At 65.0% G+C, this 56,226-nt stretch carries 55 protein-coding genes and 1 pseudogene; 32 read left to right on the top strand and 24 right to left on the bottom strand.

Annotated features, from left to right (window positions below; all coding sequences use genetic code 11):
• Positions 1 to 34 precede the first annotated feature (34 nt).
• The 21 genes from RCH10_RS23055 (at position 35) to RCH10_RS22955 (ending at position 21,552) form a co-directional block, all read left to right on the top strand.
• Entirely contained in the window at positions 35 to 811 is a 777-nt protein-coding gene (locus RCH10_RS23055) for a 5-oxoprolinase subunit PxpA (RefSeq protein ID WP_409054236.1), read from the top strand.
• A gap of 50 nt (positions 812 to 861) precedes the next feature.
• Positions 862 to 1,110 carry an acetyl-CoA carboxylase gene (locus tag RCH10_RS23050; protein WP_409054235.1) on the top strand — a complete coding sequence of 83 codons (249 nt, stop codon included), beginning with the start codon at positions 862 to 864 and terminating at the stop codon, positions 1,108 to 1,110.
• Between the two features lie 19 nt (positions 1,111 to 1,129).
• On the top strand, positions 1,130 to 2,587 hold the full coding sequence (locus RCH10_RS23045) for an acetyl-CoA carboxylase biotin carboxylase subunit (protein WP_409054234.1): 1,458 nt from the start codon (positions 1,130 to 1,132) through the stop codon (positions 2,585 to 2,587).
• Positions 2,588 to 2,592: 5 nt separating this feature from the next.
• Positions 2,593 to 3,492: a 5-oxoprolinase subunit B family protein gene (locus RCH10_RS23040; RefSeq protein WP_409054242.1), complete on the top strand. Its 900-nt coding sequence runs from the start codon at positions 2,593 to 2,595 to the stop codon at positions 3,490 to 3,492.
• Complete coding sequence (locus RCH10_RS23035) at positions 3,482 to 4,486, top strand: biotin-dependent carboxyltransferase family protein (RefSeq protein ID WP_409054233.1); 1,005 nt, start codon at positions 3,482 to 3,484, stop codon at positions 4,484 to 4,486. The genes RCH10_RS23040 and RCH10_RS23035 overlap by 11 nt, the downstream gene beginning before the upstream one ends.
• A gap of 47 nt (positions 4,487 to 4,533) precedes the next feature.
• Positions 4,534 to 5,619: a TMAO reductase system periplasmic protein TorT gene (torT, locus tag RCH10_RS23030; protein ID WP_409054232.1), complete on the top strand. Its 1,086-nt coding sequence runs from the start codon at positions 4,534 to 4,536 to the stop codon at positions 5,617 to 5,619.
• 31 nt (positions 5,620 to 5,650) lie between these two features.
• Positions 5,651 to 7,162 carry a sugar ABC transporter ATP-binding protein gene (locus tag RCH10_RS23025; protein WP_409054231.1) on the top strand — a complete coding sequence of 504 codons (1,512 nt, stop codon included), beginning with the start codon at positions 5,651 to 5,653 and terminating at the stop codon, positions 7,160 to 7,162.
• Positions 7,159 to 8,205 (top strand): ABC transporter permease, encoded by a 1,047-nt coding sequence (locus RCH10_RS23020; RefSeq protein ID WP_323497496.1) that lies wholly within the window; start codon positions 7,159 to 7,161, stop codon positions 8,203 to 8,205. Before RCH10_RS23025 ends, RCH10_RS23020 begins: the two co-directional genes overlap by 4 nt.
• 236 nt (positions 8,206 to 8,441) lie before the next feature.
• On the top strand, positions 8,442 to 9,389 hold the full coding sequence (locus RCH10_RS23015; RefSeq protein ID WP_409054230.1) for an AraC family transcriptional regulator: 948 nt from the start codon (positions 8,442 to 8,444) through the stop codon (positions 9,387 to 9,389).
• Positions 9,390 to 9,592: 203 nt separating this feature from the next.
• Positions 9,593 to 9,898, top strand: coding sequence for a Flp family type IVb pilin (locus RCH10_RS23010; RefSeq protein WP_187051540.1), 306 nt, complete (start codon positions 9,593 to 9,595; stop codon positions 9,896 to 9,898).
• 30 nt (positions 9,899 to 9,928) lie between these two features.
• Entirely contained in the window at positions 9,929 to 11,836 is a 1,908-nt protein-coding gene (locus RCH10_RS23005; protein ID WP_409054229.1) for a TadE/TadG family type IV pilus assembly protein, read from the top strand.
• Positions 11,836 to 12,810, top strand: coding sequence for a hypothetical protein (locus RCH10_RS23000; protein ID WP_409054228.1), 975 nt, complete (start codon positions 11,836 to 11,838; stop codon positions 12,808 to 12,810). The genes RCH10_RS23005 and RCH10_RS23000 overlap by 1 nt, the downstream gene beginning before the upstream one ends.
• Positions 12,807 to 13,556, top strand: coding sequence for a hypothetical protein (locus RCH10_RS22995; protein WP_409054227.1), 750 nt, complete (start codon positions 12,807 to 12,809; stop codon positions 13,554 to 13,556). Before RCH10_RS23000 ends, RCH10_RS22995 begins: the two co-directional genes overlap by 4 nt.
• Entirely contained in the window at positions 13,553 to 13,729 is a 177-nt protein-coding gene (locus RCH10_RS22990) for a hypothetical protein (protein ID WP_409054226.1), read from the top strand. Before RCH10_RS22995 ends, RCH10_RS22990 begins: the two co-directional genes overlap by 4 nt.
• Positions 13,730 to 13,769: 40 nt before the next feature.
• A complete protein-coding gene (gene cpaB, locus RCH10_RS22985) occupies positions 13,770 to 14,780 on the top strand; it encodes a Flp pilus assembly protein CpaB (protein WP_187051536.1) in 1,011 nt (336 codons plus the stop codon).
• 29 nt (positions 14,781 to 14,809) lie between these two features.
• Entirely contained in the window at positions 14,810 to 16,579 is a 1,770-nt protein-coding gene (locus RCH10_RS22980; protein ID WP_409054225.1) for a type II and III secretion system protein family protein, read from the top strand.
• 10 nt (positions 16,580 to 16,589) lie between these two features.
• Positions 16,590 to 18,230: an ATPase, T2SS/T4P/T4SS family gene (locus tag RCH10_RS22975; RefSeq protein ID WP_409054224.1), complete on the top strand. Its 1,641-nt coding sequence runs from the start codon at positions 16,590 to 16,592 to the stop codon at positions 18,228 to 18,230.
• A complete protein-coding gene (locus RCH10_RS22970) occupies positions 18,227 to 19,090 on the top strand; it encodes a type II secretion system F family protein (protein WP_409054223.1) in 864 nt (287 codons plus the stop codon). Before RCH10_RS22975 ends, RCH10_RS22970 begins: the two co-directional genes overlap by 4 nt.
• Positions 19,091 to 19,104: 14 nt before the next feature.
• Positions 19,105 to 19,998, top strand: a complete 894-nt coding sequence (locus tag RCH10_RS22965) for a type II secretion system F family protein (RefSeq protein WP_187051533.1) — start codon at positions 19,105 to 19,107, stop codon at positions 19,996 to 19,998.
• 4 nt (positions 19,999 to 20,002) lie between these two features.
• Positions 20,003 to 20,368: a DUF192 domain-containing protein gene (locus RCH10_RS22960; protein WP_409054222.1), complete on the top strand. Its 366-nt coding sequence runs from the start codon at positions 20,003 to 20,005 to the stop codon at positions 20,366 to 20,368.
• Positions 20,365 to 21,552: a TadE/TadG family type IV pilus assembly protein gene (locus tag RCH10_RS22955; protein ID WP_409054221.1), complete on the top strand. Its 1,188-nt coding sequence runs from the start codon at positions 20,365 to 20,367 to the stop codon at positions 21,550 to 21,552. The genes RCH10_RS22960 and RCH10_RS22955 overlap by 4 nt, the downstream gene beginning before the upstream one ends.
• 67 nt (positions 21,553 to 21,619) lie before the next feature.
• Here RCH10_RS22955 and gloA read toward each other — a convergent pair whose 3' ends face one another.
• The 5 genes from gloA to RCH10_RS22930 form a co-directional block, all read right to left on the bottom strand.
• A complete protein-coding gene (gene gloA / locus RCH10_RS22950; RefSeq protein WP_323500939.1) occupies positions 21,620 to 22,159 on the bottom strand; it encodes a lactoylglutathione lyase in 540 nt (179 codons plus the stop codon).
• A complete protein-coding gene (locus RCH10_RS22945) occupies positions 22,156 to 22,521 on the bottom strand; it encodes a ribbon-helix-helix domain-containing protein (RefSeq protein ID WP_323500940.1) in 366 nt (121 codons plus the stop codon). Before RCH10_RS22945 ends, gloA begins: the two co-directional genes overlap by 4 nt.
• A 30-nt stretch (positions 22,522 to 22,551) precedes the next feature.
• Complete coding sequence (locus tag RCH10_RS22940; protein ID WP_323500941.1) at positions 22,552 to 24,120, bottom strand: GMC family oxidoreductase; 1,569 nt, start codon at positions 24,118 to 24,120, stop codon at positions 22,552 to 22,554.
• 52 nt (positions 24,121 to 24,172) lie between these two features.
• Positions 24,173 to 24,799, bottom strand: a complete 627-nt coding sequence (locus RCH10_RS22935) for a twin-arginine translocation signal domain-containing protein (RefSeq protein WP_409054220.1) — start codon at positions 24,797 to 24,799, stop codon at positions 24,173 to 24,175.
• 108 nt (positions 24,800 to 24,907) lie between these two features.
• Positions 24,908 to 25,231 (bottom strand): c-type cytochrome, encoded by a 324-nt coding sequence (locus tag RCH10_RS22930; protein ID WP_187051526.1) that lies wholly within the window; start codon positions 25,229 to 25,231, stop codon positions 24,908 to 24,910.
• A gap of 297 nt (positions 25,232 to 25,528) precedes the next feature.
• On the opposite strand from RCH10_RS22930, the gene gcvT reads away from it, so the two are divergent.
• Genes gcvT through RCH10_RS22910 form a run of 4 tightly spaced genes read left to right on the top strand, consistent with a single transcriptional unit; the run spans position 25,529 to position 30,867 of the window.
• Positions 25,529 to 26,719, top strand: coding sequence for a glycine cleavage system aminomethyltransferase GcvT (gene gcvT / locus RCH10_RS22925; protein ID WP_409054219.1), 1,191 nt, complete (start codon positions 25,529 to 25,531; stop codon positions 26,717 to 26,719).
• A gap of 24 nt (positions 26,720 to 26,743) precedes the next feature.
• Positions 26,744 to 27,121, top strand: coding sequence for a glycine cleavage system protein GcvH (gene gcvH, locus RCH10_RS22920; protein ID WP_187051524.1), 378 nt, complete (start codon positions 26,744 to 26,746; stop codon positions 27,119 to 27,121).
• A 15-nt stretch (positions 27,122 to 27,136) separates the two neighbouring features.
• On the top strand, positions 27,137 to 30,076 hold the full coding sequence (gcvP, locus tag RCH10_RS22915; RefSeq protein WP_409054218.1) for an aminomethyl-transferring glycine dehydrogenase: 2,940 nt from the start codon (positions 27,137 to 27,139) through the stop codon (positions 30,074 to 30,076).
• Entirely contained in the window at positions 30,073 to 30,867 is a 795-nt protein-coding gene (locus RCH10_RS22910; RefSeq protein WP_187051523.1) for an SDR family oxidoreductase, read from the top strand. The genes gcvP and RCH10_RS22910 overlap by 4 nt, the downstream gene beginning before the upstream one ends.
• A gap of 22 nt (positions 30,868 to 30,889) precedes the next feature.
• On the opposite strand, the gene RCH10_RS22905 is transcribed toward RCH10_RS22910, so the two are convergent.
• Positions 30,890 to 31,804: a DUF3014 domain-containing protein gene (locus RCH10_RS22905; protein WP_409054217.1), complete on the bottom strand. Its 915-nt coding sequence runs from the start codon at positions 31,802 to 31,804 to the stop codon at positions 30,890 to 30,892.
• Positions 31,805 to 31,868: 64 nt separating this feature from the next.
• On the opposite strand from RCH10_RS22905, the gene RCH10_RS22900 reads away from it, so the two are divergent.
• Positions 31,869 to 32,498: a flavin reductase family protein gene (locus RCH10_RS22900; protein ID WP_409054216.1), complete on the top strand. Its 630-nt coding sequence runs from the start codon at positions 31,869 to 31,871 to the stop codon at positions 32,496 to 32,498.
• A 111-nt stretch (positions 32,499 to 32,609) separates the two neighbouring features.
• Entirely contained in the window at positions 32,610 to 33,905 is a 1,296-nt protein-coding gene (locus RCH10_RS22895) for an aspartate carbamoyltransferase (RefSeq protein WP_409054215.1), read from the top strand.
• A 24-nt stretch (positions 33,906 to 33,929) separates the two neighbouring features.
• Here RCH10_RS22895 and RCH10_RS22890 read toward each other — a convergent pair whose 3' ends face one another.
• From RCH10_RS22890 to RCH10_RS22880, 3 genes are all read right to left on the bottom strand, one after another.
• A complete protein-coding gene (locus RCH10_RS22890) occupies positions 33,930 to 34,610 on the bottom strand; it encodes an alpha/beta hydrolase (protein ID WP_409054214.1) in 681 nt (226 codons plus the stop codon).
• Entirely contained in the window at positions 34,607 to 35,692 is a 1,086-nt protein-coding gene (locus tag RCH10_RS22885) for an NAD(P)H-dependent flavin oxidoreductase (protein ID WP_409054213.1), read from the bottom strand. The genes RCH10_RS22890 and RCH10_RS22885 overlap by 4 nt, the downstream gene beginning before the upstream one ends.
• Positions 35,693 to 35,851: 159 nt before the next feature.
• Positions 35,852 to 36,664 (bottom strand): class II aldolase/adducin family protein, encoded by an 813-nt coding sequence (locus RCH10_RS22880; protein ID WP_409054212.1) that lies wholly within the window; start codon positions 36,662 to 36,664, stop codon positions 35,852 to 35,854.
• 159 nt (positions 36,665 to 36,823) lie between these two features.
• Here RCH10_RS22880 and RCH10_RS22875 point away from each other — a divergent pair, with 159 nt between their 5' ends.
• Positions 36,824 to 37,720 (top strand): LysR substrate-binding domain-containing protein, encoded by an 897-nt coding sequence (locus tag RCH10_RS22875; RefSeq protein WP_409054211.1) that lies wholly within the window; start codon positions 36,824 to 36,826, stop codon positions 37,718 to 37,720.
• Between the two features lie 18 nt (positions 37,721 to 37,738).
• On the opposite strand, the gene RCH10_RS22870 is transcribed toward RCH10_RS22875, so the two are convergent.
• The 13 genes from RCH10_RS22870 to RCH10_RS22810 form a co-directional block, all read right to left on the bottom strand.
• Positions 37,739 to 38,962 carry a DUF1501 domain-containing protein gene (locus RCH10_RS22870; RefSeq protein WP_409054210.1) on the bottom strand — a complete coding sequence of 408 codons (1,224 nt, stop codon included), beginning with the start codon at positions 38,960 to 38,962 and terminating at the stop codon, positions 37,739 to 37,741.
• Between the two features lie 19 nt (positions 38,963 to 38,981).
• Positions 38,982 to 40,562 carry a DUF1800 domain-containing protein gene (locus tag RCH10_RS22865; RefSeq protein WP_409054209.1) on the bottom strand — a complete coding sequence of 527 codons (1,581 nt, stop codon included), beginning with the start codon at positions 40,560 to 40,562 and terminating at the stop codon, positions 38,982 to 38,984.
• Positions 40,559 to 41,035 carry a hypothetical protein gene (locus RCH10_RS22860; protein ID WP_409054208.1) on the bottom strand — a complete coding sequence of 159 codons (477 nt, stop codon included), beginning with the start codon at positions 41,033 to 41,035 and terminating at the stop codon, positions 40,559 to 40,561. Before RCH10_RS22860 ends, RCH10_RS22865 begins: the two co-directional genes overlap by 4 nt.
• A gap of 128 nt (positions 41,036 to 41,163) precedes the next feature.
• Positions 41,164 to 41,838, bottom strand: a complete 675-nt coding sequence (locus tag RCH10_RS22855; RefSeq protein ID WP_409054207.1) for a DsbA family oxidoreductase — start codon at positions 41,836 to 41,838, stop codon at positions 41,164 to 41,166.
• Positions 41,839 to 41,914: 76 nt separating this feature from the next.
• Positions 41,915 to 43,855: a bifunctional sugar phosphate isomerase/epimerase/4-hydroxyphenylpyruvate dioxygenase family protein gene (locus tag RCH10_RS22850; RefSeq protein WP_409054206.1), complete on the bottom strand. Its 1,941-nt coding sequence runs from the start codon at positions 43,853 to 43,855 to the stop codon at positions 41,915 to 41,917.
• 172 nt (positions 43,856 to 44,027) lie between these two features.
• Positions 44,028 to 44,720 (bottom strand): DUF899 family protein, encoded by a 693-nt coding sequence (locus RCH10_RS22845; protein WP_409054205.1) that lies wholly within the window; start codon positions 44,718 to 44,720, stop codon positions 44,028 to 44,030.
• 10 nt (positions 44,721 to 44,730) lie between these two features.
• Positions 44,731 to 45,495, bottom strand: a complete 765-nt coding sequence (locus RCH10_RS22840; protein ID WP_409054204.1) for an alpha/beta fold hydrolase — start codon at positions 45,493 to 45,495, stop codon at positions 44,731 to 44,733.
• Complete coding sequence (locus RCH10_RS22835; protein WP_187051508.1) at positions 45,492 to 45,926, bottom strand: carboxymuconolactone decarboxylase family protein; 435 nt, start codon at positions 45,924 to 45,926, stop codon at positions 45,492 to 45,494. The genes RCH10_RS22840 and RCH10_RS22835 overlap by 4 nt, the downstream gene beginning before the upstream one ends.
• On the bottom strand, positions 45,923 to 47,134 hold the full coding sequence (pcaB, locus tag RCH10_RS22830; protein ID WP_409054203.1) for a 3-carboxy-cis,cis-muconate cycloisomerase: 1,212 nt from the start codon (positions 47,132 to 47,134) through the stop codon (positions 45,923 to 45,925). The genes RCH10_RS22835 and pcaB overlap by 4 nt, the downstream gene beginning before the upstream one ends.
• Before the next feature lies 1 nt (position 47,135).
• A complete protein-coding gene (locus RCH10_RS22825; protein WP_409054202.1) occupies positions 47,136 to 47,969 on the bottom strand; it encodes a shikimate dehydrogenase family protein in 834 nt (277 codons plus the stop codon).
• Between the two features lie 29 nt (positions 47,970 to 47,998).
• Positions 47,999 to 49,543 (bottom strand): carboxylesterase/lipase family protein, encoded by a 1,545-nt coding sequence (locus RCH10_RS22820; protein ID WP_409054201.1) that lies wholly within the window; start codon positions 49,541 to 49,543, stop codon positions 47,999 to 48,001.
• Positions 49,543 to 50,745, bottom strand: coding sequence for an MFS transporter (locus tag RCH10_RS22815; protein WP_409054200.1), 1,203 nt, complete (start codon positions 50,743 to 50,745; stop codon positions 49,543 to 49,545). Before RCH10_RS22815 ends, RCH10_RS22820 begins: the two co-directional genes overlap by 1 nt.
• Positions 50,746 to 50,936: 191 nt before the next feature.
• Entirely contained in the window at positions 50,937 to 51,845 is a 909-nt protein-coding gene (locus tag RCH10_RS22810; RefSeq protein WP_409054199.1) for a shikimate dehydrogenase family protein, read from the bottom strand.
• 181 nt (positions 51,846 to 52,026) lie between these two features.
• On the opposite strand from RCH10_RS22810, the gene RCH10_RS22805 reads away from it, so the two are divergent.
• Both RCH10_RS22805 and RCH10_RS22800 read left to right on the top strand, forming a co-directional pair.
• Entirely contained in the window at positions 52,027 to 52,812 is a 786-nt protein-coding gene (locus RCH10_RS22805; protein WP_323502176.1) for an IclR family transcriptional regulator C-terminal domain-containing protein, read from the top strand.
• Between the two features lie 58 nt (positions 52,813 to 52,870).
• On the top strand, positions 52,871 to 53,797 hold the full coding sequence (locus tag RCH10_RS22800; protein ID WP_409054198.1) for a carbohydrate kinase family protein: 927 nt from the start codon (positions 52,871 to 52,873) through the stop codon (positions 53,795 to 53,797).
• Positions 53,798 to 53,811: 14 nt separating this feature from the next.
• Here RCH10_RS22800 and RCH10_RS22795 read toward each other — a convergent pair whose 3' ends face one another.
• Together RCH10_RS22795 and aroC are read right to left on the bottom strand one after the other, a co-directional pair.
• Positions 53,812 to 54,111, bottom strand: a complete 300-nt coding sequence (locus tag RCH10_RS22795; protein ID WP_409054197.1) for a DUF4148 domain-containing protein — start codon at positions 54,109 to 54,111, stop codon at positions 53,812 to 53,814.
• 87 nt (positions 54,112 to 54,198) lie between these two features.
• A complete protein-coding gene (gene aroC / locus RCH10_RS22790) occupies positions 54,199 to 55,353 on the bottom strand; it encodes a chorismate synthase (protein WP_409054196.1) in 1,155 nt (384 codons plus the stop codon).
• A gap of 88 nt (positions 55,354 to 55,441) precedes the next feature.
• Between aroC and RCH10_RS22785 the strand changes: the two genes are divergently transcribed.
• Positions 55,442 to 55,864 (top strand): cupin domain-containing protein, encoded by a 423-nt coding sequence (locus RCH10_RS22785; RefSeq protein ID WP_409054195.1) that lies wholly within the window; start codon positions 55,442 to 55,444, stop codon positions 55,862 to 55,864.
• Positions 55,865 to 55,872: 8 nt separating this feature from the next.
• Positions 55,873 to 56,052 (top strand): annotated as a pseudogene (locus tag RCH10_RS22780) (ArsR family transcriptional regulator); the annotation flags it as partial.
• Between the last annotated feature and the right edge of the window lie 174 nt (positions 56,053 to 56,226).

The raw sequence follows: 56,226 nt of genomic DNA, 5'->3' as shown, positions 1-56,226 counted from the left end.
GGCAGAGTGCTCACCGAACCGAAGGCGAACGCAAGTGAAAAAGCTCATCGATCTGAACTCCGACATGGGCGAAGGTTTCGGCCCATGGACCATCGGTGACGGCGTCGACGAGCAGCTGATGCCGCTGGTGAGCTCGGCCAACATTGCCACCGGCTTCCATGCGGGCGACCCGAACATCATGCGCAAGATGGTGCTGCTGGCCCGGGACAATGGTGTCGGTATCGGTGCCCATCCGGGCTTTCGCGATCTGGTCGGGTTCGGGCGGCGCCACATCAACGCGCCGGCCGACGAGCTGGTCAACGACATGGTCTACCAGCTCGGGGCGCTGCGCGAGTTCGCGCGGCTTGCGGGCATGAACTTGCAGCACATCAAGCCGCACGGCGCGCTCTACATGCATGCGGCGCGCGACGAGGCGCTGTCGGTCGCACTGGTCACGGCCCTGCAGATCATCGAACCCAAGCTGTATCTCTTTTGCATGGAGGCATCGGTGACCTATCGGGTGGCACGCGAACTCGGTCAGCCGGTGGTGCGCGAGTTCTATGCCGACCGCGACTACGACATGAGTGGTTCCATCGTGTTCACCCGGCACGTCGGCGCGCTCGACCCCGACACGGTGGCCCGCAAGGTGGTCCGCGCCTGCGAGGAAGGCATGGTGCGCACGGTCGATGGTCAGGATCTTGCAATCGACTTCGATTCGGTCTGCATTCACAGCGACACGCCCGGCGCGCTCGCGCTGGTGCGCGCCACGCGAAGCTTGCTGGTCGAAAAAAATATCCGCGTTGCAGGCATTGCCGAGCTGGGTTTGACCTGAGCATCGAGCGCAGTTCCCAGCCGAATTTCAGTTTCCCCCAGGAGTTACCGATGTCCGTTTCCCACGAAGTCCTGAGCCCGTTGCCAGGCACCTTCTATCGCCAGTCCGCACCCGATGCGCCGCCCTACAAAGCGGCGGGCGACGCGGTCGCGATCGGTGACGTGCTCGGCCTGGTCGAGGTGATGAAGCAGTTCAGTGAAGTCACGGCCGAAGTGGCCGGCACGCTGAAGAGCTACGCCATCGAAAACGGCGACCCGGTCGATCCCGGCCAGGTGGTGGCCCTCATCGAGGCAGACTGACGGACCCAGCAGCACCCACATGAAAGCCGTGTCCATCGAACCCGCCTTCGACAAACTGCTGATCGCCAACCGCGGCGAGATCGCGGTTCGCATCATTCGCGCCGCGAAAGAGCTGGGCCTCAAGACAGTCGCCGTTTATAGCGATGCCGACGCGACCAGCCTCCATGTGCAGATGGCCGACGAGGCGGTTCGCATTGGCCCGGCCCACGCCATCAAGAGCTACCTCGACGTCGATGCCGTGATGCAGGCGGCGGCCGACAGCGGTGCCGGCGCGGTGCATCCGGGCTATGGTTTTCTATCCGAGAACGCCGACTTCGCCGAGCGCGTGGAAACCGCCGGCCTGGTGTTCGTCGGCCCCACGCCGCACGCCATCCGCACCATGGGCAACAAGGCCGCAGCACGCGCCGCTGCGATGAAGGCTGGCGTGCCGACGGTCCCCGGCAGCGTCGGCGTGGTGACCGATGCCGACGCCGCCATCGCGCTGGCCGAAGACATCGGCTACCCGATCATGATCAAGGCGTCGGCTGGCGGCGGTGGTCGCGGCATCCGAGTCGCAAAAGACGCAGAAGAACTGCGGCAACAGTTCACCACCGCCACAGCCGAAGCACAGGCCGCTTTCGGCAACGGCGAGGTGTACCTGGAGCGTTTCGTTCGCCAGGCGCGCCACATCGAGGTGCAGATCCTCGGCGATGGCCAGCGCGTGGTGCATTGCTTCGAGCGCGAATGCTCGCTGCAGCGCCGCCGTCAAAAGGTCTGGGAAGAAGCGCCCTCGGCGGCCATCAGCGAAGCCACGCGCACTGCGCTGTGCGAGTCGGCCTTGCGGCTTGCCAATGCGGTGTCTTACCGCGGCGCCGGCACGCTCGAATATCTGTACGACGACGACACCCGCGAGTTCTTCTTCATCGAGATGAACACGCGCATCCAGGTCGAACACCCGGTCACCGAGATGATCACGGGCATCGATCTGGTGAAAGAGATGCTGCGCATCGCGCTCGGCCAGCCGTTGCGGTTGAAGCAGGAGGACATACGCCTCACGGGTGCCGCCATCGAGGTGCGCATCAATGCGGAGAACGCGGCCAAGAACTTCATGCCGAGCCCTGGCGTGGTGTCGAAGCTGGTCGTGCCGGGCGGCCCCGGCGTGCGCTTCGACAGCATGCTGTACGAAGGGTACAAGGTGCCGGCCTACTACGACTCGCTACTGGGCAAGCTGATCGTGCACGACACCAACCGCGCCAGCGCGTTGGCCCGCATGCGGCGCGCGCTCGGTGAACTCAAGGTCGAAGGCATCCACACGACCATTCCGCTGCACCGCGCGCTGTGCGACGAAGCGGCCGTGGCCGAGGCCGCGTTCCACACCGGCTTTCTCGAAACATGGCTGACGGCGAACCCGTTGGAACCCGCCGTGCCACCTGCCACCACACCCGCCACCCCGCCCGTCACCCTGACCGTCACCCTGCCCACGAAGGAAAACGCATGAGCGACATGAAGGACTTCACTGCTGTCCCGGCCAAAGCCCGCTACACCTTCGGTGGCGACGAACACCTCTTCGTCGAGATCAGCGAGGAGATGTCGCTGGCCGCCTTCTTCAAGGGCATGGCGATCTGCACCGAATTGCAGCGCCGCGCCCTGCCCGGCGTGACCGAGATTTGCCCCGCCAATGCGGCGCTGCTGGTGCGCTTCGACCCCGACGTGATCGCGCCCGATGCGTTGCTGGCGACGGTGCAATCCATCGAGGCCGACCTGGGCGATGGCGCCCTGCAACTTCAGACCCGCATCATCGAAATCCCGGTGCTCTACAACGACCCGTGGACACACGAAACCTTGATGCGTTTCAGGGAGCGGCACCAGGACCCAACCAGCACCGACATCGAGTACGCAGCCCGCATTAACGGCCACGCCTCGGTCGACGAATTCATCGCGGCTCATTCCGGCGCACCCTGGTTCGTGTCGATGGTCGGCTTCGTCGCGGGCCTGCCTTTTCTGTTCCAGATGGTCGAGCGCGAAAAGCAGATCGAGGTGCCCAAGTACCTGAGTCCGCGCACCGACACGCCCAAGCTCACACTGGGCCACGGCGGCTGCTTCAGCTGCATCTACTCGGTGCGAGGCGCGGGCGGCTACCAGATGTTCGGCGTGACGCCGGCGCCGATCTTCGACCCGGCCCAGCGGCTGTCGTACTTCAAGGACCTGATGGTGTTCTTTCAGCCGGGCGACATCGTCAAGTGGAAGCCGATCGACCGCGTCGAATACGACCGACAGATCGCCGAGGTCGAAGCCGGCACCTACGCGCTGCGCATCGTGCCGGTGTCCTTCTCGCTGAAGGAATTTCTCGCCGACCCGAACGGCTACAACACACAACTGCTGAAGGTGCTCCATGGCGATTGACGTGCTCAAGCCGGGTCTCGCGACCAGCGTGCAAGACGCCGGCCGCCCCGGCTACTACAACCTCGGCATTCCGCTGTCGGGTGCGCTCGACCAGCAGAGCCTGCTGCTCGCCAACCTGCTGGTCGGCAACGACGCGGGTGCTGCCGTCATCGAATGCACGCTGCTCGGCCCCGAGTTGCAGTTCGATGCGCCGGCGACGGTGGCCGTGACCGGCGCAGAAGCCAAGGTGAAGGTCAACGGCATCGAAGTGCCGCGGAATGAAAGCTTCTCTGTGCAGGCCGGCGACAAGCTGAGCTTCGACTTCATGAAGCTGGGCGCGCGCATGTGCATCGCGGTGGCCGGCGGCATCGATGTGCCGATGGTGCTCGGCAGCCGATCGACCTACGGCCTCGGCGCCTTCGGCGGTTTCAATGGCCGCAAGCTCATGGCGGGCGACAAGCTGCCGGTCGGCGCGCCCTCTTCTACCGCTTACACCGCGTCCACTGCATCCGCCGCGCGAGCCGGCAGGAGTGCGCCAGCCGAACTCGTGCCTGTGCTCGGCAAAGAGGTCGAGCTGCGCGTGTTGCCGGGCTTGTACTTTCATCGGCTGCAGGAGGTGTCGATGCAGAGCTTCTTCGCCGACACCTGGACCGTGGGCTCGGAAGCCGACCGCATCGGCTACCGCTACAAGAACGGCACGCCGCTGAAGTTCGTCGAACGCACGCCGCCGTTCGGTGCCGGCGCCGACCCTTCGAACATCGTCGACGCCGGCTACCCCTACGGCTCGATCCAGGTGCCGGGCGGCCGCGAGCCGATCATCCTGCACCGCGATGCCGTCTCCGGTGGCGGCTACGCGATGGTCGGCACGGTCATCAGCGCCGACATGGACCTGATCGCGCAGATGCAGCCCAACCACAAGGCCCGCTTCGTCGAAGTCGACATGGCCGGCGCACTGGCTGCCCGTGCCGAAAAGCGGCAAAGACTCGCCCGCTTGCGTGCCGCGCTCGCCACTTGAATCACTTTTTTCCCAGCGTTTCTTTTCATCCACCCAAGGCATTCACCATGAACCGTTCATCCCTGCGCGTCTCGCTGCTCGTCAGCTCCCTGATGGCCACCGCCACCATGTGGCACGGCACCGCTTCGGCGGCAGACTGGTTTCCCTACAAGGCCGAGTCCACCGAGCCGGCCTTCGCGGCCGACGGCAAGAAGTCGCCGATCGACTACAAGCCGCTGGCCAAGGCCTCGAAGAAGTGGGATATCTGCGTGTCGTTCCCGCACATGAAAGATGCGTACTGGCTGGGTGTCGACTACGGCGTCATCGAAGAAGCCAAGCGCCAGGGCGTGAAGCTGCAGGTGGCAGACGCCGGCGGCTACACCAACCTGAGCAAGCAGGTCTCGCAGATCGAAGACTGCGTTTCACGCGGCGCCAACGCAGTGATCATCGGCGCGATCTCGGGCGATGGCCTGAACAACGTCATCAAGGCGACGGCCGCCAAGAAGGTGCCGGTGATCGACCTGGTCAACGGCATCAACTCGCCGGACATCTCGGCCAAGTCGCTCGTTTCGTTCTACACGATGGGCCAGAGCACCGGCGAATACCTCGCCAAGAAGCACCCGGCCGGCTCGCCCCCGGTCAAGGTCGGCTGGTTCCCCGGCCCTGCCGGCGCCAGCTGGGTCGAAGCCGCGAACAAGGGTTTCATGGACGCGGTCAAGGGCAGCGCCGTGGTGGTGCTCGACCCCAAGTACGGCGACACCGGCAAGGAAGTCCAGTCGAAGCTGGTCGAAGACGTGCTGCAAGCCAACCCCGACCTCGCTTACGTGGCCGGCACTGCGGTCACCGCCGAAGCCGCCACCGGCGTGCTGCGTTCGCGCAACCTCGACAAGAAGGTGAAGGTGCTCTCGTTCTACATGACGCCAGGCGTCTACGAAGGCATCCAGAAGGGCCGCATCGTGGCCTCGCCGGCCGACTCGATGGTCATCCAGGGCCGTGTCGCGGTCGACCAGGCGGTGCGCCTGCTCGAGGGCAAGGAAGTGACCAAGCATGTCGGCCCGAAGATCTTCGTGGTGGACAGCGCGAACATCAAGACAGTGAAGCTCGACGACATCCTGCCGCCTGCCAGCTTCAAGCCGGTGTTCGAAGTCAAGTGAGCCCGGCTCCGCTGGCTTCGTGACCCGCGCGATGAGTGCCGCCGTCCCGCTGCTGCAGACGGTTGCGCTCAGCAAGCGCTACCCCGGCGTGCTCGCGCTCGACGATGTCGACTTCGAGCTGCGCGCAGGCGAAGTGCATGTGCTCTTCGGCGAGAACGGTGCCGGCAAGTCGACGCTGATCTCATTACTCGCCGGCGCCAACACGCCGACGAGTGGAGAGATTCGCCTGAACGGCGAGCCCGTCAAATTCTCGAACGTGCACGACGCGCGGCGACTCGGCATCAGTGCGGTGTTCCAGGAGTTCTCGCTCATCCCGACTCTCTCGGTTGCACAGAACCTGAGCCTGGGCGACGAGCCGCGCAAAGGCGGCCTGCTCGACCGCAACGCCGTGCGCGAGCGTGCGAAAACCATGCTGGCCGACCTCGGTTTCGAGATCGATCCCACCGCGCCGGTGTCAGGCCTCACGCGCGCACAGCAGCAGATGGTCGAGATCGCCAAGGGCCTGCGCGGCGATGTCTCCGTACTCATCCTCGACGAGCCGACCGCGTCTCTCACCGACAAGGAAACGCAGCGCCTCTTCGAGCTCGTCGCGCGGCTCAAGGCCCGCGGCGTGGGCATCGTCTATATCTCGCATCGCATTCAGGAGATCGCGCAGATCGCCGACCGCATCACGGTGCTGCGCGACGGCCGGAAGATCACGACCGTCGGTGCCGCCGCGACCAACGCCGACCAGCTCATCGAGCTGATGAGCGGCCGCGCCATCGAACAGATCTATCCACACATCGCCAACCGGCCAGGCGATGTGGTGCTGCAAGTCGAAGGCCTGAGCTCGCCCAACGGCGTGCGCAATGCGAGCCTCGTGGTGCGCCGCGGCGAAGTGGTCGGGCTGGCCGGCCTCGTGGGCTGTGGCAAGTCGGAACTGTTCCGCGCCATCTACGGGCTCGATGCGGTGAGCGAAGGCAAGGTCACTTTCAAAGGCCAGGAGCGTACCGGCGCCACCGTGCGCAAGCTGCTCGACGAAGGCCTCTTCTATCTGCCGCCCGACCGCAAGGCCGAAGGCCTGGTGCTCGGCTTTACCTCGCACGCCAACATCACGCTGCCGCTGGTGAGCGGCCCGCTGCGCGGCCACGGCGGCTGGCTGCGCAAACGGCTCGCTCGCAAGCTCTCGGCCGAGGCCGCAGCGCGGGTCGAGCTGGCGCCGCGCAACCTCGACCGGCCGGTCGCGCTGCTCTCGGGCGGCAACCAGCAGAAGGTGCTCTTCGGCAAGGGCATGACGCGAGAGGCGGCCCTGTACGTCTTCGACGAGCCGACGGTCGGTGTCGATGTCGGCACGCGCAGCGCGCTCTACAAGGTGATCCAGAGCTTGTGCGAGGGCGGTGCGGCCGTGGTCGTGATCTCGTCGGACTTGCCCGAGGTGCTGCACCTGAGCCACCGCGTCTATGTGATGTGCCGCGGCGAGATCGCCGGCGAGCTGCAGGGCGAAGCGATCAACGAGTCGCGTGTGCTCAATCTGTTTTTCGGCTCCAACGAAAGCAAGTCATGAATCCGAGTCCTGCCGTCGCGGCGGCAACCCCGCGTGCCTCCGGCGTTGCGCACCGCGTTCTTGGAATGTTGCGCAGCATGTTCCTGCGGCTGGGTGTGTTGCCCTTCATGCTGGCGATCGCCTTCGTCGTGTTCAGTACGCTGTCGGACCAGTTCCTCACCGTCCAGAACCTGGTCAATCTGCTGCGCCAGTCGGTCTATCTCATCCTCGTGTCGCTCGGCCAGATGCTGGCGCTCGTCACCGGTGGTTTCGATCTGTCGGTCGGCACCGTCATGGCGATCACCTCCGTGGTGTCGGCGATGGCGATGCAAAGCCTGGGCGTGGCGTTGCCCGACGCAACCTGGGTCGTCGTCATCGTCGGCTGCCTGTGCGGCATGCTCGCGGGCCTCACGGTCGGATTGGTCAACGGCATCGGCATTGCCTTCATCGGCGTATCGCCTTTTATCGTGACGCTCGGCGTGCAGTCGATCGGCTTCGGCATCGCGCTGTTCCTGACGGGCGGCGTGCCGGTGTCGGGCTTGCCGAGCGAGTTCAGCGACTTGTTCGGCTTCGGCACGCTGCTCGGCATCCCGATACCGATTCTGGTGACGGCCGTGTGCGTTGCCGGCATCGGCATCCTCATGGGCCGCACGCCGACCGGCACGCACCTGCTGGCGGTCGGTGGCAATGCCAAGGCGGCGGCGCTCTCGGGCATCGACACGCGTCGTGTCTTGCTCGTCGCCTATCTGCTGTGCGCCGGCCTCGCGGCGGTCAGCGGACTGCTGCTCACGGCCCGCGTCGAAACCGGTGAAGCCAATCTGGGCGGCACGGTGGCGCTCGAGTCGATCGCGGCCTGCGTGATCGCCGGCGTCAGCCTGCGTGGCGGCATCGGCCGCGTGCCCAACGTGGTGATGGGCGCGATCTTCATCGGCCTGGTTCAGAACGGCATGAACCTGGCCAGCGTCGGCTCGTACCTGCAGATGGTGGTGCTCGGCGCATTGCTGATCGTGGCGGTGGTGGCCGATCAGCTCCGCCATCGCATGGTGATGCCGGGCGGGCACTGACCAGAGAGGCGCGCGCGGCTTAACACGCATTGCGCCTTTCGCGCAAACGGCGGCACCCGGCCTGCGACCAGCGCGGTCGTGTACCTTCCTGTCATGTGAGAGGTCTAGGCTGCACCTGTCTAGGCAACCTGACCCGTTCGCACATATGGCACGCCAACTGCGGCATAGCGCATGGTGCGCTGCACGCGACACGCTTAAGGTGTGATCACTGCATTGAACAGGGCGGCTACGCACACATGCCATTTTCTCATCGGCGACCCGCCCGAAAGCGCCTTCCTGAAATCGAACTGGAATCCTCCAGGCTGCCTGAGCTGGGCTACGAAGTACCGAGCGCAGCGGGCCTGGTTCGATGCATCGAACACGGCTTTCCGACGCCTTTGGCGCGATGGCATTCACACGACGTCTTCGAGCTGCACCTGATCGTCGCGACATCCGGCAAAGCATTCGTTGGCGACTGGATCGGCACCTTCGAGCCGGGTCATCTGGTGCTGTGCGGCTCCGGCTTGCCGCACAACTGGATTTCGCTCGACGCACCTGCTGCCGGCGTGGCACGACGCGATCTGGCGATCCAGTTTTCACCCGACACGATCTTGATGGGGGCCGAGACTTTTCCAGAACTGCACGAGACGGCACGCATGCTCAAGCGTGCCTGCCACGGCATCGAGTTCTTCGGCATGGCTGAAGCTGCGGAGCAAAGCTGGCTCGCCATCAAGGCGACGCATGGCCTCAAGCGATTTCGACTCTTTTGCGACCTTCTCATCGATTTGTCGGGGTGCACCGACTACCGCCTGCTGTCGAGCGCCAACTCCGACGACGCCACCGACTGCGATCTGCAAGCGATCCAGGGACTGGTTGCCCGCATCGCCACCGATCCTGCGGCACCGCTGACCGTCGCCATCGTGGCAGCCGAACTCGGCATGAACACGGGCCGCTTCGGCAGGCTCTTCAAGCGCTCCACCGGCACCAGTTTTCCTGGCTATGTGAACCAGATGCGCGTCACGCATGCCTGCCAACTGTTGATGCAGACCAATCGATACGTGACGTCGATCTGCTATGCCGCGGGCTTCAACAACGTCGCGAACTTCAACCGCCAGTTTCTTGCCCTCAAAGGCGTGACACCGAGTGAATTCCGTCGGCAGAGTCATCTCCGGTTCTCGGGCGCGCTGGCCGAAGACGTCTTGTAAACCCGAACGCGGCGCTTCAGGCAACAATTCGTTAACACTGACTTACACCTGACCACGGTTTTGTATCGGGGTTGGCGAGAAACCTACAGAACGTCCCTAAAGCCCCTTCATAGACTCGATTCGCGTGCCCTGCAAACCGTGGCCTGAACGCCATCGGAATCGCCTTGCAAGGTGTCTTCATCATGTCTTTCACAGGAGCTTCCATGAATACCCAACGTCTGAGCCAGGTTCGTCGCCACATCGTCTCGAAGATCAAGGTCAAGGGCCAGGGCATGACCGAGTACCTGGTGATCCTCGGGCTGATCGCCATCTCTGCGATCGCGGTGTTCAGCTTCTTCGGGCAGACGCTGCGCAACCAGGTGGCAGGCATGTCGCAGGAGGTCGGCGGCAAGACCGGCTCGGCCGAGGTGACCAAGGCGCAGACCGCCGCCGGCAAGGGCTCCACCAACGCCGATGTGAACTACAACATGAGCACCTACACCAAGGGCGCGGCGGACGGCGCCAAGTAACCAGGCGCTAAACATCCCGCGCTCGCGCCGATGACCCGCCCGAACATGCCGAAGCATCAGACGGGTCGGCATCGACATCCGGGTCGGCAGGCCGGCCAGGCCATCGTCTTCATCGTGGCGATGTTGCCGATCGTTTTCTTGAGCATCCTGGTGGTCTACAACACGGCCACTGCGACGCGCGAAAAAATGAAGCTGCAGAACACGGCCGACGCGACCACCTACAGCGCCAGCGTGCTCACCGCGCGCAGCCTCAACTACCTTGCGTACACCAACCGCGCGATGGCGGCCAACGAGGCCAGCATCGCGACCCTGGCCAGCGTGCAGACCGCGATGGGCGCTTTCATTACGAGCGCGGCCAACATCCAGGAAGGTCGCGTGATCGCCAAGGGCTTCGAGGGCTTGCGCAACCTGGAGCGAAGCAAAACCCCTGTCATAGGGGAGATCTTCTTCATTAAGTACTGGATCAATGTCGCCGAGGCGTTCAAGCTGCAGCGCACCGCCGACCGCATCGCAGGCTTCGTGGAGCCAGCGTCCAAGCCGCTGCAGATCGGCGTCGATGTGCTGCGCATCCTCAACCAGGGCATCTCCGCAAGCCAGGTCGCGATGCTCGCCAGCACGGCCGCGCAACTGCCGCAAGTCATCGTCGACGTGCTTCGCGCCAACGACCCGGACGCCACCGTGCCGCCGGGCGAGACGACCATCCTCGCGACCAAGTTCGTCGCAGATCTCGGCCTGTACCTGAAGAGCTATCACCAGTCGGCGCGCGGGCCGTTCGACGAGGACGACTACAACGAGGTGCTGCGCTTCGCCCATGCCGCGCAAGCCACGCGCGACGACTGGACCAAGAAGCGCCGCTTTCTGCCCGACTGGGCGACGTGGATCGGCTCCGGCGTCGCGGGTTCGCTCAAAGGCATCGTCAGCAATTTCCCGGTGACGCCGCCCGGGTTCGCCAATCTGGCGGGCAGCGTCATCAGCGGTCTGGTCGACTGGAACGGCGGGACCGAACTGGTGGCCGACCGCGGCATTCTCGGTGGACGACCGGGCCGCATCCGGTGGCAGTCGGCCGACGCCATCGAGATCCGCCTGCCGATCGGCTTGCTCTACACCGACCTCATCGGCGGCGCGAGCGACATCGCACGCGGTCGCTTCGGACTCGGCGCCGGCGCCGCCGCGGCCGGCGGTCCCAACGTGATGAAGAGCTGGGAAGGCCAGCGCCTGACCCTCGACACCTTTGCGACCGAAGCGCGCGACTACGGCGGGCTGAACGACACCATCGGCGACAGCGCCTACATGGTCCGCGGCTCGTTCGAGCGCGCTGCGGGCAACCGCAACGGCGGCATCCTGCCCGGCGCCTGGCCAGTGCTCCAGTTCGATGCCAAGCTGCACTACGGCCCGCGCACCAGCATCGGCACCAACCTCACGCAGGACTGGTCGATGCCACGCTTCATCGACGTCAAGGCGCACGAGCCGATGGTCGCCCACGAGTCCGACAACTGGTTGGGCGAGAACGGCTTCAAGGGCAAGAACCCTTTGAAGTGGGGCAAGAACACCGACAAGGGCCCGGCCCTCACGCTGGTCGTGCAAAAGGGCGCCGAGCGCATCCGCACCGGGGAGGTGGCCGGCTTCGGCGATACGACCGAGGGTTCTCGTGCGGGGCTCAAGGACAACTTCGGTGGCGACTACATCAAGGCGGTGTCGACCTCGCAGGTGTACTTTCGGCGGCCGCAAGACCGTTGGGCCCGGCGCGACTTTTCTGCCGACGATCCACCGCAAATCGGAAAATTCAACGTGGGTTTTGCTGGCGGCTACATCGAGCACCGGAGCCTCTTCAGCCCGTACTGGCACGTGCACAACGTCGAGCCATCGTTGTGGGCACGGGCCATCGCCATGGGTGGCGCGGCGATCGGTGCCGCGGCCGAACCAGACAGCGGCGACTGATGAAGACCGCACCCGTGCCCCCACACCGCACCGCACGCATGCAGGGGCATGCGATGACCGAAACCCTGCTCGTGATCAGCTTTGCCGCCATCGCGCTCGCAGCGATCCCGGCCATTGCCGAATACGGCACCAAGCGCCAGCAGACCGTGGCCGCCGCCAAGCTCCTGGCATGGCAACGCACGGTTTGGATGCCGGGCACCAACGCGATCGACGCGGCCGAGGCCAAGGGTGCGTCGGGTGCCATCAAGAAATCGGACGACGAGGTGACCCGCGACCTGCGCCGTCATATCTTCAGAGATCGCGCGACCGAGGGCGCCACCATTCATGCGGCGGACATCGCGGAGTTCGAGCCGACGCTGCCGGCCATCGATGCGCGCACCACGCGCGTGGTGGCCACCACGAGTGCGGCCACCCTGCCCTCGCTGCTCAACGCCAGCGACACGCTGCGGGACACCATCCGGGTGGCGCAGAACGCGCTGGGCAACAACATCATCACGCAGTCGCTCGGCAAATTTACTTTTGTGAGCGGCGGCTACCTGCGCAATCAGGTCGACGTGACGCAGACCAATGCGTCGTTCACGCTCATGCCGCAGATCGAGATGACCGAGCAGGTCACGATGCTGACCGAAGCGTGGAACGCCGGCGGCACCAACCGCGAAGAAAAGAAGATCCAGGGCCTGGTTCCGCTCAAGCTGACCGACAGCGTGTTCTATCAACAACTGCGCGGCGGACTGCATCAGTCCGCATACGCGATCAGCCAGGTCTATCCCGGCTTCAAGAATGCGAACCTCACCTTCGGCCTGACGCCGGGCGATGCGATCGAGAAGACCCCTCTCGACCGCTTCGAGCGCATCACGCCGCAGGCGACCACCGAGACGGGCGGCGGTGCCGATGCCGATGGCGGCAGCCCCAAGGACAAGTTCCGCTACTACCGCGCGTTTCCGCCGACACCCGTGGTCAACACGCTGCCGTGAACGCCGCACCGCCGTTTGCTCTGCAGAACGCTTCGCAACGCATTCGCGTCGCCGCCTTCATCGGCGCCGTGGCGCTGTGGCTCGGAGCGACTGCGAGCTGGGCCGCTGCGCCGCAACGCGACTGGCCGCTGGTGCCGCCACCACCCGATGCCAGGAGCTACTGGATCGCGCAGTACATCGAGCAGAACACGGTGCCGATGCAGATTCGCGGCTTCGAAACCGATGCTTCGGTGGCCGAGGTCGCGCGCTGGTACGAGGCGTGGTTCAAGGACAAGGTCGGCTACGCCGCGAGCCAGGTCGGCGAGGTGCGCGTGCTCGGGGCGCGGATGGGCATCTATCAGGTGACGGTTCAGTTGCGCGGTACGCCGGGCAAGACACTCGGCCGGCTGGCGAGCGCCGCGCTGTACGAAGAAGGCGGCCCGAGCGAGCAGGAGCGCACCGACCGCATCGGCAAGGGCTTCCCACGGCCGCCCGGCTCTCAGGTGGTGTCGGACACGCTCTCGTTCGATCCCGGACAACGCAACCGCACCATCATGCTGACCAACGGGATGAGCGTCGAGACCAATGCGCTGTATCTCCGCGAGCGCATGGTGCTGCTGGGTTGGGCGCTACTGCAAGACCGCACCGTGGAGGCCGGCACGCGCTCTGCGCTGGTGTTCCGTCGAGGCACCGAGGAAATGGTCGTGACCATCGCGCGACAAGAAGGCAGCTGCTTCGTCGTCGCCAGCCAGACGACGCCCGAATGAAGCGATACCAACGCGGCCAGGTGATGACCGAGTACGTCATCGTCGCCGGCATCCTTGCCGTGGCGCTCTTCGCCACCGTGCCGGGCTACGACCGCTCGGTCGTCGGTCTGCTGATCAAGGCTTTCCAGGATGCCTGGTCGACGTATTCGTACACCCTTTCCTATCCGCTCTAGCCGCCTGCAGACCTCCGCTACCGCCTCTACACAGCCATCGATGAAACCTTCTCCCGGCCTCCTCAAAGTCAAGCAGAACCTTCGGCGGTTGTCTCCGCTCATCGGCGCACTGATCCTCGGGCTCCTGGCGGCCGGCCTCGGCTGGTACTACCTGCGCGCCAGCGAGCGCGAGATTGCCGCCAGCCTCGAGCAGGACGCCAACAGCCAGCGACGCGACGTGGTGGTGGCGCGCCAGGCGCTCGGCGACGGCATGGTGGTGCTGCCGACCATGGTCGCCAAGCGATCGGTGCCGACCGAATACGTGCACAACGACGCGCTCACGCCCGAGACCTTCGTGCAGTTCGCCGGACGCCAGTTGACAGTGCCGGTGGCTGCCGGCAAACCATTGCTCGCCTCGTTCTTCGCGGCGCCGCGCAAGGTGTTCGCCGAAGAGATCGAGCGCGGCGTGCGCGCGATCACCATTCCGGTGGACGAGATCAGCTCGATCTCCGGCATGCTGCGCGCCGGCGACCGCATCGATTTCATGTACGTGGTCGAAAAGCAGAAGGAAGGCACGCAGGCCGTGGTGGTGCCGCTGCTGCAGGACGTCGAGGTGCGCGCCACCGGCCAGATCACGTCGGAACAATTCGCTTCGATGCGCAAACGCTCCGAGGTGTCGGCCGAGGCCGATCCGTATGCGCAGCAGCGCTATTCCACGGTCACCGTGGCCATCGCGCCCGCCGATGCGCAGAAGCTGATCCTCGCGCAGCGCATGGGCAAGATCGTGGCCGCGCTGCGCAATCCCGAAGACCGCCAGACCATGCGAACCGGCGTCGATGCGATGGACCTCGATGCCATCGTCGACGGCTTTCGGCCGTACCGCATGCGTCCCTCCGCCGCCGTTCACGCAGCAGCGCCGCCGGGAGTGGAATACATCGTCGGCGGCTCGAACGGGCGCAGCGGCGCCGGTGGATCGGGGCTGGGCCAGGGGCTGCAACAAGCGATCGCAGCGGCTGCAGCAGCCAACGCGGCACCCGCGCCGTCAGAGCCTGCAGCCGCGCCGCCACGGTGAAGCCGCATCGACCCCGACCCCTTTCCGCCGTGCTGTCGAACATCGACCTCGGTGCTTCCGATTTCTTATCCACGACGCCCGAGAGCGCCCTGCCTTTGACCTACTGCAAACGTTCGATCGTCCGCCGAAGCAGCCTGGCTGCGACTGCCGCTGCAACCGCGACCTGGTGCCTGCTGGCGCAGGGTCCCGCGCTGGCCCAGCAACGCCCCGCTACCTTGCCACCGGGGACGGTCGCACCGGCTGCGATGTCGTCCGGGTCCACGTCGTCGCCAGCATCGCCGTCGATGTCCGCGCCGATCGAACGCTCCCCCGGTATCCGCCCTCTTGCGCCTGTCGTTGCACCTGCAGCGGGCGCTGCCGCCCCCTCCACCAGTACGACCACCAGTACGACCAATAGCCCGACCACGGGCCCGACCATCAGCGCCGCCGAACTCGATCAACTCGCCAGCCGCGCCACGGTCATGCAGGACCTGCCGGCCAATCTCACCCTGTATGTCGGCCAGATGGCGCTGGTGCGCATGCCGAACGTGGCGCGCGTCGCCATCGGCAGCGGCAAGGTGCTCGAAGCGCGTGTGCTCGATGGCAACAACATGCTCATCACCGCGCAGGACGCGGGCGACAGCACGCTGCATGTGTGGGACAAGGCGGGCCGCGTGCGCAAGGTCAAGGTGCGCGTCAACATCATCGACCTCGAGCGCATCGAGGCCGAGCTGCGCGAGATCACCAAGGGAATGACGGGCGTGAACATCCGCCGCATCGGCGAGCGCATCGTCATGGACGGCAGCAACCTCGACCCCGGCGCGGTCGAGCGACTGGGCACCGTGGCGCAGCTCTACAGCCCGGCCGTGGTGTCGCTCGCAACGGCCGATCGCATTCGCGTCGATCGCATGGTCGACATCCAGGTGCGCATCGTCGAGTTCAACAAGACCGCGCTGGACGATCTGGGCGTGCGCTGGCAAGGCACGACCAACGGTGGCTTCAGCCTGGGATTGTTCTCGGACATCGCATCGAGCGGCTCCTATCGTGTGCTGCCAGCCGACACCACCTTCACGGATGCGACGCCTGCCGGCGCCGCGCTGCTCAGCCGCAACCAGCGCACGCCGCAAAGCTACTTCGGCGTGGCCGCGACCTTGGGCTCGCAAATCAACCTGCTGGTGCAGCGCGGCAATGCGTTCCTGCTGGCCACGCCCAACCTGTCGACCCGCAGTGGCGGCGAGGCCAAGTTCCTGGCCGGTGGCGAGTTTCCGCTGCCCGCCCTGAGCACGCAGGGTGCGGGCTCGGTCGAGTTCAAGCCGTATGGCGTGCGACTCAACATCAAGCCCATTGCCGACGGTGCCGGCAACGTGTCGGGCAGCATCCTGACGGAGGTGAGCAGCATCGACCGCAGCGTCGCGGTGCAGGGCATACCGGGCCTGCTGATCCGCCGCACCGACACCGAGTTCAACGTGCGCGACGGGGAGACCATCGTGCTGTCCGGCCTGATCAAGCGCGAGTCGTCGCGCGCCAGCGACGGCCTGCCGGGCCTGCGCCGCGCACCGATCATCGGGCGCGCCTTTCGTGCCGACACCGACACCGACACCGAGCAGGAAGTGGTCGTCTTCATCACGCCGCGCGTGGTCGACCCAGCCTACAGCGCGCCGCGCATCGAGCGCGCGAACCGCATCGAGGACCAGGTCAACCGCGGCTTCGGCAACCTGGTTGAAGACCAGTCGAAGCCAGCCACCGGCGACGGTGCCGCGCGCCGTGCAACACCGGACGGCGCACCGCCGCTGACGCCCGGCCAGCAAGAGGCGCCCTGAGGCCGACGCGATGCACAAGGTCCTGGTCAATTCGCCCCAGCAGCCCGTGCGCGAGATCGCGCTGGACGTGCCCGAACTGCAGATCGGCAAGGACAGCGCAAGTGCCATCGTGCTGCCCGGCTGGAACGTGGCGCGCCAGCACGCGCAGTTCGTCGTGAACGATGAAGAAGTGTTCCTGCAGGACCTGGGAAGCCTGTTCGGAACCTGGGTCGACGGCAACCGCGTAACGCGCTACGGGCCGATGGCGGGCGGTGAAGAAATCATCATCGGCGGCCACACGCTGGTGGTCTTACTCGACGCCTCTCTGCAGCCCGCGGGCGCGGAGCTGCCCAACGACTCGGACGCGCCAGTGCGCACCGCCGTGCCGCTGCTCGAAGATCCGTTGCTGCGCTGGCGTCGATCGCTGCATCGCACCTTGCTGCAGCAGTTGGAAAACCGCCGAATCGACACGGCGCAGATGAAGGACGAAGAGCTGCGCTCGAATATCCGCGCACTCATCGCCGAGATCATTCGCGATACGCGCGACCTGCCACCCGAACTCGACCGCAACCTGCTGAGCCAGCAGCTGCTCGACGAAGCCATCGGCCTCGGCCCGCTCGAAGTGCTGCTGAAGGACGACACCATCACCGAGGTGATGGTCAACCGCTTCGACGAAATCTGGATCGAGCGTGCCGGTCGCCTGGAGCGCACCAACGTCGCCTTCACCAGCAACATCGCGGTGCTGGGCGCCATCGAACGCATCGTGACGCCGCTGGGCCGGCGCATCGACGAGAGCTCGCCGATGGTCGACGCGCGGCTGAAAGACGGCTCGCGGGTGAACGCCATCATTCCGCCACTGGCCCTGCGCGGCCCGAGCATCACGATCCGCAAATTTCCCAAGAACCGGATGGGTCACGAGGGCATGGTCCAGATGGGTTCGATCACGCCGCAGATGGTGCAGTTCATGCGCATCGCCGTGCAGGAAAAGCTCAACATCATCGTCTCCGGCGGCACCGGCACCGGCAAGACGACGCTCTTGAACATGGTGTCTAACTTCATCCCGTCCGACGAGCGCATCGTGACGATCGAAGACGCCGCCGAGCTCTCGCTGGGGCAGCCCAACCTGGTGTCGCTCGAATCGCGTCCCGCCAATATCGAAGGCAAGGGCGCCATCGCGATTCGCGACCTGGTGCGCAACTCGCTGCGCATGCGGCCCGACCGCATCGTGGTCGGCGAGTGCCGTGGCGGTGAGGCGCTCGACATGCTGCAAGCCATGAACACCGGTCATGACGGCTCGCTCACCACGCTGCATTCGAACTCGCCGCGCGATGCCGTCTCGCGGCTCGAAGTGCTGGTGACGATGGCCGGCATGAACATCCCGGTCTCGGCCATCCGCGAACAGATCGCTTCTGCTGTCGACCTCATCGTGCAGCTCACCCGCTTTTCGTGCGGCAGCCGCAAGGTGACGCAGATCACCGAGATCACCGGCTTTTCGGAAGGCGTGATCCAGATGCAGGACATCTACGTGTTCCGCAAGACCGGCGTCGATGCGGACTTCAGGACGGTCGGCAATTTTGGCGCCGCGGGGCCGGTGCCGGAGTTCTTCACGCGGCTGCAGGAGCACGGCGTGAAGCTCGACATGAACTACATGTTCGGCGAGACAACGGCATGAGCCCCAATACGATCGCATTGACGGGCGCCGTGCTGTGCGGCATGGGCTTTTTCTGCCTGGTCGGATACCTCGTGCTGCAGCGCTCGTCGGTCTTCACGGCAAGGGTCATGCAGAAGCTGCAGAGCAGCGGTCGCCGCACCCTGAACCTGTCGGAGTTCCAGGCACAGCACGCGATGGCTTTCGCGTCGGGCCACATGGCGATGGTCATCGCCGGCGCTGCGGTCGGCTGGCTGCTGTCGGGTCGACTGGTCGGCGGGCTGGTGCTGGCGGTGCTGATCTATCTTCTGCCGGCGCGCTGGTTCGCATGGCAACGCAAGAAGCGGCGCCAGCTGATCGAATCGGAGCTGCCCGATGCGCTGCTCTTCATCGCCAGCGCATTGCGCGCAGGCAGCGCCTTGTCGGTGGCCATTCAGGTGCTGGTGCGCGACCAGCAAGGCCCGCTGGGACAGGAGTTCGGGCTGGTGTTGAAGGAGCAAAGGCTGGGTGTCAGCTTCGACGATGCGATCCAGAAAATGGCGCAGCGGCTCGATATCCAGGACTTCGTGCTGGTCGTGGTCGCGCTGCGCGTGTCCAAGGAAGTCGGCGGCAATCTGTCGGAGCCGCTGCAGGTGCTGGCCGAGACATTGCGCCGCAAGGCCATCCTCGAAGGCCGCATCAAGGCGCTGACCGCACAGGGCCGCATCCAGGGCATTGTGATGACGCTGTTTCCGCTGTTCCTGATGGGTGTGCTCTACCTGATGCAGCCGAGCATGAAGCTGCTCTTCACCACCACCATCGGCTGGGCCGTGCTGGGCGTTGTCGCAGTGATGCTGTCGCTGGGCTACGCAATGATCCGCAAGATCGTCGCGATCGATATCTGACAGCAGGACACCCGATGCGCCAGCTCATCCTGCTTCTCATCATCTTCCTGTGCGCGACCACGGGCGTGGTGCTGCTGCTGTACGTCATCGCGCTCATCCGCAAGGCCCGGCCTTCGGAGCGCACCCACATGGACCCGCTGCCGATCGCGCTGCGCGTGGTGTGGCCGGCCATCAACATCCTGCAGTTCCACGTATCGGAAATCATGCCGACTTCGATGCTGGTCAAGCGCAAGCGCCAGCTGCAACTGGCCGGGCTGGAATTCGTGCTGCGCGCCGAAGAGTTCATCGCGGTGCAGATCGTCTCGATGCTGATCGTCGGCGGGCTCGGCCTGTGGACCGCGGGCATGCTCAACGCGGTGGCAGGCACCAAGGTGTGGATCATGCTGCTGGGCTGCGTGCTGGGCTGGTTCTATCCGGTCATGTGGATGCGCGACCGGCGCAAGCGCCGCGACAAGGACATCCTGCGCACCCTCCCGGGCTACCTCGACATGATCACGCTGTGCTGCCAGGCCGGGCTGAGCCTCACAGGCGCCATTGCGCAGGCCGTGCAGAAAGGCCCGAAGGGTGCGTTGGGCGAAGAGTTCGACCGGATGATGCGCGAGATGCGCACCGGCGCGAGCCGCATGGACGCCCTCAATGCGCTGGCCGACCGGCTCGACAACCGGCACATCAAGAGCCTGGTGTCGAATCTGACGCAGGCCGAATCGCTTGGCGCCAGCCTGGCCGACACGCTCTCGGCCATTTCGGACCAGCGCCGCACCGAGCGTTTTCAGCATGCCGAGAAGCTGGCCATGGAAGCGCCGGTGAAGATGATCGGGCCGCTGGTCATCTTCATTTTTCCGGTGACTTTCATCATTATCTTTTTTCCGCTGGTGATGGAGTTCCTTGCGTCGACGCGGACGAACTGAGTCCATGCGCGCAGTTCACCTTTTTGCCACGTCGACGGCGCAGCCGATCGGCCCGGTGCGCATTGCCGAAAGCGGCTGGGACCGCACGCGCGGGTTGCTCGGCCGGCCTGAGTTGCAGGGCAGCGAGGGCCTCTTCATCACGCGCTGTAGTTCGGTCCACACGGTCGGCATGCGGCATGACATCGACGTCGTCTTCGTCGATCGCACCGGCCGCATCGTGCGCATCGCGGAGCGCCTCGCGCCGATGCGCATGGCGATGTGCCGGAAGGCTGCGAGCGTGCTCGAACTGGCGGCGGGCCAGGCGCGCGCACTCGGACTCTTCGTCGGTACGAGCTTGTACGGATGGAAAACCGAAAAGGAACCCGCATGACCGCGCGACCTGCCCACCGACCCAGCGGCCGAAGCCGCCAGCACGGCATCTCGATGACCGAGACGCTGATCGCACTGCCCGTGCTCATCCTGTTCGTGATGTGCCTCGTGCAGTTCGGCCTGATCTACCGAACGCGGTTGACGCTGGAATACGCAGCGCACGAGGCCGCGCGGGCCGGCTCGCTCAACAACGGCATGCCACTGCCCTTCATCATGCGCATGCCCAATGCGACGGGCTGGGGCGCGGTGAAGAGCGCGGCACTGGAGACCACCACCAACGTACTGACGCGCGGCAGCGTCTGGCAAGGACTGGTCAAGGGAATGATGCCGCTCAATGTGCGCGAAGCCAGCCCCGGCGGGCTCGTCAAAGGCTGGGTCGACACCAACAAGGACCTGATCGAATCGGCTTGCATCGAGTACCTGAACCCGACGCAACATGCCTTTATCGACTGGTCGTTCGTCGAGAACTTCGGCGAGAACCGCTGGGTGGTGCAGATCCCTAACGACACGATGCGCTACCGAAAGCCCTTGCCCTACGACTACAAGGCGAAGGCGCTGTCGACCGGCGCCGGCATCGACGACCCGACGCCGCCCGACGGCGAACTGCGTGGCGCTATTTCGAACGAGACGCTGGGCGAAGCGAGCGTGCTGCACTTGCACGTGCACTACGGTTATCGGCTCGGTATCCCTATTGCGAATCGCCTGATCGTGAAAGCGTTGCAGGGCTACCAGTTCGTCGCCGAGGCTTACTTCAAGGTGCTGTCACCCGATGGCGCCACCGCACCCGCAGGCGACTTCCGGCTCACTCAGCTGGACGCGTTCTACCTCGACCAAGGCAAGATTCCGCTGACTGCCGAAGGCGTCGTCGGCATGGAGTCGCCGATCTACTGGCATCCGTTCTATGCCTTCGGCCCCAAAAGCGATCGCAGCATCGATCTGCAATGGGATCCGCAGTGGAACAACAATCTGGGTAACAACGTGCTGGAAGCACCGGGCGATGCGATGACCAATATGTTTGCCTTCGTGCGCAACAACAGCACCGAGTGGGCGAACCAGTTGCTGGGCAGCGGCCTGGATGCACTGGGCGACAAGGTCGGTACGGCCAATGCGTTTTGTCCGGCCATATGGAGTGGTGCAGTCACGGGTGCGCTTGCTGGCATACCCAACCCGGGTGGCGGGCCCTGATTTCAACGCGCCGCGCTTCGCCAAATTTGCGCCGAATTGCGTGGGTATGCCACCGAAAATCGAAGAGTCAGGATCGACCCAGCTTCTTGAGCCGGGCCGGCTCGACGATCTCGATCCAGTAACCATCCGGGTCCTTGATAAAGGCGACGTCTTTCATCTTGCCCTGATCGGGGCGCTTGACGTACGTCACCCCGTTGTCGTCGAACCACTGCACCGCGGCGTCCAGGTCGGGCACCGAAAAACAGATGTGCCCGAAGCCCTGCGGTTGCGCATTGCCGTCGTGGTATTTGAAGTCGACGTCGTTTTCGGTGCCCCAGTTGTGCGTGAGTTCGAGGATGCCGGTCTGGCTGAAAGTCCACGCGGTGCGTTCGCCTACATCGTCGGGCGGTGCGTGGCCGGCCACTGGCTTGTGCAGGAAATAGAGCGAGAACTGCATCTCCGAAAAATCCAGCTTGCGCAGTACCCGCATGCCGAACACGCGGCTGTAGAAATCGAGCGCCACCGCCGGATCCTTCACGCGCAGCATGCTGTGGTTGAACACGAAGCTCTGCGACGCTGCATTCGGCTCCGCGCAGACGCCTGGATGGATTTCGGTGGTGAAGCTCATCGGGACGTCGCCACCGCCAAAGGGCGCACCATTGCCGATGCGGCCGATACGGCCGACGTTGGCGCCGGGCCAACGAGGCGCGGCGGCGTCTCGCTGGCCAGCAGCCGGCGCCGCAGGTAGCGCATGCACGTCACACGCAGGAACGATGCGAAGTTGGGCACCTCACCACGGTGCGCCAGCACCTCGTCGTGAAACGTCGAGATCAATGCATTGGTGGTACGCCCCTCTTCTGCCGCCATTTCGGCCAGCGTGTCCCACATCATGTTCTCCAGGCGCAAGCTGGTGAGCACACCATGAATGCGCACGGTACGCGAGCGCTGCTCATAGAGGATGGGGTCGGCGTTGACGAAGAACTCACACATGGCAGCCTCCTTTGGTTGATGACATAAAACTCAAACCGCGCGTGCCGTCATCTGGCTGGCGATGTACTCCGCCTGCCGGATCGCGAGCGTAACGATGGTCAGCGTCGGGTTCTCGGCGCCACCGCTGGTGAACTGGCTGCCGTCGCTTATGAACAGGTTGGCGATGTCGTGCGTCTGGCCATGGGCGTTGCAGACACTGTCCTTTGCCGATGCACCCATGCGGCAGGTGCCCATGTTGTGCGTGCTCGGGTAGGGTGGCGTCCGAAACGATTTGATGGCGCCGGCCGCCGCGTAGACACGCTGGCCCTGGCGAAACGCGTGCTCTCTCATCGCGATGTCGTTCTCGTGGTCGTCGAAGTGCACATTGGGGATGGCGCTACCCCACTTGTCCTTCAGGGTGGCATTGAGCGTGACGCGATTGCTTTCGCGCGGCATGTCCTCGCCGACGATCCACATGCCGGCCAGGCGCGTGTAGTTGTCCATGTACTCGGCAAACTCGGTACCCCAGCCGCCTGGATTCAGGAAGGCTGCCATGAAGGGCACACCGAGAGACAACGTTTCCAGTTCGTAGCCGCCGACGAAGCCGCGCTTCGGGTCGTGACGGGCTTCGTCGCGAACGATGCCGGCCATGGTGGTGCCGCGGTACATGTGGACCGGATCCTTGAACATGCCGTAAACCGATCCGGTCAGATGGCGCATGTAGTTGCGACCGACCTGGCCCGAGCTGTTGGCCAGCCCGTCCTTGTACAGATTGGAGGCCGACAGCAACAGCAGGCGCGGGGTTTCGATCGAGTTGCCGGCGACGCACACGATGCGCGCCTTCTGCCGCTGTTCCTTGCCCTCCTTGTCGAAGTAGACGACCCCATTCACTTTGCCGGCCGCGTCGTGCTCGATGCGCGTGACATGGCTCTCGGGTCGAAGGTCCATGTTGCCGGTCTTCTCGGCCTTGGGCAGCTCCGTGTAGAGCGTGCTCCACTTGGCGCCGCTCTTGCAGCCCTGAAAACAAAAGCCCAGTTGCATGCAACGGCCGCGACCGTCGCGCGGCTGGCTGTTGATGGCCATGTTGCCGGTATGCACTTCCTTGTAGCCCAGCTTGGTGGCGCCGGCGTAAAGGACCTTGAAGTTGTTGTTGCCTGGCAGGCCCGGGATGCCGTTGGTCCGCGTCACACCCATCTTGTCTTCGGCGCGTGCGTAGTAGGGCTCCAGTTCCTTCAGCGTGACCGGCCAGTCCATCAGGTTGGCGCCCTTGATATCGCCATACACCGTGCGCACCCTGAATTCATGGTCCTGCAGTCGCAGCGACGCACCGGCCCAGTGGGTCGTGGTGCCGCCGACCGTCTTGCAGATCCATGCCGGCAGATTGGGGAAGTCGGTGGCAACACGCCAGTTGCCCGATGTGGTGCGGTTGTCGAGCCAGGCGATCTGGCCGAACGACTTCCACTCGTCGTTGATGAAGGTGGCGCTGGACTGCAGTGCGCCGGCCTCCAGCACCACCACCTTGATGCCCTTTTGGGCCAACTCGTTGGCCAGCGTGCCGCCGCCGGCACCTGAACCAATGATGACGACCACCGAGTCGTCACTGGAATCGAACTTTGCCATGTTGTCTGTCTCCTGCTTGCTTTGTATGAATAGTCGGGATGGCAGGCGCTGCTCAACCGAGAAACGGCGGCGGGCTGGCGGCCAGGGTCGGCGCCGGCAGCCATTTGAGATCCTGGAAACCACGGGTGATGTAGCCACCCTTCTCCCAGGCCGAGCCGGGGTAGCCGAAGACCGCGAAGGCCATGTCGTTGTCGTACAGCGAGGTCACGCATTGACCACGCACCGCGTTGAAAAATGGCGTGCCTTCGATCGCTTTCACCACCGTCAGCTTCTTCGCGGCCGGGGCTTTGACGAAGCTGCCACCGGCAGCCTCGTCGAGCGCGGCAATGCCGGTGCGCAGCATCGGCACCGCCTCGGTTTTGGCATCCAGGTCTTTGACCAGGAGCGCGTAGACCGCATCGGGCAATTTCTTGTGCGGATACAGCACCCGGCCCATGGCCATCAGCGTCTGCCCTTCACTCTTGCTGAGCTGCTGCAGTTCCAGCGCCCAGGCCCGCGACGGCGCCAGCGCCGCCAGCACCGACCCAGTGGCAAGGGTGCCCATCAGGATGCCCGAGCCCTTCAGAAAATTGCGGCGTGCCAGCGGCAGATTCATCTTCGGCACACTGCCGTTGTCTTCGGTGCACGAGTCTGCGTCGGGCAGCGCCAACGCCAACGGTTCAATAGCAATCACACGCATGTCTTGTCTCCGGTTTTTTTGAGTGGCGAGCCAGTGTTGCACCCGCTTCCAGCCTGCAGGTTTTAGCCAGCTACATCCAAGGGAAAGCCCTTGCCATCACGCCCGTGCTCAACGAGCACCACCGAGGATCCACGTGGCCAGGCGCTTCAGATCGGCCTCGGATACCTGGGCCTGCGGCGGCATGGCCATATCGCCCCACTTGCCGGTACCGCCGTTCCGGATGCTCTTCATGAGAATCTCGACGGCTCCCTTGTCGCCGCTGTATTTCGCTGCCACGTCCTGGTAGGCCGGCCCCACCAGCTTGGTGGCCGCGGCATGGCAGCCGAGGCAACCGTACTTGCTGGCCAGTGCCGAATTGGCAAAGGCCGACGCCTGGGCGCCTGTCAACAGCACGGCCAGAACAATGCCGGTTGCCTTGCGATGTCTTTTCATACTTTGTCTCCTTGCGTGGGTGCGTACGTGACAAGTATTCGGCCAATGAACGCCTGGCGGGTGCTAGCGCGCTATTTACAGGGGTTACCCCATCCTGGCGGGTCTGAATTCGCCACCAAGGTACGGCCGACCCAACACGATCGGCGCGACCCACTACACTGACGGAGGACAAGAGAATGCCTCGCCGTTCGAGGCCGACGAAGGCGCAGGGGCCTCGAACGGGGAACCGGCGCACAGGTAAAAAAACCGACACCGCGTCCCTAGCGAAATCGGGCGCTTTTTTTGCTGGAAATTGCCATGGCCGCTGCCCCATCCGACGCTACCGACGCCTTGCTTAAAACTCCGCTCCATGATCTGCACGTCGAACTCGGCGCCCGCATGGTGCCGTTCGCCGGCTACTCGATGCCGGTGCAATACCCGGCCGGCCTGCTCGCCGAACACAAGCACACGCGCAACGCCGCGGGCCTGTTCGACATCTCGCACATGGGCCAGCTGCGGCTGGTCGGGCCCGATGCGGCGGCAGCTTTTGAAACGCTGATCCCGGTCGACGTCATCGGCCTCGCGCCGGGCAAGCAGCGCTACGGCCTGCTGCTGAACGACGAGGGCGGCATCCTCGACGACCTGATGTTCTTCAACGAAGGACACGACTCGATCTTCGTCATCGTGAACGGCGCCTGCAAGGTGGCCGACCTGGCGCACATCCAGCGCAAGATCGGCAACCGATGCGAAGTCCAGCCGTTGCCCGACCATGCTTTGCTCGCGTTGCAGGGGCCGCAGGCTGCGGCCACGATGGCGCGCCTGTGTCCAGGCATCGAACAGTTCGTTTTCATGACCGGCGGTGCGGTGTTGATCAACCACGGCGACGGCCCGAAGATTCCGGTCTTCGTCACCCGCAGTGGCTACACCGGCGAAGACGGCTTCGAGATCTCGGTGGCCGCGCGCGATGCCGAAGCGCTTGCGCGACTGCTGCTGGCACAACCCGAAGTCCAACCCATCGGCCTGGGCGCGCGCAACTCGCTGCGGCTCGAAGCCGGGCTGTGCCTGTACGGCAGCGACATCGACAGCACGACGACGCCCGTCGAAGCCGCGCTCAACTGGGCGATCCAGAAAGTGCGACGCGCCGGAGGTACGCGCGAAGGCGGTTTTCCGGGCGCAGACAAGGTGTTGGCACAGCTCACTGCCTCGACCGGCGGCGCAGGTCATACCGATCACGCGACGCTCAAGCGCAAGCGCGTCGGCCTGGTCGCGCTGGAGCGCATCCCGGTGCGCGACGGCACGCTGCTCGAATCGTTCGAGGGCGGACTGGCCATCGGCCAGGTCACCAGCGGCCTGCCTGGCCCGACCGCCGAACGGCCGATCGCGATGGCTTATGTCGCGCTGGCTTATGCCGAGCCCGGTACCCGCATTCAGGCGATCGTGCGCGGCAAGGCGGTCCCGATGGAAGTGACCACGCTGCCATTCGTTCCGACGCACTATTTCAGAGGCTGAATTTTTTTCTCAAGGAGTTTTCAGATGACAGTCAAATACACCAAAGACCACGAATGGGTCGATGCCGCCGAGGCAGGCGCTCCGGTCACCGTCGGCATCACGGTCCACGCGCAGGACGCACTGGGCGATGTCGTCTTCGTCGACCTGCCCGAAGTCGGCAAGACCTTTGCGCAGGGCGAAGTCGCCGGCGTGGTCGAGTCGGTCAAGGCCGCGGCCGACGTCTTCATGCCGCTGTCGGGGGAAGTCACCGAAGTGAACGAAGCCTTGCGCGCCGACCCATCGCTGGCCAACAGCGACCCGCTCGGTGCCGGCTGGTTCTTCAAGGTGAAGCTGGCCGATGCGCTGCAGCTCGACGCGCTGATGGACGCACCCACCTACGACAAGTTTTCCAGCGAAGCCTGATCACTCGCCATGCCGATGTCTGCCCTGCCCTCGTTGCCTTCGCTGCCTTCGTTTCGTGAACTCGAGAACGCCGATGAATTCATCACGCGCCACATCGGCATCGAAGCTGCAGACGAAGCGCGCATGCTGCCCGTCATCGGCTCGGCCACGCGCAAGGAACTGATCGACGGCATCGTGCCGCCATCGATCCGTCGAAGCAAGCCGATGGATCTTCCGCAGCCGATCAGCGAAGCCGGCGCATTGGCCGAACTCAAGGCGATCGCGGCGAAGAACAAGGTCGCGCGCAACTTCATCGGGCAGGGCTACTACGGCACCTACACACCCGGCGTGATCCTGCGCAACATCCTCGAAAACCCGGCCTGGTACACGGCGTACACGCCCTACCAGGCCGAGATTTCGCAGGGTCGTATGGAGGCCTTGCTCAACTTCCAGACGATGGTGTGCGACCTCACCGGCATGGCGATCGCCAATGCGTCGATGCTGGACGAAGCCACCGCCGCGGCCGAAGCGATGACGCTGGCCAAACGCAGCGTCAAGAGCAAGAGCGACGTGTTTCTGGTGGCGGGCGACTGCCATCCTCAAACCATCGAAGTGCTGCGCACGCGCGCCGCGCCGCTGGGCATCGAGATCAAGGTCAGCACCGCTTCCGACACGCTGCCACACCTGATGACCAGCGGTGATTTCTTCGGGGCGCTGGCGCAATACCCAGGAACGACAGGGCAAGTGCACGACCTGCGTCCGCTGGCCGGCCTCGCGCATGCCAAGGGCGCAGCCTTCTGCGTCGCGGCCGACCTGCTGGCGCTCACGTTGCTGGCGCCTCCCGGCGAGTGGGACGCCGACATCGTCTGCGGCACCACGCAACGCTTCGGCATGCCGATGTGCAACGGCGGCCCGCACGCTGCTTACCTGGCATGTCGGGATTCGTTCAAGCGCTCGCTGCCGGGCCGTCTGGTCGGCGTGAGCATCGATGCGCATGGTCAGACTGCCTACCGGCTCTCCCTGCAAACGCGCGAGCAGCACATCCGCCGCGAGAAGGCGACGTCGAACATCTGCACGGCGCAAGTGCTGCCGGCCGTCATCGCCAGCATGTACGCGGTCTATCACGGCCCGGCCGGGCTCACGCGCATCGCGCAACGCGTCGCCGCACTCACCGCGGTGCTGGCGCAAGGGCTCGAGCAGATGGGGCGCGAACTGGTCAACACGACGGCGTTCGATTCACTGACGGTGAAGAGCGGCGACGACACCACGCACATCCTCGAGCGCGCACATGCGGCCAACGTCAACCTGCGCCATCGGCTGCAACAGCACCTGGGCATTTCGCTCGACGAGACGACGACGCGCACCGACATCGAAATGCTGTGGGCGCTGTTCGTGCCGGCCGGCACGCCGATGCCGCGCTTCGCGGTACTGGCTGAAAAGGTGAAGCCGCGCATCCCTGAAGCGCTGCGCCGCACCAGCGCTTTCATGACGCACCCGGTGTTCAACACCCACAAGAGCGAGACGGCGATGCTGCGCTACATCCGCAGCCTCTCCGACAAGGATCTGGCGCTCGACCGCACCATGATTCCGCTCGGCAGTTGCACCATGAAGCTCAACGCGACGAGCGAGATGATCCCGATCACCTGGCCCGAGTTCGCGAACATTCATCCGTTCGCACCGGCTGATCAGCTCCGGGGCTATGCCGAGCTCGACCAGCAACTGCGCGACTGGCTGTGCGAAGCGACCGGCTATGCCGGCATCAGCCTGCAGCCGAACGCGGGCTCGCAAGGCGAGTACGCCGGCTTGCTGGCGATCAAGGCGTTCCACGCATCGCGCGGCGAAGAGCGGCGCAACATCTGCCTTATTCCGTCGTCGGCCCACGGCACCAACCCAGCCAGCGCACAGATGGCCGGCATGCAGGTGATCGTGACGGCCTGCGATGCGCAAGGCAATGTAGACCTCGACGACCTGAGGCGCGCCTGCGAAAAACACAGCGCCGAATTGGCCGCGGTGATGATCACCTACCCGAGCACGCACGGCGTGTTCGAAGCTGGCGTGAAGGAACTGTGCGCGCTGGTGCACGCGCACGGCGGTCGCGTGTATGTCGACGGCGCCAACATGAACGCGCTGGTCGGCGTGGCCGCGCCGGGCGAGTTCGGCGGCGATGTGAGCCACCTCAATTTGCACAAGACCTTCTGCATTCCGCACGGCGGCGGCGGGCCGGGTGTCGGGCCGGTGTGCGTGGTCGCAGACCTCGTGCCCTTCTTACCGGGACATGCGACGGCCGGTATCGCATCGCATGGCGTCGGTGCGGTATCGGCCGCGCCACTCGGCAACGCCGCGGTGCTGCCGATCAGCTGGATGTACTGCCGCATGATGGGCGCTGAAGGCTTGCAGGCCGCAACCGAGACGGCCATCCTGTCGGCCAACTACATCAGCGCACGGCTGAAAAACCATTACCCCACGCTTTACGCCAGTCAGAACGCCGAAGGTCGCGGGCATGTCGCGCACGAGTGCATTCTCGATCTGCGCCCGCTGAAAGAGACCAGCGGCGTCACCGCCGAAGACGTCGCCAAACGGCTCATCGACTACGGCTTTCATGCGCCGACGCTGAGCTTCCCGGTGCCGGGCACGCTGATGGTCGAGCCGACCGAAAGCGAGCCGCTGGCCGAACTCGATCGCTTCGTCGACGCCATGATCGCCATCCGTGGCGAGATCCGGCGCATCGAAGAAGGCGTCTGGCCGCAGGACGACAACCCGCTCAAGCACGCGCCTCACACCGCAGCCATTCTGCTCGGCGCCGAGTGGCCGCACCCGTATTCGCGCGAGCTGGGGGCGTTTCCGCTGGCTGCGTTGCGGCAGGCCAAATACTGGCCGCCGATCGGGCGGGTCGACAACGTTTATGGGGACCGCAATCTGTTTTGCAGTTGCGTGCCGGTGGAAATGTACGAGACAACTGTGGAGGACAAGACATGAAAGACACCGAAACATTTTCCGGCTTGCTCGAAGGCCAGATCGCCTGGGTGACCGGTGGTGGCAGCGGCATTGGGCTGGCCGGCGCCGTCGCGCTCGCGCAAGCGGGTTGCCGCGTCGTCATCTCGGGGCGCGACGCAGCCAAACTCGCTGGGGCAGTCAAGCAGGCAGCAGACCGCGGCGCGCCATCGGGCAGCATCACGGCCCTGCCGCTGGACGTGTCCGATCGCGCCTCCGTCGAGCGCGTCGCAACCGCCATCCAGGCGCAGCACGGGGGCGTCGACATCCTGGTCAACAGCGCCGGTGTCAACTTTCCGAAGCGCTTCTGGAAAGAGACCGACGCGGCCACCTTCGAGCAGGTCATGGCGATCAACCTCAACGGCGCCACGTTTTGCACGCTGGCCGTGCTGAAGGGCATGCAGGCGCGCCGCCGCGGCACCATCATCAACGTCGCGTCGTTCGCGGGCTGGCACTTCAGCTACCTCACCGGGCCGGCCTACATCGCGAGCAAGGCGGGCTTGATGGCGCTCACGCATTCGTTCAACATCGAAGAATGCGTGAATGGTTTGCGCGCCACCGCGCTGTGTCCTGGAGAGGTATCAACGCCGATCCTCAAGCAGCGCCCTGTCGAGCCAAGCGAAGAAGACAAAGCGCGCATGCTGCAAGAAGACGACATGGGCAAGACCATTCGCTTCATCGCCGAGATGCCGCCGCACGTGTGCATCAACGAGTTGGTGATCTCGCCAGTGTTTAACCGGGTGTACCTCGGCGGGGCGGATATTCAGCGGCGTTGAGTGACAGCACGTCCGGCTCTTGCTAACGCTTCGCCATTTCCCCCGTAGCCACCTGCCCACGCAACGCCCGCAGCTTTGACTTCATCCGCCGCTCGTTGTCCGGCCCCATTCGCACCAGCAGCTTCTGCCCGCTCGACAACGCCTCGAGCTGCGGGTCGGCGAACTCGTAGCGGGTCCACGGCCGTGACGACGGCACGGTGCCTTTCACCTCGGTCAGCTTGAGCTGCAATGGACCCTGCGGCTCCGGGGCCGCCAGCAAATGGTCGATAACCGCGACCAGCCGGTCATTGAAGTACTTGCCCGGATAACCCAGCTCTTCATAGGCCTGCTGAAACAGCGGGTACAGGCGCGCATAGACCGCGACGGCCTTGGCGCTGTCGACCGAATCCGTGAACGCGATGAAGTCGGTGTAGCGCCCGGCATTGGCCGGATCGAGGGTCAGCGTCTCGTCTGTGCCCGTCACTTCGAAGCGCTGCGGCGTGGGTTGCGTTGGCCACATGCGCGAAGGCGCTTGCGCACGCGGCAGGTTGTCGACGGTCGCGACGAAGCGGCGCACGAAGTCATCGATCTGCAGGAACGACGCCACCGACTTGGCGCTCAGCAAATCGGTCAGCGCCTTGGTCACTGCCGCATTCGAATCGGCCAGAGAAGGCAGCGCCGCGTCCGGCTGCGCAAGGGCGTCGATCGGGTTTTGCGGGCCTGTGGCAGCGGGCGCAGCAGGCGGTGCCGCAGGTGTCGCTGGGATGTCCGGCTGTGGCGCCATCGCAGTCGGTGCGGGCGGTGTCGTTTGCCGCTGTTGCGACCAGTACCACCACCCTGCTGCTGCAGCGGCGGCAAGGACGAGCAGCACGATGACGATGCGCAACGTCGGCGACTCGCGCGTTGGCCTGAATTCTGCTGGGTCTCTGGAATACTCTTGTGGATCGCGTTCTGGCATGCGCCTCATTAAAAACCCGCCAGCATGACGGCCCGTAACCTCATGTGAACACCAGGGACTCCGGATGGACATCGACTTCTCCAAGCTCACCGAGCACCAGCGTTACAAGCTCATGGCGAGCCTGATCGTGCCGCGGCCGATCGCGCTGGTGACCACGCTCGGCGCCGACGGCGTGGTCAACGCGGCCCCCTTCAGCATGTTCAACATGATGGGCGAAGAGCCACCGATCGTGATGATCAGCGTCAACCGGCTGCAAGACGGCGCGCTCAAGGACACCGCAGCCAACATCGTGCGCGAGCGCGAGTTCGTGGTGCACCTGGCAGACGAAGACACTGCCGAACAGATGCACCGCTGCGGCGAGCGCCATCCGCCGCATGTGAGCGAGCTCGACGTGGTCGGCTTCACTGCCTTGCCGAGCAACTACGTCAAGCCGCCACGCATCGCCGAAGCGCCGGTCGCTTTCGAGTGCACGTTGTGGGAAACGCTGGAGACCGACAGCCGCCAGATCTTTATCGGGCAGGTGCGGTGGATGCATGCGCGCGACGAACTCATCGACACCGAAACCTGGCGCGTGCGGCTGCAGCACTACTTCCCGGTGGGGCGCTTTGGCGCTAGCTTCTACGTGAAGACGCGCGAGCGGTATTCACTGGCCGCGCAGGGCGAAACGCGCAGTACGCAGATCGACGAGATGTAGCAAAGGGCATCCGTTCGCAGGTCTGTCGCGCGAACATTTCGCCCCGCTGTTGATATGCGCATTGCGTAGTTTTTGCGCATATTCGCATTGCTCATAGCGTATATTTCGCCTATGAGCCAGCAACAAGATCTCCTCCGCGACGCGATGCGCCGCCTCAACCTCACGCGCGACGCATTCGCCGAGCGTCTTGGCGTGCGCCGCCGCGCCCTCGACACCTGGCTGCTGCCGTCAGAGTCGAGCGAGTCGCGCGCCATGCCGGAGATGGTCGGCAAGTTCGTGGCGGAAATCCTGCAACGCGAAGCACTCGGAGCGGCAGCCGGATCAACAAGCACAGACCAGCGCCCCCTTGTGCAACGCATCGCGGCCGAAGGCAAACCGCAATTGCTGTCGGTCGCGCAATTCGACCGCGGCAGCCTGGAGGATTTGTTTCAGGTCGCCGATGTAATGCAGCCGATCGCGCGCCGGCAGAAGGTCACTCGCATCCTGGAAGGGGCCGTCCTCGGCAGCCTGTTCTTCGAGGCCAGTACGCGCACGCGGGTGAGCTTCGGCGCGGCCTTTTGCCGGCTTGGCGGCACGGTCTGCGACACCACCGGGTTCACCTTTTCGTCGATGGCCAAGGGCGAGTCGATCTACGACACCAGCCGCGTGATGAGCGGCTACGTCGATGCGCTGGTTGTCCGACATCCGGAGCAGGGTTCGGTGGCGGAGTTCGCACGCGCGACCAACATCCCGGTCATCAATGCCGGCGATGGTCCGGGCGAACATCCGAGCCAGGCCGTACTCGATCTCTACACGATTCAGCGGGAGTTCTCGCGCATGGGCAAGCTGGTCGACGGCACGCACATCGCGATGGTCGGCGACCTCAAATACGGCCGCACGGTGCATTCGCTGATCCGGCTGCTGTCGCTGTATCGCAACCTCAAGTTCACGCTGATCGCACCGCCGTCGCTGGAGATGCCGGCCTACCTAGTGGAGCTGGTCGCACAGAACGGTCACGTCATCGAGCAGACCGCGTCGCTCGAGCAAGGACTGCGCGGCGCCGACGTGGTCTACGCGACGCGTGTCCAGAAAGAACGCTTTGCAGAGGGCGAAGTGATGGAGGGCTACACGCCCGAGTTTCAGGTGCGCAAGGCACTCGTCGACGCAGTCTGCAAGCCCGACACCATCCTCATGCACCCGTTGCCGCGCGACGGGCGAGATGGCGCGAACGACTTGAGCATCGACCTCAATCACGACCCGCGGCTGGCGATCTTCCGGCAGACCGACAACGGCATTCCGGTGCGCATGGCCCTTTTCGCAGTGCTGATGGGTGTGGACAAGCAGGTGGCGCGCTCGATGCGCGATGCCGGATGGCGCTCGCCGGCGCACATCGGGCCGGACGACGCGGACTTCGACGGGCTGGACTGAACGGAGCTGGTCTCAACCGGTCGCTCAAACCAGCGACTGCAGCCAAGCCACCGCTTGCTGCAACTCTGCCGGCCGAATCTCGTGCCCGCCCGGATAGTCGGCGCCCGACAACGCGATCGGCAGGTTGCCGACGAAGGCGCGCATGTGCTCTGCAGCAGCCAGCGGAATCACGTTGTCCGCGGTGCCATGGCTGACCCACAACGCCTTGCCTTCGAAGGCTTTACGCGGCGCCACATGCCCTTCGACCTGCGGCAGCAAACGGCTGTGCCAGACCATCGCAGCGCGAACTTTTTCAGGCTGCGTGAGCAACAGCGACAGCGACATGATGCCGCCCTGGCTGAAGCCGCCGACGACGACGCGCTCCGGCGGCATGCCCAATTGCTGCGCGGCTGAGGTCACCATTTCGCCGACCAGAAAGCGGCTCTCACGCTCCTGCTCTTCGTCGATGGTGCGCTGGCCGGCGGCGCTGACCTGAAACGAAAACCACGCATACGAATCGGGCGACAGCACATTGGGGGCGCGCAAGCTGACGACGTGAAACGCCGGCGGCATGTGCGGCGCGAGTCCGAACAAGTCGGCCTCGTTGCTGCCGACGCCGTGCATCAGCAGCAGCAGCCATGGCTCGGCCACATCGGCAGCGGCAGGTCGCTCCAGAAAAGAAAGCGGCAGGCGCAAGCGAGGTGATGTCGAGGAGGGTTCGGTCATGGAGGCGTCGGGTCGAAGGAATGGGAAAGGAGTGATTGCGCAAAGCCTTTGGCAAGGCTTTGCACGATGTCGTGCGCAGGCAGCGGCTTGCAGCCCGTCGCGTTCTGTCCCGACCATAGCGGGGAAAAGTCGCCACTGCCCTGCGCTTCGGCCTTGGCACGCAATGGCGCGATACCGGCGGTCGCCATCGGAAACTCCGGCGGCGCGGTGCCGATCGGTCCGAGCTCGCGCATCACGCGGTTCACGATGCCGCGTGCCGGTCGCCCAGTGAACACATTGGTCAACGCCGTGTGCCGCGCGGCCTCGCTTTGCAATGCCGCGCGATGCAGGTTCGTCGTCGTGGCCTCGGGGCACAACAGGAACGCGGTGCCGACCTGAACTCCCGCGGCACCCAGCGCCATGGCTGCCGCGACGCCATCGGCATCGGCGATGCCGCCCGCAGCGATCACCGGCACCTTCAGCGCGCGCACCAACTGCGGCAAGAGCGCGAAGGTACCGAGTTGGCGCGTGAGGTCGTGCGAAAGAAAGTGACCACGATGGCCACCCGCCTCAAGGCCTTGCGCGATGACCGCATCGGCCCCATGCGCTTCGAGCCACAGCGCCTCGTCGAGCGTGGTCGCCGAGGCCAACACCTTCGAACCCCAACGCTTGACTTTTGCGAGCAGCGCGGGCGACGGCAAGCCAAAGTGGAAACTGACCACCGGCGGCTCGAATTCGGCCAGCACGGCCGCCGCCGCTTCATCGAACGGGTTGCGGCCAGGCCCGGCACCGACGCTCTTCGGGTCGATGTCGAACTCGCGGTAGTAAGGCGCCAGGGCGCTGCGCCATGCGGCGTCTCGCGCGGCATCGGGCTCCGGCGGCGTGTGGCAAAAGAAGTTGACGTTGTAGGGCTTGTCGGTGCCTGCGCGGATGGCGGTGATCTCGCTACGGATCGCGTCGGCGCCGAGCATGGCGCAGGGCAGCGAACCGAGGCCGCCTGCGTTGCTGACTGCGATGGCGAGTGCACTGCCCTGCACGCCTGCCATCGGCGCTTGAGCAAGGGGTAACGCAGTGCCGAGAAGGGTTTGCAAAGTGAGGTGCATGACTGGTTCCTTGGACGGGAACGCCATTGTCCACCGCTCTTCGCCGGTCTTGCACACGCTGTGAACTCGCCTAAATCGCGATCACGAACAGGCCAATGTGGGTGCTGCCCGCCGCAGCTGCGGCAGCACGCGGCAAGGTCGTCGTGTTCATGGTCCGGCTCAGTCGAACATGTCCGGCTGCGTTGCCGCGATCTGGTCGTACAGCGTCTGGAAATGCAGCCAGCCGATGAATTCGCTACCGACATGCTCGCGGCTGTAGCGCGCGCGTTCCGGCGTGACCAGCCGTGGCGTGACGCCGCTGGCGTCTACCAGCAGTTGCTGCTGGCAGCAACGTTCCAGCGCGATGAACCAGAAGGCCGCCGCATCGATGCTGTGGCGGCTGGCCGTCAGCAGCCCGTGGTTTTGGTGGATTGCCGCCTTCACGCCCTTGAACGCGTTGGCGACCTTGTTGCCGGCCTCCTTTTCGACAGCGACCTGGCCTGCCTCATCGCCGATCACCGCGTGGTCTTCGAAGAACGCAGCGGCGTCCTGCGTGATGGGTTCGAGCTTCTTGCCGAGCGATGCGAAGGCCGTGCCGTACACCGTGTGCGCATGGCACATCGCGAGGATGTCGGGGTGCGCGTCATGCACCGCGGCATGCAACACGAAGCCGGCGCGATTGACTGCGTAGTCGCCTTCGACGACCCTGCCATCGTGGTCCACCAGGATCAGGTTCGACACCTTGACCAGCGAGAAATGCACCGCCATCGGGTTGGTCCAGTACAGGTGCGGCCGCTCCGGATCGCGGATCGTCAAGTGGCCTGCGAAGCCGTAGTCGAATCCTTGCTGCGCGAACGCACGGCAGGCGGCGACGAGATGTTCCTTCAGGTACTGGCGCTGGTCGGCGTGGTTGGTGAAGGTCGGGATCTCGGGGAACTTCAGTCCAACCTGTTCGGGCTGATAAACCGAAATGCGCTTCTTGATGTCGAGCATATTGTTGTCTCTGGCTGGTTGTGTTGCAGATTGCGAATGCAAGTCGTGACGGGCACGCAAGACGCAGATCATCCGCATCGGCGGCCGCGTTGACAAAGGACGACTGTTCACCAATGGCTGAAACAGATTCATCTATGCTCGTGAAAACCAGCACATCCGATGCGACGTCTTCCATCCTTCTTCGCACTTCGCGCCTTCGAGGCAGCGGCGCGGCTTGGCGGCTTTACGCAAGCAGGCCAAGAACTGCATCTGACGCCGTCCGCCATCAGCCATCAGGTGCGCGCGCTTGAAACATGGTTCGGCCGTGCGCTCTTCACGCGCGGTGTACGCAAGGTGACGCTGACCGTCGACGGCCAAAGGTTGCTGGACCAGCTAAGTCCGGCCTTCGATCAGATCGAGGATGCGTGCGCCGAGCTGGGTCCACTGCAATCCCGCAGCGAACTCGCGGTCCACTGCTCGCCGAGCTTTGCCGCCAAGTGGCTCGGCCCACGGTTGCCGCAGTTCATGGCGGCGCATCCGTCGATCGTGATCCGCATGTCATCGAGCGCGGAACCTGCGGACCTGGCCAAATCGGCGGACATCGATGTCGACATCGCCTATGGGTTGCCCCCGCCGCATGCCAATGTGATGGTCGAGCCGCTGGGACTCGAGTCGACGGTGCCGATGTGCTCGCCGCGCCTGCTTGAAGGCCGTGACTCGATGACGCCGGCCGATGTGCTGCGATTCACATTGATCGATTCCAAGGTCAATCCAGTGCAGTGGACCGATTGGTGCAAGCTGAACGGGCTCAAGCTGCCGGCCGGTGCGCGGCCCTCTTTCGATCGGGGTTCGATGGTTATCGCTGCTGCAGTTGACGGCATGGGCATCGCATTGGAGACGACGCGCTTTGCACAACGAGACCTCGAACGGGGCGATCTGGTGATTCTGGATGGCCCGTCTTTCCATCGGATCGAGCGCGTCACCCACTTCATTTGCTATCGCAAGTCGGCGATCGACAACGAGCGCCTTATCGCGTTTCGTGACTGGATGAAAGCGCAGTTGCTGCCAGCGACCTGAGCGAGCGCCTGTGCGCAGCTAGACCAGCCGCAGATCGCGTGGCGCAACCCCCGCAAACACCCGATCGAGCTGCGCAGGCGACAGTCCGTACATCCGCGCGAACAAGCCGCCGAACACCGCGCGGTATTCGTTCAGCACCGGATAGTCGCGGTTCTGGAACAGATTGGCTTGCGACACCTCGACCTGCTCGCCCAACACGCGACCGCCGGCCTGTGCAGCGAGGCCGCCACCGAGCACCCAGTACACGGTGCCGTGGCCATGGTCGGTGCCCTTGTTGCCGTTCTCACGGAAGGTGCGGCCGAACTCGCTGATCACCACCACCACGGTGTCGCGCCAGGCGTCGTCGCCCATCTCTTCCGCAAAGCCGGCGACGCCACGGCCGAGTTCCTCGAGGCGGTTGGCCAGGTAGCCGGTGCCGGCGCCCTGCCCCACGTGCGTGTCCCAGCCGCCGACATCGACGAAGCCGAGGTCGAAGCGTTCGCGCATCAGTCGCGCCATGCGCCGCGCGACCAGCTCGAAGCCCTTCGACGTCATCGCGTTGCGGCTGGCCGCTTCCATCTCTTCCTTGACGGCGCGCTGTACCTCGTCACGCACCGCAAAGCCTTCGACCACCGGCTGCGCGAGCTTGGTGTTGCGATACATCGCCTCGATCACCTTGCTCTGTCGCGCGTCGATGGCCTGGCGGCCGACCGAGCCGAGCGCCATGTTGGCGGCCTTGGCGTCGCCCCTGAGCGCGATCGGCAGCTGGTCGGTAAAGGCCATCGGCGACACCGCCGTCAGCGGTCCGGCACCGAGCACGCCGGCCAGCCGATTCAAGAAGCCCGAACGATAGTCGCGGCCGCGGTCGAGTGCCTGGCCGAGCTCGATCGAGTCCTGCGTTTCGAAGTGACTGCGCGTGAGGTCGTCCGTGCCGGCGAACGGAATGAACGCCGCTTGCTGCTTCTGGAACAACGGCATCACGCTGGTCGCGAGCGCCGGGTGCAGTCCCCAGTGCGCATCCAGCTGCAGCGCGCCATTGGGCTGGCCGGGCCGCGGCACTGCGATGGTCGGCCGCGCGCTGCGATAGAAGTCGTCGGTGGTGCCCGATGCGATGGGCACCAGCAGGTTGGCGCAGTCGTAAGCACCGCGCAGGAACACGACCAGCAGCTTCGCGTTGCCGGCGGCAGGCGCGGCCATGAGCCGGCCCGCGGCACCGGCGAGCGGTGCGACGCCCATGAGCTTCAAAAGATGTCGGCGTTGCATGTGAGTTTCCGGTACGTGTTCAGCGATTCATCAACTCGGGCGAAGCGAGCAGGAAAGTGTTCCAGTCCTGCGGCGATCGTGCATCGGCCAGCGCGGCCCGTGTGTCGGCGCCCAAGCCCGGCAACGCCGCACGCACCGCGCCCGACTCGGCCAGCGCCGGGAAGGTCGGGCGTTCCAGCGGCGCGCCATCGTCGGTGCGAAACAGCACTGCGCCGTTGGCACCGATGGCGCGCGCAATCTCGAAGCGCGTGGTCATCTGCCCGGCACTGGCCCACGCCGATTGCGTGAGTGGATAACCATCGGGCGTCTCGTGGCCGTACAGCGGCTCGCCCATGCGGTTGATCCAGCCGATCAGCGGGGCTGTATTCGTCACCACGCGATCGTCGTACGCCAGCCGCACGCCGGCCAGCGCGTAGTGGACCGGATCACGAAACTTGTGGCCGAGCGACGCGCTGAACTCCGGCGAAGAGAACATGGTGGCCAACGTCGCGGCGATGTCGCCATCGCTGCGCGTGAAGGTGTCGGCCATGCGATCGACCAGCACCTGCGACGGCTCGTCCGCAACGAAATAAACGGCAAGCTTGCGCGAGATGAAGCGCGCCGTGGCCGGCGCGCGCGCGAGGCGGTCGAGCGCCTCGTCGACTTCAGCCATCCCATGACCCGTGATCGGTCGGCCCAGCAAGGTCTTGCCGCCATAGTCGTGGCGCTGCGGGTTGAACTCGAACAGCCCGCGGCGCACGTAGTCCTCCGCGAGCGCGGGACGCATGCGCGGCGCTGGCTCGTCGGTCGCGCGCAGCGTGACACCGAGGCCGGTGAGCACGCGCGCCAGCTCCTGCACGTCGGCTTGCGAATAGCCGCTGCCGACCCCCAGCGTATGCAGCTCCATCAGCTCGCGCGCATAGTTTTCATTGATGCGGTTGGCGGCGTTTTGCGCGTTGTCCAGATAGCGCAGCATGGCCGGATGCCGCAACGTGGCACCAAGCAGATCGCGAAACCTGCCGAGCGCGTGCGGCCGGATGGCGCTGTCTTCGTAGTCGCCGATCAGCGCGCGAAGGTTGTCCTTGCGCACGTTGACGTTGAAGTGATTCATCCAGAACCATGTCATCTGCTCTTGCAACTGGTTCGGCGAATAGAGCGCCCGCAGCACGAAGCGTTGTTGCGCCTCGCGCGAAAGCCGATTGAGCTCCTGCTGATAGGCCTGGCGCGCGGCCTTCTTCTGGTCTTCGTCGGGCAAGGCATCGGCCGCCTTGCGTTGCGCCTCGAGCGCGATGGCGAGCTGGTCGACCGGCGTGCGCGAAATGGTCATGCCGTCGACCTGCGCCTGCGCTGCGGTTGGCAGTACGGCCGATCTTGGATTGAGCTGGTCGCGCATCCACGGGCCGAGCCCTCGGCGCGTCAACTGCGCCTCAGTGGCGGTGCTGGCGCCCCAGCTCACCCGGTTGAGCCAGAGCAGGCGTGTGGCTTCGTCCACCGGTGCCGCTGGCAGAGTGACCGTAGCGATCGCGCGACCCGAAGCGGGACCGGTGGAACACCCCGTCAGGAGCACCAGCGCGCAGGCGCCGAGCACGCCCAGGCCAACCGCTGCGCGCAGGGTGGTCATTCGCGGCGCATGTCGTGACGTCGCACGTCGCCGATGGCATGTTGCGCCGCGTCGAGCGCCGCATCGACATGGGCCAGTCCGTGCTGCTGGAACGGACGCGAGCGCGGATCGTCTTCTTCGCGCGCCACGTCGGAGTGCACCTTGCGCAACAGGTCTGCCGCTGCGTGCAGCCGGCCTTCGCGCGGTAGCCATGCATCTGTCGGCGGCTGCCACTGCAGCGACTTGCCGTCCAGCCACGCAGCGCGCTGCAGATCGTTGATAGCGGCAGCAACCTCGTCGCGAACGATCATCTCGTCCTGCGAGACCTGACCGTCTTCAGGGCGGCGATGGTCGACTTGCCAGGCCGCGGAACGCAAATCGGACAACGCGTGAAGATAGAAAGGATGCTTGCCGTATTCGTCGGCAAAGGCCGGTGCAGTGGCAGAGACGGCGGCGGCGGCGAGCGCCAGTGCCAGGATGAAACTTGTCTTCATGTGAGTGTCCTTGACGGGTGACGAGCGGCAATGGCCGCCTCCTCTCAACCCGCCAGGACACACCGGCGTTGACCTGCTTTACCCGCAATGCACAAAGGGAATTAATTTACTCTTTGTGCCCGCGCAAGTCAGGCTGTCGACAGCCTCGCCGGGGCCGCGCCGGCAATTTGCCGCAGCGCGCGTTCGAACACTTCGACCGGCTGGCCGCCCGAAATCAGGTGCTGGTTGTTGATGATGATCGCGGGCACCGAGTGGATGCCGGCGTCGGTGTACATGCGTTCGCGCTCGCGCGTTTCTTCGGCGTACTCGTCGCTCGCCAGAATCTCGCGTGCACGCGCTTCGTCGAGCCCCGCTGCGCCGGCGAGCCGCACCAGCACCTCGGGGTCCGAAGGGTTTTCGCTGTCGGTGAAGTAGGCCTTGAGCAGCGACTTCTTGAGCACGATCTGCTTGTTAACGTCTTCCAGCTCGGCCCAGTGCAGCAACCGATGCGCATCGAAGGTGTTGTAGATGCGTGGCCGGCCGCCGGCACTGAACTGGAAGCCGACCGCAGCGCCGCGCGCACGGATCATCTCTCGCGACTCCGCCTGCTGCTCCCGCGACGAGCCGTACTTCTGGTTCAGATGCTCGAAGGTGTCTTGCCCTTCCTTCGGCATCTGCGGGTTCAGCTCGAACGGCTGAAAGTGCAGCTCGGCCTTGACGTCGGGCGCGACACGGGCCAGCGCCGCTTCGAGCGCACCGAGCCCGACGGCGCACCAGGGGCACGACACATCGGACACGAAATCGATCTTGAGTTGGGTGATCATGGCTTCATTCTTGCCAAGCGCCACCGCCCTTGTTGCGTACAAGGTTTTGCAGGTGGATGAATTCGTGCCCTTAAAGTCATTCCTGTGCCTGCGATGCCATACGCGCCGGTGCGTTGCTGGCGCCATAGCCGTCGTATGCGCCGATGCGCTGCACGACTTCGAAAAACAGTCCCTGCTCGAAACTCTCTGTGTAGATATGAAGGTAGTCGCCCGTGGCCGAACGGTCGAACAGCACGCCTGCAGCGCGCATGCGGTCGAGCAGCGCGGCGTCGATGTCGAGCCGCGTCTGCAGGTCGTCGTAGTAGTTGCCGGAGATGGGTACGAATCGCAAGCCGTTCCCACGCAGCGCAGCGACCGTCTCGAAGATGTCGTCGCAGGCCAGCGCGATGTGATGCACCGCGCCGCCGCCCGTCACGCTCAAGGTGCGCGCGGTGCGGGTGCGCTGGCTCATCGACACGTTGAGTACCAGCCGCACGCTGCGGTCGGCGTTGGCGACGCCGCGGCTGCGGATCAGGCCGAAGGGGTCGGCCAGCTCCAGGCTTTCGCCGGGTTCCAGGCCGAGCACGGCGCGCGAGAACAGCACCCATGTGTCGAGCTGATCCACTGCGAGGCCGAGGGCGACGTGGTCGATCGAGTGCAGCCCCACGACGGCTGCGTCGGACGTCGAAGGGGCATCGTCTTCCATGACGAAGTCCGCTTCGTAAAGGCCCCTGCTGCCGAGCGACGAGGGTACGAAGTGCACCAGATTGCCGCCCGGCGCGACGATAGCCGGCACCTGCACTTCGTCGGGACCGAGCGGGCTGTCATGCCGCTGCGAGCGCATGGCAGTGGCGCGCGCCGCAGCGCCCTGTGGATCGTCGGTGCGAATGCCCAGCGCACACACCGAAGTGCCGTGCGCCTCGAAACGACTTCGCGCGAACGAGTCGGGTTGCGCGTTGACGATGAGATGGATATCGCCCTGCCGATACAGCGCGACCGCCTTCGAGCGATGCTGCCCGACGCGCTTGAACCCAAGCTGTTGCAGCAGCGCGCCGAGCGTGCCGGCCGATCCCGCCGGACCCTCGCTGGCTGCGAACTCGATGAAGGTGATGCCAGAAAGTGCCGGCATCGGCGGCGGGCTGAACAGCTCGATGGTGTCGCCCACGCGCTGCGCCCGCGTTGAAGTTTTGCGTGTCGTTGACTGCGTCTCGGACCGCGCTTCAAGACGATCGCGCACCTGGCTTTCAAGGTACAGCAGGGACCGCATTGCATCGACCGCGGTGCGACGGTTCGGCGTTTCGCGGAACACGTCGTTGAAAATCTCGAGCGACAACGGCCCCGTGTAGCCGGCCAGCAGCGTCTTCTCGAAAAAGGTCACGACATCGAGATCGCCCTGCGCCGGAAACAAGCGATGGTGGCGTGCCCACTGCAGCACCGACATGTCGAGCAAGGGCGCGTCGGCCATCTGCAGGAAAAAGATCTTGTCGCCGGGGATCTCGACAATGCCGGCCGGATCGTCCTTCAGCGACAGCGTATGAAAGCTGTCGAGGATCAGGCCCAGATGCGGATGATCGGCGCGACGCACGATGTCCCAGGCCTGGCTGTAGAGGTGGGTCTTGCGACCCCACGCCAGTGCCTCGAAGCCGACCCGCAGGTTGCGGCGCGCCGCGCGCTCGGCCAGTTCGTGCAACTGCGCCGCGGCGAGCGCCGGGTCGTCGAGGGTTGCCGGCGAGGTGTTCGAGCAGCACAGAACCAGCGGCGCGCCCATCGCTTGCATCAGGTCGAACTTGCGCTCGGCACGCTCCAGGCTCCGGCGGAATTGCGGCTCCGGCATGGCTTCGAAATCGCGAAACGGCTGGTACAGATCGATCGACAGGCCCAGGTCTTTGGTGATGCGACCGAGTTCGGCCGCGCTGCCGTTGAAGTTGATGAAGTCGTTCTCGAACAGTTCGATGCCGTCGAAGCCTGCAGCAGAAATCGATTCGAGTTTTTGACGCAGCGTGCCGCTCAGGGACACGGTCGCGATGGAGCGGTGCACGGTGTGGGTCAGTCGTTCGATGTGGTGCGGGAGGCCATGGGTGCCACTTTAGAAAGGCATTGCGCCGCCGACAATGCAAACGGAACTCGTCGCGTTCGATCATCGATCAGTGACGAGCGATATTCAGACGTTCTCGGGGTTTGCCCTTAGCAACCGCGCTAAGCCGCTCAACTCAATACGCCAGCTTCGGATACCAGTCGCTGCCCCGCCCCGCCGGCGTCAGGTCCAGGATGTTCCACAGCGGCGTCGGGTCCGGCGCACCGCGAGCGTCTTCGCCGGGGTCGGCCGTGCCGCCGAGTTCGGATCCCCAGAAATGGAAGACCTTGCCGTCACGCTTGACCCACACGTCGAGCGCCGGCCATTCGTTGCCATCCGGCGCGAGCCCGCGATAGTCGCGAGCGAAGTCGTCGCCGACGGTCGCGTAGAACTCGAGGTTGCGCCAGCCGCGCTCGCGTGCGAACGCCAACTGACGCTCGACCGGCGAGCGCCCGATCACGGCGATTGCCACCTTCTGCACCAGGTCGCGCACTGGCGTGTCCATGGCACCCAGAAACGACGTGCACATCGGGCAGGCTTGCTTTCGCTCGGGGCCGTACATCCAGAAGTAGGTGACGAGCGTGTCGTGCGCGCCGAACAAGTCGACCATGGGCAATGTCTTGCCGTTCTCGTCCTTGAACTCGTAGCCGCGCGCTTCGCCGCCTGGAGGCAAGGCGCGGCGTTGGGCGGCGACGCGCTCGATGTGGCGCCGGAGTTCGATCTCTTCGGTCAGCAGCGCCGTGCGTGCCTTACGGTACTCGGCGCTGTCGTTGGGGTAAGGCTTGCTCGCTGCAGCTGCGAGTTCGGTCGCAGGTTTCAGTGCGGTCATCGCGTTCCTTTCAGAGACTGCGCCAGAAGTCGATCAGCAACTGCGTGAACTCGACCGGGCGCTCCACTGCGCTCAGGTGCGCTGCGTCGATGGTCGCCAGCCGCGCGCCGGGGATGGCCGCCACCATGGCTTCCGACATCGCCATCGGCGTGGCCTCGTCCTGCAGGCCACCGATGACCAGCGTCGGCACGGCGATGCGTCGGTTGCTCTCGCGAAAGTCGATGGCCGCGACCGCCTTGCAGCTTGCGATGTAAGCCTGCGGCTCGTTGCGCAGCAGCACGTCTTTCAGCGCCTCTGCGGCGGCCGTGCCGTCCTGGGTACTGGTGTAGCCGGGCGTGAGCCAGCGCGAGACGGCGCCCGGCGCGATGGCTGCGATGCCGCCGGTGCGGACGGTCTCCTCACGGGCTGTCCAAGAGGCTTGGTCGGGGTAATGGGCCGCCGAGTTGGCGATCGCCAGCGTCTTCAACAATTCCGGGTGCTGCACTGCCAGTGCTTGCGCCGTCATGCCGCCCATCGAGAGCCCGACGAAGTGCACGGGCTCGCCGTCGGCCTCGCGCGCGAGGAGGTCGGCCGCGTCGTGCGCCAGCATGTCGATGCGCAAGTCGCCAGGCACGATTTCCGATGCGCCGTGGTTGCGGTGGTCGTAGCGCAACACGGTGTGCGCGCGAGACAGCAACGCGGCCACGCCGTCCCACATGTGAAGGTCGCAGCCGAGTGCATGGCTCAGCACGACGATCGGGCCTTCGCCTTCGCGCAGGACGTTGAGACGGGTCATGGTGTTCCTGGTGGTTTCGGTGTCACTGGTGTGCCTGCGGGCAGCAGCCCCTTCTCGCGCAGGATGCCCGCTGCGATGCCGAAGGCATGGTTGGCGACCGGCACGCCGCAGTAGATGGCGGCCATCATGATCACTTCCTTGATGTCGTCGGGCGTCAGGCGTGACTCGGGCGGGCCATCGAGCGCGGCGCGCACGTGCATCGCGAACTCTTCGTACGCATGGATGCCCAGCATCATCGACAGCACCATGTAGCGGCGCGTCTTGTCGCCGAGCGCCGGCCGGCCCCAGATGTCGTTCCACGCATGGCGCGTGATGAGCTCCTGGAACTCGGCGTTGAAGTCGTTGCGATTGGCCAGCGACTTGTCGACCCATGCATCGCCCAGCACGCGGCGCCGGTTGACGAGCCCGGACTCGTAGGTGTCATCGGTCATTGCGAAATTTCCTTGCTTGAAAGTCGGGCCTTAAGCGCATCGACTTCGGCCAGCGCGATGTCACCGGCGCTGTCGGCCAGCGCCACCGAGAACCATTCGTCCGCGGCGTCTTGCGGCAGCTCGGCGCGCAGCCGTTCGATGTTGGCGCGCATACGTGCGGTATCGACCTGCAGGCCCGGCAAGGCGCTCGCCATCGCTCGCACGCTGCCGTGCGCCGACATCAATAGCTGCGGCCATTCGGCCAGTTCGGCCTGCCAGGCGCCGAGCGCGCGTTCGTGTTCTTGCGGCATGGCGGCGAGCAACGCAGCGACCCGCTGCGGCGTGCGGTGCGCAGCCGCGATAGCGACCATCGACGCCACCGGATTGCGTTTGTGCGGCATGGCCGACGAGCCGCCGCGGCCGGGCTCGCTCGGCTCGGCGACTTCGCCCACTTCGTACTGACCCAGCAGCGCGATGTCGCCGGCGATCTTGCCGAGGCTGCCGGTCATCAACGCGAGCTCGCAGCCGAGAGCGACCCACTCGTCGCGCTGCGTGTGCCAGGTTGCGCCGGGATCGCCGAGCGCCAGGTCGGTCGCCATGCGCCGGCGCACCGCCGCGCCCTGCCCGCGCATCTGCGCCAGCGTGCCGACCGCACCCCCCAGCTGCACCTGCAGCGCGCGCTTTGTCGCGCTGCGCAATCGCAGGCGGCTGCGCACCAGCGGCGCCGCCCAGCCCGCGCACTTGAAGCCGAAGCTGGTGACCGAGGCCGGCTGCATCAGCGTGCGCGCCAGCATCGGCGTGGTCGCATGCAACGTGGCGAGCTTGAGCAGCGCATCGGTCGCCTTCGCCAGATCGGCTTCGACCAACGCCACCGCCTCGCGCGTGACCAGCGACATCGCCGTGTCGATCACGTCCTGGCTGGTGCTGCCGAAATGCACGAACGGTGCGGCGTCCTTGTTGAACAGGCCCACCGCCTCGCGCAAGGTCTTGACCAGCGGGATGGCGACGCTGCCGGCACGGCCGCTTTCACGCACGATCTTGGCGACGTCGAACAGCTCCACCTTGCAGCTGCCGACGATGGTCTGTGCGGCCGCCTCGGGGATCAGACCCTCTGCTGCTTGCGCTCGCGCCAGCGCGGCCTCGAAGCGCAGCATCGCGCTGACGAAGTTGGTGTCGCTGAAGGCCGCCAGCGTTTCGGATGTGGAAAGAAAACCTTCGAAGATGCTCATGTCAGTAGCGTAACTGCGCCACGGCGCGGAGGTCGTCCGGCGATGCAGTGCCAAAGCCGAAAAACTCCAGGTACGCCGGGATCATTTCGAACAACATGTCGGTGCCGACCTGTACCGCGCAGCCCTTGTCTTTGGCCGCCTGCAGCAGCGGCGTGTACTCGGTCTTCATCACGACCTCGCCGACGAAGGTGCCCGGCGCGATGCGGTCGATGTCGAAAGGCAACGGGTCGCCGTCTTTCATGCCGAGCGGCGTCGCGTTGACCACGACGTCGAAGCCGGCCGGGTCTTTGGAGCCAGTGGTAACGACCATCTTGGGGTAGTGCTCGCGCAGCCGCGCAGCCAGCGCATTGGCCGATGCATCGCTCATGTCGAACAACGCCAGCTCAGCCGCCCCCGCTGCAGCGATCGACGCAGCAATGGCCGAGCCGACACCGCCCGTACCCGACACCAGCACACGCGTCCCCTTGAAAAGCCGGCCCTTGCGCTCGACGCCGCGCACGAAGCCGGCGCCATCGAACTGGTCGCCGAGCAACGTGCCATCGGGTCGCTTCAGGATGGCGTTGCACGCGCCGGCGATGCGCGCTGTCGGCGTGACCTCGTCCATCAATGCGACTGTCGAAACCTTGTGCGGCATCGTCACCAGCGCACCGCGAATGTTGCTGAACCGGAAGATCGCCGCGAGCGATGCAGCGTAGTCGTCGGGCTTGACGCCCATCGGCACGACTACCGCATCGATGCCTTGCTGGTCGAACCAGGGGTTGTAGATCATCGGCGCCTTGAAGGCTTCGGTCGGGAAGCCCAAGTGGGCGATGAGCATGGTCTTGCCGGAAATCATGGTGACGATCTGAAAGGGTCGGTGCGGGGTCAGCGCAAGAAAGAAAGATGGGCTTTGCGCGGGATGTCGATGGGCACGGGCGCAGCCTTGATTTCGAGCACCGTGGGCTTCGTAAACTGACTCGCATCCGATGGCTCGAACTGCGGCCAATGCGGCAGGCCTTGGTCGTCTCCTTCACCATTCGGGTTGCCGCTCTTCGCGAAGTTGGCCCACCAACCCTGCATCAGCGCGGTGATGCGGTCGTCGTCGGCACCCCAATCGCGATCGAGCACGCGCGTGGTGCCGAAGATGTACGGGTACTCGGAGCTGTGGAACACGCCGAGCTTCGCGGCCGGTTCGCCGTCCCCGGACTCGCGATAGCGCTGGCCTTTCCTGAATGGCTGCAACTGCGCGAAGTGATAGGCCCAGGTCGGTGCAACGGCAGCTTGCGCACTCGCCGCTGCGACCACGCCGCCAGCGAAGAGCCCATCGCCGAAGAGCGCGCGGCTCGACGTCACCGCCTCGGCATCGCTGCCCGCGGGATAGAAGCGCTCAGCCTCTGCGGCACGGTCGCCGAAGCGTTTCTGCAGATGCGTTTTGAACGACGTGGCCGACGATGCTGCCGGAAAGGTCGAGCCTTCGTCACGCGTCCAGCCGGTCAGGAACGGCACGCGCTGCTGCTCACCCGCCGCAAAGCTTTCGGCCAGCGGCTTCTGCAGGAACTTGCCGTCGACGATCGGCATGAAGCGGTGCGGTTGCGCGAGGTAGCGCTGCATCAAATCGTCTGCGCTGAGCGCGCGCAACGACGCGAGCGAATCCGCGCCGGTACCGCCCGCGAAGTCGACGCCCTGTGCCTCGCCGGTCGCAAGGCTCGGCGTCGGGTTGAGGCCGAAGCTCTGCGCGATCGCGTGCTTGAAGAGGCCGCGCGCTTCGGGCGCCGCCATCAACGCGATCACGCCATGCGCACCAGCCGACTGGCCGAACACGGTGACGCGCGCCGGGTCGCCGCCGAACGCTGCGATGTTGCGCTGGACCCAACGCAACGCGGCGGCCATGTCGAGCAGCCCGTAGTTGCCCGATGCGCCTTCCGCCTCCGCACTGAGGGCCGGATGCGCCATGAAACCGAAGGGCCCGAGCCGGTAGTTGAAGGTGACCAGCACCACGCCCTGCTTTGCCAGGTCACCGCGCACGAACACGGGGTTGGAAGCCGCGCCTTGCTGGAAGGCACCGCCATGGATCCACACCATGACAGGCAGCGCTTCACCGCCACGATCCGCCGGTTCGTTCGACGTCCACACGTTGAGGTAGAGACAGTCTTCGCTCATCGGCTGCACGCCGGAATACTCGGCGTAGACCGAATCCGGCGCGCGCCCCGGCTGCGTGCATTGCGGCGAGAACTTGTCGGCACGGCGCACGCCGTCCCAAGCGGTGAGCGGTGCCGGCGCACGCCAGCGCAAGTCGCCGACAGGTGCCGCAGCGAATGGAATGCCGCGCCATGCACACAGGCCGGTCGCCTCGTCGCGAACGCCTTCGATGAGGCCGCTGTCGATGCGTACCGGCGCGAGCGCGGCGACCTTCGACGCCACTTCCGACATCACGCACGAACCTTGTTCATCTTCTTGCCGAGTTCATGCATCGGCACCTTGTACGTCTCCGGCGCGGTAAAGATCGAGATCGCCGCAATCACGGAAGCCGCACTCACGAGCCCCGCCACCGGCATCCAGCCATTGATGCCTTCGCCCATGATGGCCGCGCTGATGGTCGGCGCAAAACCTCCGAGCGCAAATCCGATCTGCGTGCCGATGGCCATGCCCGACAAGCGAACGCGCGTGTCGAACATTTCGCCGTAGAGCGAAGGCCACACCGCGTTGGCGGCGCTGTAGACGATGCCAGAGGTGAGCAGGCCGAACAGGAAGATCAGATTCAGGTCGCCGCGGCTGATGGCCCACAACGTCGGCCAGATCAGCACCGCACAACCCAGCGCGCCGAAGATGAAGATCGGTCGGCGGCCGACCTTGTCGGACAGCATCGCCCACAGCGGAATCGCGGCCAGCGCAACGACGTTGGCGCAGACCAGCAACGTCAGCATGGTGGTGCGCGGGATGTGCACAGTGTTGACCGCATACGAGAGCACGAAAATGCCGAAGATGGTGCTGGTCACCGACACCAGCGCTCCAAAGACGACACGCAGCACGGCCGGCGTGTGGTCGCGAAAGAGCACGGCGGCGGGCATTTCGACGGTGGCGTTCGCGTCGGCTTCTTCCTTGAAAGCCGGCGTTTCCGGCAGCGTGCGGCGCACCCAGAAACCGACCGCCACCACGATCGCGCTCAGAAAGAACGGGATGCGCCAGCCCCACGAAAGCAACTGCTCTTCAGGCAACGACGCGATCGGCAAGAAGACGAGGGTCGCGAGGATGAAGCCCATCTGCGTTCCGCTCAATGTGAAGCTCGTGAAGAAGGCGCGCCGATGGGCCGGCGCGTGCTCCAGCGTCATCGAGTTGGCACCGGCCTGCTCGCCTGCGGCCGACAGTCCCTGCAGCAGACGCAGCACCACCAGCATGATTGGTGCTGCGATGCCGACCTGGTTGTAGGTGGGCAGCAGCCCGATCAAAAATGTCGAGATCCCCATCAGCAGCAGCGTGAATGTGAGCACCTTCTTACGACCGAACTTGTCGCCGATGTGGCCCATGAAAAACGCACCGATCGGCCGCGTGACATAGCCGACGCCGAAGGTCGCAAAGGCCGCGACGGTCGCCAGCTTGGGATCGATCGTCGGAAAAAAGATCTTGCCGAACACCAGCGCTGCTGGCGGTGCCGTAAATGAAGAAGTCGTAGTACTCGACCGCACTGCCGATCCAGCTTGCAAAGGCGGCTTTTCTGGGCGTCTTGACGCCCTCCGGTTCTCCCGTGTTGTCGAACGTTCGCACGTTATTCATCGTGATGGCCATGGTTTTGTCTCTATGGTTGGAAAAAGTGGTTCGGCGTGATTTACCGATATAGCCGCGGGTTCTCGATCTCGTCGGCCATGGCCGCGGGATAGATCAGCTCACGCAAGAAGTCGGCGTCGTCGCGCAGCGCTTCGGCGGCCTTCGCGTAGCCGAAGTAGGCGAGGTAGTGCGGCATCTGTTGCACCAGCATCTCGAAGCCGGCTTGCGCATGCAGGCCACGCGCCCGCCCAGCGCGCACCAAGGGCGTCGGCTGGCCGCGCAGCAGGATGTCGAACACCGCTGCGTGGTTGTCCATGCGCGCTACATCCAACGGCAACGCATCGCCTTCGTTCAGCCCGAGCGGTGTCGCGTTGATGACCAGGTCATAGCCGGCCGGGTCGTTGCTGTCGACCGCAACCACCGTCGCATCGAAGAACGAATCGAGCTTCACCGCGACGCCGGCCGCCTTGCCCGCCACGACGTCGTGCAGCGCGATGTGCTCGGCGCCGTTGACGGTGCCGCCTTCGGCCAAAGCGACGCCGATGGCCGCCGCGCTCACTCCGGCACCCAGGATGAGCACACGCTTGCCGCGAAAAGGAATCCTGTAGTGGTCGAGTGCGCCGATCAGGCCTTCACCATCGAACAGATCGCCTTCGAGTTGGTCGTGTTCGGCGCGGCGGACCACGTTGACCGAGCCGGCGACACGGCCGAACAATCCGCAGCCATCGAGCAGGTCGACCACCAGCGGCTTGTGCGGCGGCGCGATCAACATGCCGCGCACATTGCGGGCTAGAAATGCGGACTTGAAGAACACCGCGAAATCGCGCCGCGGTACTTGCATCGGCAGCAGCACGGCGTCGATGTCGAAGCGCTCGAACACCGCGTTGAACATCCGCGGCAGGCGCACGTTGCGTACCGGATCGCCCGGTAGCAGGTACGCCTGGGTGCTGCCATGAATGGTGGAGGTCATGAATGTCTCTGCGCTTTGTTCGATCGCCCGTCTGGTGGGGCGTGCGGGGACTCTATCGACAGCGCTTCAGGCAGTACATTCGGATCTCACCCAAACGATCGATGAGCGAACGACCGAGTGCGTTAATCGCGCACATTCAGGGTTTCTCCTATGCAGATCGGCAACACAGAGGACGCACCAGATGCCCAAAGAAGGCTCCCCGACGCCCGCCGGGCTCGAAAAGCGCGACTGGATCGCTGGCCTGGAGCGCGGCGTAAGCATCATCGAAGCCTTCGACGACGCCAACCCCCGGCTCACCGCCAGCCAGGCCGGGCAGCGCACCGGCATGACGCGCACGGCAGCACGGCGCTACCTGCTGACCTTGCAACACATGGGCTACGTCGCCAGCGACGACAAGCTCTTCTGGCTGACGCCGCGCGTGCTGCGGCTCGGTCAGTCGTACCTCGAATCGGCACGGCTGCCGCGCATCGTCCAACCTTTCTTGCAGCGCGTCGCAGCGGGCACGCACGAGATCGCCTACCTGAGCGTGATGGACGGCGACGAGGTGGTCTACATCGCGCGCAACGGCCCCAACCGCAGCATGAGCACCGGCTACGTGCTCGGGGCGCGCGTGCCGGCGCAGGTGACCGCGGCGGGCATGCTGATGCTGGCGCTGCGCAGCGACGCCGACATGGCGACCTGGCTGGCGAAGCACGAGCTCAAGGTCTTCACTTCGCACACCATCGCGAGCAAGGAGCGCATGAAGCTCGAGCTGGCCCGCATCCGTGCACAAGGCTGGGCGATATCGGAACAGCAGCTCGACCTCAACTCACGCGGCATCGCGGTGCCTTTGCGCGACCGGCACGGTGAACTGGTCGGCGCCCTCAACATCACGATGCCGATGGGCCATGAGGGCTCAGAAGAAGCGGTGGCGCGCGTGCTGCCCGTGCTGCGCGAAACGGCGCAGGCGATGCGCAGTCTGATTTGAAGTATTGGCGCCGGGGAAGCCCGATTTCTATACTGGCGACCCACTCAAAGGAGATTGAATGTTCGTGGTTTGCGGCGAAGCCCTGATGGATGTGTATGCGGGCGAATCGACGCCGACCGGGTTGAGCTTCGATGCCCGCATCGGCGGCTCGCCCTTCAACGTGGCGGTCGGGCTGGCGCGCCTGGGCAGGCCTGTCGCATTGCTCACCGGCTTGTCGACCGACAGTGCCGGCGAGCGCCTGCTCACAGCGCTGCAAGACGAGCAGGTCGACACCTCGTTGCTGCTCAGAAGCGACGCGCCGAGCACGCTGAGCGTTATCAGCCTCGATGCCCACGGCGTACCGCGCTATGCGTTTCATGGCACCGGCGCTGCAGATCGGCAAATCACTTTAGACACCCTGCCCGCCTTGCCGCCCACCACGCGCGTGCTGCAGTTCGGCTCTTACGCATTGGTAGTCGAGCCGGTCGGCTCTGCGTTGCTGGCATTGGCCGCACGCGCTCACGCGCACCGGCTCATCGCCTACGACCCGAATGTGCGCCTCAACGTCGAGCCCGATCTGTCGCGCTGGCGTGCAGTGGTCGAGCAAATGGTAGCGCTGTCGCACTTCGTGAAGGTGAGCGACGAAGACCTGGCGCTGCTCTACCCCGGCGAAGAGCCGGGGCAAGTGGCTGTGCGCTGGCTGGGCGTCGGTGTTTCACTGGTGACAGTCACGCGGGGCGCACACGGCGCGAGTTCATGGACGCGAAATGCGAAGGTCGATGTACCTTCGTTGCCGGTGAAAGTGGTGGACACCGTCGGTGCCGGCGATACCTTTCAAGCTGCGCTGCTGAGCTGGCTTGATGAGCAGGACAAGCTGAGTGCGTCGGCGATGGCATCGCTCGACACGCAGGCCCTCGAAGCGATGCTGAAGTTCGCCTCGAAGGCGTCGTCGATCACCTGCTCGCGCCGCGGTGGGGACATGCCGCGCCGCGGCGAACTGGACTGATCGCGAAGCGTCTTTCAGCGAACGCGGGTCTGAACCGTCAGGTCGCCGTCGCCGTAGGTCTGTGCGCCGGCTGACGTGATCGACCGTGCACCTGCACGCACTGCCGTGCGATCGGCCATGCCGGTACGCGCGATGGTGCCGGTACCGCCATTGGTGATGGGCACCGCGCTGTACGCCTGGGCCTGCACGTCGGCGCGCGACATCGTCGACACGAATGGCTGCGGCGGCAGCGGGTTCTGTTCACCCTGAAAGGCCTGCGCGCCGATGGCCGCAAAACCGGTGATTGCTGCAACTGCGATGAGCTTGATGTTCATGATGAAACTCCGTGAAAGAAGGATTGAAGTCGATCCGAATAGACCGCCTTTAACCAGTACGGATGAATCACCGCCGCAGATTCATTTCTAGAGAAAAGAAGATTGCGGGCCTTCGGACTCGTCGGAGGTGCCGGCTTCGCTGCTCGCATTGCCGAAGGGCCGTGAACGACGTCCCGAGTTACTGATGTCGCCGTTCTGCGCGCGATTTCGCAGTGCATGTTCCATCACCACCAACGCCAGCATCGCCTCGGCAATGGGCGTGGCACGAATGCCGACGCACGGGTCGTGGCGGCCCTTGGTCACCACCTCGACCGGCTGGTTGTTGATGTCGACCGACTGCCGCGGGCTGACGATCGAACTCGTCGGCTTGATCGCGATACTCACTTCGAGGTCTTGCCCCGACGTGATGCCGCCCAGGGTGCCGCCCGAGTTGTTGGTGGCAAAGCCCTGCGGCGTGATCGAGTCGCCGTGCATGGTGCCGCGCTGCGTCACGCTGGCAAAGCCGGCACCGATCTCCACGCCCTTGACCGCGTTGATGCCCATCATGGCGTAGGCGATGTCGGAATCCATCTTGTCGAACAGTGGCTCGCCCAAGCCGACCGGCACCCTGCTCGCCGTCACCCGTATGCGCGCGCCGCAGGAGTCACCTGCCTTGCGCAGCGCATCCATGTATGCCTCGAGATCGCTCACATCGGCCTTCGGCGCGAAGAACGGGTTGTTCGGCACGTGCTCCCAGCCCTCGAACGGAATGACGATGCCGCCAATTTGCGCCATGCAGCCGCGGAACTGCGTTCCGTACTTTTCGAACAACCACTTCTTGGCGACCGCGCCGGCCGCGACCATCGGCGCCGTGAGCCGGGCAGAAGAGCGGCCACCACCGCGCGGATCGCGAATGCCGTACTTCTTCCAATAGGTGAAGTCGGCATGGCCCGGCCTGAACTGCTGCGCGATCTGGCCGTAGTCCTTGCTGCGCTGGTCGGTGTTCTGGATCAGCAGCGCGATCGGCGTGCCAGTGGTCTTGCCTTCGTACACGCCGCTCAAGATCTGCACAGCGTCGGGCTCGTTGCGCTGCGTGACGTGGCGGCTGGTGCCGGGGCGGCGGCGATCGAGGTCGCCCTGTATGTCGGTCTCGGTCAGCGCCATGCCAGGTGGGCAGCCGTCGATGACGCACCCGATCGCGGGGCCGTGAGATTCACCGAAGTTGGTGACTGCGAAAAGGGTGCCGAAGGTATTGCCGCTCATGGGCCGGGATTATCGACGGAGCGGGAATGCTTTATGCATGCTGCGCCGCAGCAACCCCACCCCTGCCACCTACGCAAAGGAGCGCTTCATGCTGGACCGTACCGCCACCAAGTTTTCGCACGTCAAACCCGGCGACACCGATTTCAAGCCCGGCGGCCTGCGCGACTTCTTCCTGTACCGCGACCTGGGCGTGGCCGAAGCGACCAACGGCGCCGTCATCGCGCACCTCGTGAAGGCGAACATGCCCCCGGAAGAGGGCACGGGATGGCACCGACATGAGGCGGATTTCCAGATCGTCATCATGACCAAGGGCTGGGCCAAGTTCATGTACGAAGACAAGGAAACGCTGGTCGAGGCCGGCGACGTGGTGCACCAGCGCCCCGGCATCGGGCATTTCTTGTTCGACTACTCGCCGGACATGGAATACCTGGAAATCGTGTCGCCGGCGGACTTCAAGAGCGTGGATGTCGAGCCGGCGGCTGAGGTGCCGGCGCCTATGCCTTGGAAATAAGCGCGATCTTTATCGAGCCACCGTCGGACGCCTGGGAGATGTATCGCGTGTTGGCCGAAGAGCGCCGACGACGCGAGATCGAACCTATGTTGTCAATGCCCCGCAATGCGCTGCTCGAAACCCCGACCGGCGATGCCGAGCGTCACGCGCAAGAGCTTTTGTGCGAGATGCACGACCTCAACGACCAAGGAGCGTTTGATCGGCGAGGCAAGGACAACAAGAAGGAGGGTTGAGAAGCGCTGGTGCGAGGCTCAGGCCGGCGCGGTGGAGCCTGTCCTGAATTTTGTGTTCGAGGCATAGCATGACCCCAAGGAGCATGTATGCCGACGAGCAAGACGAAGACGAAGAACGCGGCGATCGCC

This window comes from Variovorax sp. GrIS 2.14, from assembly GCF_046115955.1.
Taxonomy (GTDB): domain Bacteria; phylum Pseudomonadota; class Gammaproteobacteria; order Burkholderiales; family Burkholderiaceae_C; genus Variovorax.
This window is presented reverse-complemented; position numbering and strand designations above follow the sequence as displayed.

Excerpts from the sequence above, each read along its gene's own strand:
- pcaB (WP_409054203.1), bottom strand. The coding sequence starts at position 47,134 with ATGAGCATCTTCGAAGGTTTTCTTTCCACATCCGAAACGCTGGCGGCC.
- RCH10_RS23050 (WP_409054235.1), top strand. The coding sequence starts at position 862 with ATGTCCGTTTCCCACGAAGTCCTGAGCCCGTTGCCAGGCACCTTCTAT.
- RCH10_RS22825 (WP_409054202.1), bottom strand. The coding sequence starts at position 47,969 with ATGATTTCCGGCAAGACCATGCTCATCGCCCACTTGGGCTTCCCGACC.
- RCH10_RS22870 (WP_409054210.1), bottom strand. The coding sequence starts at position 38,962 with ATGCAACGCCGACATCTTTTGAAGCTCATGGGCGTCGCACCGCTCGCC.
- RCH10_RS23015 (WP_409054230.1), top strand. The coding sequence starts at position 8,442 with ATGCCATTTTCTCATCGGCGACCCGCCCGAAAGCGCCTTCCTGAAATC.
- RCH10_RS22910 (WP_187051523.1), top strand. The coding sequence starts at position 30,073 with ATGAAAGACACCGAAACATTTTCCGGCTTGCTCGAAGGCCAGATCGCC.
- RCH10_RS22945 (WP_323500940.1), bottom strand. The coding sequence starts at position 22,521 with ATGTGTGAGTTCTTCGTCAACGCCGACCCCATCCTCTATGAGCAGCGC.
- RCH10_RS22875 (WP_409054211.1), top strand. The coding sequence starts at position 36,824 with ATGCGACGTCTTCCATCCTTCTTCGCACTTCGCGCCTTCGAGGCAGCG.
- RCH10_RS22860 (WP_409054208.1), bottom strand. The coding sequence starts at position 41,035 with ATGAAGACAAGTTTCATCCTGGCACTGGCGCTCGCCGCCGCCGCCGTC.
- RCH10_RS22840 (WP_409054204.1), bottom strand. The coding sequence starts at position 45,495 with ATGACCCGTCTCAACGTCCTGCGCGAAGGCGAAGGCCCGATCGTCGTG.
- RCH10_RS22885 (WP_409054213.1), bottom strand. The coding sequence starts at position 35,692 with ATGCACCTCACTTTGCAAACCCTTCTCGGCACTGCGTTACCCCTTGCT.
- RCH10_RS22935 (WP_409054220.1), bottom strand. The coding sequence starts at position 24,799 with ATGCGTGTGATTGCTATTGAACCGTTGGCGTTGGCGCTGCCCGACGCA.
- RCH10_RS22940 (WP_323500941.1), bottom strand. The coding sequence starts at position 24,120 with ATGGCAAAGTTCGATTCCAGTGACGACTCGGTGGTCGTCATCATTGGT.
- gcvT (WP_409054219.1), top strand. The coding sequence starts at position 25,529 with ATGGCCGCTGCCCCATCCGACGCTACCGACGCCTTGCTTAAAACTCCG.
- RCH10_RS22805 (WP_323502176.1), top strand. The coding sequence starts at position 52,027 with ATGCCCAAAGAAGGCTCCCCGACGCCCGCCGGGCTCGAAAAGCGCGAC.
- RCH10_RS22975 (WP_409054224.1), top strand. The coding sequence starts at position 16,590 with ATGCACAAGGTCCTGGTCAATTCGCCCCAGCAGCCCGTGCGCGAGATC.
- aroC (WP_409054196.1), bottom strand. The coding sequence starts at position 55,353 with ATGAGCGGCAATACCTTCGGCACCCTTTTCGCAGTCACCAACTTCGGT.
- gcvP (WP_409054218.1), top strand. The coding sequence starts at position 27,137 with ATGTCTGCCCTGCCCTCGTTGCCTTCGCTGCCTTCGTTTCGTGAACTC.
- RCH10_RS23045 (WP_409054234.1), top strand. The coding sequence starts at position 1,130 with ATGAAAGCCGTGTCCATCGAACCCGCCTTCGACAAACTGCTGATCGCC.
- RCH10_RS22845 (WP_409054205.1), bottom strand. The coding sequence starts at position 44,720 with ATGACCGCACTGAAACCTGCGACCGAACTCGCAGCTGCAGCGAGCAAG.
- torT (WP_409054232.1), top strand. The coding sequence starts at position 4,534 with ATGAACCGTTCATCCCTGCGCGTCTCGCTGCTCGTCAGCTCCCTGATG.
- RCH10_RS22990 (WP_409054226.1), top strand. The coding sequence starts at position 13,553 with ATGAAGCGATACCAACGCGGCCAGGTGATGACCGAGTACGTCATCGTC.
- RCH10_RS23035 (WP_409054233.1), top strand. The coding sequence starts at position 3,482 with ATGGCGATTGACGTGCTCAAGCCGGGTCTCGCGACCAGCGTGCAAGAC.
- RCH10_RS22930 (WP_187051526.1), bottom strand. The coding sequence starts at position 25,231 with ATGAAAAGACATCGCAAGGCAACCGGCATTGTTCTGGCCGTGCTGTTG.
- gcvH (WP_187051524.1), top strand. The coding sequence starts at position 26,744 with ATGACAGTCAAATACACCAAAGACCACGAATGGGTCGATGCCGCCGAG.
- RCH10_RS22855 (WP_409054207.1), bottom strand. The coding sequence starts at position 41,838 with ATGATCACCCAACTCAAGATCGATTTCGTGTCCGATGTGTCGTGCCCC.
- RCH10_RS22880 (WP_409054212.1), bottom strand. The coding sequence starts at position 36,664 with ATGCTCGACATCAAGAAGCGCATTTCGGTTTATCAGCCCGAACAGGTT.
- RCH10_RS22965 (WP_187051533.1), top strand. The coding sequence starts at position 19,105 with ATGCGCCAGCTCATCCTGCTTCTCATCATCTTCCTGTGCGCGACCACG.
- RCH10_RS23020 (WP_323497496.1), top strand. The coding sequence starts at position 7,159 with ATGAATCCGAGTCCTGCCGTCGCGGCGGCAACCCCGCGTGCCTCCGGC.
- RCH10_RS22955 (WP_409054221.1), top strand. The coding sequence starts at position 20,365 with ATGACCGCGCGACCTGCCCACCGACCCAGCGGCCGAAGCCGCCAGCAC.
- RCH10_RS23010 (WP_187051540.1), top strand. The coding sequence starts at position 9,593 with ATGAATACCCAACGTCTGAGCCAGGTTCGTCGCCACATCGTCTCGAAG.
- RCH10_RS22820 (WP_409054201.1), bottom strand. The coding sequence starts at position 49,543 with ATGTCGGAAGTGGCGTCGAAGGTCGCCGCGCTCGCGCCGGTACGCATC.
- RCH10_RS22970 (WP_409054223.1), top strand. The coding sequence starts at position 18,227 with ATGAGCCCCAATACGATCGCATTGACGGGCGCCGTGCTGTGCGGCATG.
- RCH10_RS22865 (WP_409054209.1), bottom strand. The coding sequence starts at position 40,562 with ATGACCACCCTGCGCGCAGCGGTTGGCCTGGGCGTGCTCGGCGCCTGC.
- cpaB (WP_187051536.1), top strand. The coding sequence starts at position 13,770 with ATGAAACCTTCTCCCGGCCTCCTCAAAGTCAAGCAGAACCTTCGGCGG.
- RCH10_RS22905 (WP_409054217.1), bottom strand. The coding sequence starts at position 31,804 with ATGCCAGAACGCGATCCACAAGAGTATTCCAGAGACCCAGCAGAATTC.
- RCH10_RS22890 (WP_409054214.1), bottom strand. The coding sequence starts at position 34,610 with ATGACCGAACCCTCCTCGACATCACCTCGCTTGCGCCTGCCGCTTTCT.
- RCH10_RS23005 (WP_409054229.1), top strand. The coding sequence starts at position 9,929 with ATGACCCGCCCGAACATGCCGAAGCATCAGACGGGTCGGCATCGACAT.
- RCH10_RS22895 (WP_409054215.1), top strand. The coding sequence starts at position 32,610 with ATGAGCCAGCAACAAGATCTCCTCCGCGACGCGATGCGCCGCCTCAAC.
- RCH10_RS22835 (WP_187051508.1), bottom strand. The coding sequence starts at position 45,926 with ATGACCGATGACACCTACGAGTCCGGGCTCGTCAACCGGCGCCGCGTG.
- RCH10_RS22810 (WP_409054199.1), bottom strand. The coding sequence starts at position 51,845 with ATGACCTCCACCATTCATGGCAGCACCCAGGCGTACCTGCTACCGGGC.
- RCH10_RS22785 (WP_409054195.1), top strand. The coding sequence starts at position 55,442 with ATGCTGGACCGTACCGCCACCAAGTTTTCGCACGTCAAACCCGGCGAC.
- RCH10_RS22960 (WP_409054222.1), top strand. The coding sequence starts at position 20,003 with ATGCGCGCAGTTCACCTTTTTGCCACGTCGACGGCGCAGCCGATCGGC.
- RCH10_RS23025 (WP_409054231.1), top strand. The coding sequence starts at position 5,651 with ATGAGTGCCGCCGTCCCGCTGCTGCAGACGGTTGCGCTCAGCAAGCGC.
- RCH10_RS22900 (WP_409054216.1), top strand. The coding sequence starts at position 31,869 with ATGGACATCGACTTCTCCAAGCTCACCGAGCACCAGCGTTACAAGCTC.
- gloA (WP_323500939.1), bottom strand. The coding sequence starts at position 22,159 with ATGAGCTTCACCACCGAAATCCATCCAGGCGTCTGCGCGGAGCCGAAT.
- RCH10_RS22800 (WP_409054198.1), top strand. The coding sequence starts at position 52,871 with ATGTTCGTGGTTTGCGGCGAAGCCCTGATGGATGTGTATGCGGGCGAA.
- RCH10_RS23000 (WP_409054228.1), top strand. The coding sequence starts at position 11,836 with ATGAAGACCGCACCCGTGCCCCCACACCGCACCGCACGCATGCAGGGG.
- RCH10_RS23040 (WP_409054242.1), top strand. The coding sequence starts at position 2,593 with ATGAAGGACTTCACTGCTGTCCCGGCCAAAGCCCGCTACACCTTCGGT.
- RCH10_RS22795 (WP_409054197.1), bottom strand. The coding sequence starts at position 54,111 with ATGAACATCAAGCTCATCGCAGTTGCAGCAATCACCGGTTTTGCGGCC.